This window comes from Rhizobium sp. LEGMi-198b, assembly GCF_054114205.1.
This window is the reverse complement of sequence record NZ_JBSYVH010000012.1, coordinates 51688-93010: the sequence shown is the minus strand read 5'-3', so window position 1 is coordinate 93010 and position 41323 is coordinate 51688. Positions and strand designations below refer to the sequence as shown.

Sequence of the window (41323 nt, the reverse complement as noted above, 5' to 3'; positions counted from 1 at the left end):
CCAGAACCACAAATCAGCATCGCAGCCAATCAAGGAAACACATGAGCGAGAAACTCCGTCGCCAGCAGCGCCGCCGCCCTCGTTCAGTGAGTGGGCTTATAATCCCACCGCTTTCCCTTAGTCAACAGCGGATTTTGAAAAAAATCAAAAAACATCCAAATGATTGATTCTTATGAGAGATTTGTGAAGGTCACTCAAAATCGGCCGGATTAGGCACCGAAATCTCCCGATGCCGCCATCCAAACGTGCGCCGACGGCGGCGCCACACGCAGAGCATCGTAAAATATGACGATGATCGGCCCTTGATCCCAAATCCGCCGACACCAGATATCGCCAGCTCCCGCAGGAAACGCGGCATTTATAGCATTCAGACACTCCACAAGCGAAATGCGCGCGATTTGACTCCCCCGTCATAAATATGCACATCTTCGCCCCAGCCATACGGCTCGCATATAAGGAACCGGATCTCGATTGGCATGATGACGGACAAAATGATGCTCCGATCGCTCGGCAACGAGCCGCCAATCCTGGCCGACGGCAGGCGAGCGCCGGACCGGCGTGAAGTTTCCATACGCTGGCTTTCGGGCACGTTCCTTACCGGCATAACCTCCAGCATATTGATGGGGGTCGCGCTGTTTGCGGCTCTCGACGGGCGCCAGCAACTCGCCATACCCGCCGAAGCCTATGCAACAACAGACAGCGGCAACCACGACAGCGCAGAGGACCAGGTGACGCGCGGCGGCCGTCTTGTGCCCACCGCGATCGCGTCCAAGCCTTCCGACCGGAATATCCTGGAAGTCTCGACGGTCGTGCGTGACGGCGACAAGGAAGTGGTGCGTCGCCAGCCTTTCGCGCACGTAAAGATCGCGCTCGCCACCAACCGCGTCGCTCCAGAGAACTATCCCGCCTTCGACCCGCTGGCGATCTTTTCCGCCGATGAGAATATTCCGCCGGCCGCCAACCGCACCGGCGCGATTTATGGTTCCGATGTGGAATCTGAGGTCAGCCTGAAGACCGTGCCCTTTCCGGCCAGGGATGTGCCCTTCCCGCTTGCCGGTTCCATGTCGCTCGATGAAGTCGAGGCGAATGTGCGCTCCAACGGCTCCGTGCTGGTTGATGACAATACCCAGCTTTCCGCGCTCTATTATGTTGATCCGCGCCGTTTTGCGACTGACGATACCGATGTCGACCTGACAGCGGGGCTTGCGGCCCGCGTCGTCGAAGAAAACATGTCGGTATCCTCTCCCGAAGCGGTCACGCCGCAGACCCAGGAATTCGCCGACGACATCATCCCGGTGCGCGAGGATACGCCGATCGGGACGGTACTCGCCAATGCCGGCTACCTGAAAGCGGATGCCGATAACATTACGGCCAAGATCGAGCCGCTGTTCGGCTCGTCCGATCTTTCCGCCGGCGACGTGCTGCGCATCGGAATTCTGCAGAAAGGCGAGCACGCGAAGATCATTCGCGCCAGCATCTATCGCGGCACCAAGCATGTCCTGACCATCGCCGAAAATGATCATGGCGATTTCGTCGCCGGCAGCGAGCCGCCGATGCTCGATGCTATCGCCACCGCCTTCGACAATGACGCACCGGCAGCCGCCGCCGGCCGGGACCTGCCGAGCGTCTATGACGGCGTGTATCGTGCCGCCCTTTCCTATGGCATGACCAGGGAGATGGTGGCGCAGATCATCAAACTGCTCGCCAGCAACGTTGATTTCCAGGCACAGTTGAAGCCGACGGATTCGCTCGAAGCCTTCTTCTCCGTTGCCGACGAAAACGGCCAGGCAAGCGCTGATTCCGAATTGCTCTACGTCAACGCCAAATTCGGCGACACTGTCACCCGCTTCTATCGTTTCGAAGATCCGGCCGATCACTCGATCGATTATTTCGACGAAAACGGCAAGAGCATCCGTCAATTCCTGCTGCGCAATCCCGTCCCGACCGGCATCTTCAAATCCGGCTTCGGCATGCGACGCCACCCGATCCTCGGGTTTGCGCGCATGCACACCGGCGCCGATTGGGCCGCACCGCGCGGCACCCCGATCATCGCCGCCGGCAACGGGGTCGTTGAAAAGGCCGGCTGGGATTCCGGCGGCTTCGGCAACCAGACATTGATCCGCCACGCCAACGGCTATGTCTCCTCCTACAACCACCAAAGCGCAATAGCCAAAGGCATCGTACCGGGCGCGAAGGTGGTACAGGGCCAGGTCATCGGCTTCATCGGTTCGACCGGTCTCGCAACCGGGCCGCACCTGCATTACGAGCTGATCGTCAACGGCACCAAGGTCGATCCCTTGCGCGTCCGCCTGCCCGGCGGCAAGTCCTTGGACGGCGAGGCGCTCGCCAAATTCGAGGACGAGCGCAAGCGTATCGACACGCTCCTGAGTGACGAGAAATCGAATCAGGTCGCAAGCAAGGATTGATCCTTAACCGCCCTTCGGCCATCGCGATGGCAACCGGGAATTTCAAGTGACGCTGCGTCTCAGCAGAACAATCAGCTCACCAACGGCATCGTCCGCAGCCTTGCCTCAAAAACGAAATGGCGACCCGAAAGCCGCCATCTCATGAGTTTATATTCTGAAGCAGCCGCTTACGCCGCTTCGCTGACCGCCTGGCGTGCTCGGAAGAGCAATCGGTCGGAGCCACTGGTGACCTTGACCACCGATCCATCCGGCACTTGACCCGAGAGGATTTGTTCGGCGAGCGGGTCCTGGACATATTTCTGGATCACGCGCTTCAGCGGCCGTGCGCCGTAAACCGGATCGTACCCCTTGTTAGCGAGCCAATTGCGGGCATCGTCGTCGAGCTCAAGCGCGATCTTGCGCTCCGACAACAGCTTCAAGAGCCGCTCCAGTTGGATGTTGACGATCGCCCCCATCTCTTCGCGCTTCAGGCGATGGAACAGGATGATCTCGTCGACTCGGTTCAGGAACTCCGGCCGGAAATGCGACCGCACCACATCCATCACCTGCTCGCGCACCAGGTCGCTGTCATCCCCTTCCTTCAATTGGGTCAGGTATTCGGCGCCGAGGTTCGAGGTCATGATGATCATGGTATTGCGGAAATCGACCGTGCGGCCCTGGCCGTCCGTCAAGCGCCCGTCGTCCAGAACCTGGAGCAGGACGTTGAAGACATCGGGATGCGCCTTCTCGATCTCGTCGAACAGCACGACCTGATAGGGCCGGCGGCGGACGGATTCGGTCAGCGCGCCGCCCTCCTCATAGCCCACATAGCCGGGAGGAGCGCCGATCAGCCGGGCAACGGAGTGCTTCTCCATGTACTCAGACATATCCATGCGCACCATCGCCGTCTCGTCGTCGAAGAGGAAGCGGGCAAGCGCCTTGGTGAGCTCCGTCTTGCCGACGCCGGTCGGGCCGAGGAAGATGAACGAGCCGATGGGCCTGTTCGGATCTTGCAGACCCGCACGCGAGCGGCGAACGGCGCGCGATACCGCCTGAACGGCATCGCCCTGCCCGACGACCCACTTCGCCAGTTCGTCTTCCATCCTAAGCAGCTTGTCGCGTTCACCTTCCAGCATCTTGTCCACGGGAATCCCGGTCCAACGGGAGACGACATGGGCGATATTGTCGGCGGTGACGACTTCCTGCACCATGGAATCGCGACCTCCGTCCTGCTCTTCGGCAGCCTGGAGATCCTTCTCCAGGTTCGGGATCACGCCATAGGCAAGCTCGCCGGCGCGCTGGAATTCACCCTTGCGCTGGGCGATTGCCAGTTCGTTGCGGGCTTCGTCGAGTTTTTTCTTCAGATCGGCGGCAAGGCCCAGCTTCTGCTTTTCGGCCTGCCAGCGCGCGGTCAGCGCATCGGCCTCCTCTTCAAGCGCCGCAAGGTCGGTCTCCAGCCGCTTCAGCCGGTCGGCCGAGGACTGATCGGTCTCCTTCTTCAGCGCCTCGCGCTCGATCTTGAGCTGGATGATGCGACGATCGAGTTCGTCCAATTCCTCCGGCTTCGAATCCACCTGCATGCGCAGGCGCGCGGCCGCTTCGTCCATTAGGTCGATGGCCTTGTCCGGCAGGAAACGGTCGGTGATATAGCGGTTCGACAAGGTCGCGGCGGCCACCAGGGCGGCATCGGCGATGCGGACCTTGTGGTGCTGCTCGTATTTTTCCTTGAGGCCACGCAGGATCGAGATCGTGTCCTCGACCGTCGGCTCCTCGACCATGACCGGCTGGAAACGACGAGCGAGCGCCGGATCCTTCTCGACATGCTTGCGGTATTCATCGAGCGTGGTCGCGCCGACGCAATGCAGCTCGCCGCGGGCAAGCGCGGGCTTCAAGAGGTTCGACGCATCCATGGCACCATCGGCCTTGCCGGCACCGACCAAGGTATGCATCTCGTCGATGAAGAGGATGATCTCGCCGTTTTCCGACTGCACCTCGTTGAGCACGGCCTTCAGCCGCTCTTCGAATTCACCACGGAACTTCGCACCGGCAATCAACGCGCCCATGTCGAGCGCCATCAGCTTCTTGTCCTTCAGCGATTCAGGCACATCGCCGTTGACGATGCGCAACGCCAGGCCTTCGACGATCGCCGTCTTGCCGACGCCGGGTTCGCCGATCAGAACCGGATTATTCTTTGTGCGGCGAGAGAGGACCTGGATGGTGCGGCGGATTTCGTCGTCGCGGCCGATCACCGGATCGAGCTTGCCCTCGCGAGCCTCGCCAGTGAGGTCGCGGGCATATTTCTTCAAGGAGTCGAAGCCCTGTTCCGCATTGGCGGAATCAGCGGTGCGGCCCTTGCGAATGTCATTGATGACCTGATTGAGCCCGAGGGGTGTAACGCCGGCCTTCTTCAAAGCGGCTGACGTCGATGCCGAAGGCTCCATCGCCAAGGCCTGCAACAGGCGTTCGACGGTGACGAAACTATCGCCGGCCTTCTTTGCGGCATCTTCGGCCGTGGTGAACACCTTGGCGAGCGGCTGAGAAAGGTAAACCTGGCCATCGCCACCGGACACTTTCGGCAATTTGGCAAGTGCGGCGTCATTGGCAAGACGCGCGGCCTTGGCATCGCCTCCGGCACGTTCGATCAACGACGCAGCCATGCCCTGGTCGTCGTCCAGAAGCACCTTCAGCACATGTTCGGGAGTGAATTGCTGGTGACCCTGCGCCAGCGCACTGGTCTGCGCGGATTGCAAAAAGCCACGCACCCGCTCGGAGTATTTTTCAATATTCATATCGGACCTCCATGAATCGCCCTGCCCTTAATGGCACAGACCGATGACTGAGATTGAGCCCCCTGAAAAGGCAGACCCCGCCCGCCGCTTATTGGGATTTGCGGCGAAGCAACTGAGGAGAATATGGGAGGAGCTTTGAAAAGTTTAAAGAGCAGCAGAAATGAAAAACCCGCAGTCATCCCCGCTGCTAACCCTGCCAACTTGCCTTTTGGAAAAGCCTGAGTGAGTTTCTCATGCCGAGCATTTTTCAGAAGAGGTACGTCTAACACCTGGGGGACAAGTTGATGGAAATCCGCACGATAAATTCCTTGGCCGATTTCGAAGAAGCACACGCGCTTATCGATGCCATGAGCAAATGGGACGCGGAACAGTCTCGTAAGTTCGGGGTGCCAGATTCCGAGCTGATCGAATATATCTATGGGCACACACCCGAAACCCTGATGAAAAAGTTCAACGACCGCGATGCGGGTTTCTTTCTGGCGCGCATGGGCGAAAGCATTGCAGGGTGTGCCGGCTACTCGAAATCAGATGACGGCATTGCAGAACTGCAGAAAATGTATGTTCGCCCGGAGGCACGCGGCAAAGGCGTTGCAAGGAGCCTGATGACGGCCTGCTTGGCCGCGATCCGCAATGATGGATACACGACTGTGCGTCTGGAGACGGTGACGTTTATGAGCGAGGCCATAGCCCTGTACGATGCCTTTGGCTTTAAAAGAAGCGGCCACTTCCGCTCGGTTCCACCGAGCCTGCAGCCCATTACCATCTTCATGGAAAGACAAATCTAACGGATAGCGTCCTCACAGAGGATGCGAGGCAAGGCCGACCGGTAGCGCAAAACAAAAAAACAGTCGCAAAGTCGAGGTTCTGCGACCGACTTTGCGACTGTTGGTATTCCACATTTTGATTAGGGGCTGGGACTGATGTCGCAGCCACCTGTTCACTCAAGCGGTTCTTATTCCGAGGCAGCGTCTGCCAAAGCCGGCGCATCGCTCGGAGCGGCTTCGCCCTTGCCTTCGCCATCGGCGCTGCGGCGCGGCTGGCGGCGCGGGCGGTTGCCGGCGTTGCGGCGGCGCGGCTGGCGCTCGGTGGCAGCGGCAGGCGTCTCTTCTTCGATCGCCACCTCGGCCGGAATGCCTTCGATCACCGGCTGCGGGCCGGTGCCATCGATGACTTCCGGCTCGGGAGCTGGAGCCGCGGCAACGGCGGGGGCAGGCTGCTGACGCGCCTGAGGCTGAGCCATCTGCGGCTGGTCGTCCATCTCGTTCGCATCGATGTCATCGATGTCGCGATCGGCGTTGTCACGATCGTTGTAGTTATGATGCTCATCGCGCTGATAGCGCTCCTGCATCTGCGCCTGGGCGCTGGCAATGATCCGATTATAGTGTTCAGCGTGCTGGAGATAGTTTTCCGCCATGACGCGGTCGCCGGAGCTTTGCGCATCGCGGGCGAGAGCTGAATACTTCTCGGCAATATGCTGCGCGGTTCCGCGAATTTTCACATCTGGACCGGAGCTGTCGTAAGTCCTGGTCAGCGGGTTCGAGCCCTTGCGGTTGAAATTATTGTTATTGTTATTTCCGCCGCCGCCGCCGTTGTTGCCACGCCCCCGACCGCGCTTGTTCTGCTGTCCTGGCCTCATAGATCCTTCACCTGAATTCTCTTCGTTGGGATGAAATTATGCACGGCACCTGCCGCCGTGGCCGGAACCTTCCAAGCCAGGGCCTGCGTGCCGCAAGCAAACCGCGCCTTAAGCGCCCGTCTGCCGCTCGACTACGTCAGATTAACTGATCACGCATTGGGTTATCTTCAACCTTTGACACTCTTATCAGAGAGTGGATCCCCGAGGCTGTCCAAGAGAGGCGAATCGTCTCGCCTATTCCCAGCCGCCCAACGCGTGAGCGCAACGTATATTGCTTCCTCAGGAAATCCAAGCCTTTTCTTTGCGATAACAACAAGGTCCCTTGGACCTGCAGCAAATTGTCGCGTCAATCTTGATGTTTAAACACGAGAACTCGGTCGTTATGACCGTAGTCCCGAACTGCGTCGATTAGGAAAAATCCTGCTCCTTCAAAAACCGAAGTCACCGTTTTGCGCTGATCATGTCCGATTTCCACTCCGACAATACCATCTCGGTGTAGAAACCGCGCCGCATCCTTTGCGATTGCTCTGTATGCATCAAGCCCATCTAGGCCACCGTCGAGAGCTGCCGGAGGATCGAAATTCTTTACTTCTGGAGCGAGGGTGGAAATGATCCTAGACTCAATATAGGGCGGATTTGAGACAATCACGTGAAATCGACCGTGGATGGCTTCAAACCAACTTCCCTGCACAGTATCAAACCGTGCCGCCAAGCCATTGCGCTCTGCATTCGCCCGCGCCGTTTCCAAAGCTTCGCCAGAAATATCGGAACCTATGCCTGTCGCCTGCGGACATTCGTGGAGCAAAGCGAGGCAGATGGCCCCGGTTCCCGTTCCGATGTCGAGTATATGGATATTCCCGAGCTCTAATACAAGACGTCGCGCATACGGAAGTACGGTATCGACCAAGATTTCCGTATCGGGCCGCGGCTCGAGCGTTGCCGGCGAGAGCTTCAATGGCAGGCCGTAGAATTCCCGTTCGCCCAGGATACGATGCACCGGCTCGTGATTGAGCCGCCGCACCACCGCCGCACGCGCCGTTTCCACGCGATCCGGTGCCACCCTCTCGGAACCGCGGGTGACGAGCTCGGTCGACGAAAGATCCAGAAGGCCGCCGACGAGGATGCGCGCCTCGGTGGCGGGATCATCGAGATCGGCCTCGATAAAACGGGCGCGCACCTCCTGGAAAAGCTCAGCGACGGTCGGCCCCTGCCCGCTCGTCATGCCTGTTCGCCGAGCTGGGCGAGCTGGCTCGCCTGATAATCCGCCAGAAGCGCATCGACCACCTCGTCGATCTCGCCTTCCATCATCCGGTCGAGCTTATAGAGCGTCAGGTTGATGCGGTGGTCGGTGACACGGCCCTGCGGGAAATTATAGGTGCGGATGCGCTCGGAGCGGTCGCCGGAACCGACCTGGCTCTTGCGGTCGGCGGACCTTTCGCTGTCGGCGCGCTGGCGCTCCATGTCGAAGAGGCGCGACCGCAGCACCTGCATCGCCTTGGCGCGGTTTTGATGCTGCGATTTTTCCGAACTCGTCACCACGATCCCCGAGGGAAGATGGGTGATGCGCACCGCCGAGTCCGTCGTGTTGACGTGCTGGCCGCCGGCACCGGAGGAGCGCATGGTATCGATGCGGATATCCTCGGGACGGATTTCAATGTCGATTTCCTCGGCCTCCGGCAGCACGGCCACGGTCGCCGCCGATGTATGGATGCGACCGCCCGCCTCGGTTTCCGGAACACGCTGAACGCGATGCACGCCGGATTCGAATTTGAGCCGCGAGAATACGCCCTTGCCGCTAATCGTCGCGATGATTTCCTTATAGCCGCCTGCTTCACCTTCGCTGGCCGAGAGGATTTCGACCTTCCAGCCGTTGTTCGCCGCGAAGCGCTCATACATTCGGAAGAGATCGCCAGCGAAAAGGGCTGCTTCGGAACCGCCAGTGCCGGCGCGAATTTCCAGGATCGCGCTCTTCTCATCGGCGGCATCCTTCGGCAGCAGCAGGATCTGGATGTCTTTCTCCAGCGTCTCGATCCGCTCCTTGACCTCCGGCAGTTCCATCTCGGCAAGATCCCGCATCTCGCGGTCTACCGACTTGTCAGCAAGCATGGTTTCGAGATCCGAAGCCTCGGCGATCGCCTTCTCGTAGTCGCGGATCTTGGTGACGACCGGCTGCAATTCGGAATATTCGGAAGCAAGCTTCACATAGACGTCCGCTGACGGCCCCGCCGACATACGCGCTTCGATCTCGCCGAAACGGCGCTCCAATTCGCGCATTTTTTCAATGGGAAGATTCGCCACCCCACGCTCCGATTCTTCTTATTCGTTCTGTTCTACAATGGAATATTGTGGCTCTCGGCGAAGCGGGCAAGGATATCGCGCATAGAGGTTGTCGGACGCGTGTCGTTCAGCGCCTCTTCCATCACCTCGGTCAATGCCTGGAGGTCGAGACCCAGCAGCATCGCCTTGACCGGACCGATGGATGCCGGCGACATCGACACCGAGCGGAAACCGACGCCCAGCAGCGCCATGGCCGAAATCGTCTTGCCGGCAAGTTCGCCGCAAAGCGTCACCGGCGTCTTGTTGCGCTCGCCGGCACGCACGATGTCCCGCAAGATGCGCAGGAACGGGCGTCCAAGCGGATCGAAACGGTCCGCGACGCGTGCATTGCCGCGATCGACCGCCATCGAGAACTGGAAGAGATCGTTGGAGCCCACCGAGACGAAGTCGACCGCCGCCATCAGCTCGTCCAACTGCCACAACAGCGCCGGCACCTCCAGCATCGCGCCGAACTGCAGCTTCCGCGGCAAGCTATGGCCGAAGCGCGACAGATGCTGCACTTCCTTCTGCACGAGCTCGCGCACCGCTTCGATCTCGGAAACTTCCGTAACCATCGGCACCATCATCTTCAATTCGCTGTCGGCCGCCGCCTTCAGCATGGCGCGCAACTGCGTGCGCAGCAGGCCCGGCCGATCGAGCGACAGGCGAATGGCACGCCAGCCGAGCGCCGGATTCTCTTCCTCATGGGCGCGGAAATAGGGCACGACCTTGTCGCCGCCGATATCGAGCGTCCTGAAAGTGACGACGTGGCCACCCGCCTGCTTCATGACATTGCGGTAGAAAGCTTCCTGCTCCTCCGCTTTCGGCATGGTCGACGCGATCATGAACTGCAATTCGGTGCGGAAGAGGCCGATGCCTTCCGCGCCGGATTCGGCAAGCTGCGGCAGGTCGACCAGCAGACCGGCATTCATCAGAAGCGAAATGCGCTGCCCGTCCTTGGTGACCGGTTCGACGGAACGCAGCGCCCGGAACTGCTCTTGCCGGCGGGCGCGGAAGCGCACCTTTTCCTCATAGGAGCGCTGGTGATCGGCCATCGGTCGCAGATGCACATGGCCGCCATCGCCGTCGATGATGACGGGATCGCCGTTTTCGGCAAGCGCCACCACCCCCGCCGCCTGGCCGACGACCGGGATGCCCATGGCGCGGGCGACGATGACGACATGGCTGGTGACGGCGCCCTCTTCCAGCACCAGACCGCGAATATTGGCGCGGGGATAGTCAAGCAGCTCGGCGGCACCCATGGCGCGCGCAAAGATGATCGCATCGTTCGGGAAACCCTCGGCCGCGGTGCGGCCGGAATAGCCGATCAACTGCCTGAGCAGCCGGTTCGCCAGATCCTCGAAGTCATGCATGCGCTCGCGCAGATAAGGATCGGTCAGGCGCATCATCCGCGCCTTGGTATCGCTCTGCACCTTCTCGACCGCGGCTTCCGCGGTCAGGCCGTTGCGGACGGCCTCTTCCAGCTTGCGGACCCAGCCCTGGTCGTGGGCAAACATGCGGTAGGTTTCCAGCACCTCGCGATGCTCGCCTTCCATCGAAACGTCACGGCGCGACAGCATGTCGTCAATCGAGATGCGCAGGGAGCCAAGCGCATCCGCGAGACGGCGGATTTCTTTCTCGGTATCCTCGTTCAGGAGATTGGTGACGACGATGCGTGGCTCATGCAGCACGACATAGCCGAGGCCGATGCCTTCATTATAGCTATCGCCGTCGATGGTGACGGAGCGGGTGAGATCGAGTTCGAGGCCCGGCTTGGTAATCTTCTTCAGCTCGCCGGTGGCGATCATTTCCGCCAGTACCATCGCCGTCGTTTCGAGCGCTTCCAGCTCTTCCTCGCGATAGTTGCGGCTCGCCTTGTTCTGGACGACGAGAACGCCGAGCGAGCGGCCCGTGCGCAGGATCGGCACACCGAGGAAGGAGTGGTAGACCTCTTCACCGGTTTCCGGCAGGTAGCGGAAGGCGGGATGCGACTGCGCGTCGGAAAGATTGAGCGGTTGAGCGGAAGCGGCGATCGTGCCGACGAGACCTTGGCCCATCTTCAGTTGCGACAGGTGGACGGCTTCTTTTTTCAGACCTTCGGTGGCGTAGAGCTCGAGCACACCATCGGCGCGCAACACGTAGACCGAGCAGACTTCCGCGACCATGTTGCTGGCGATCTGGCGGACGATCCGGTCAAGACGCTCTTGCGGCTCCAGCGGCTCCGCCATGAGTTCGCGCAGCCGCTTGAGCAGAACGCGTGGACCGCCGGATAGGTCTCTCATTGCGTCTCTAGCTCCTGAATCAAGATATTGCCAGACTTGCCCACGTCAGGGCCGGCCGAAACTCGCCTCCGTTGCGGTCCGTCGTCAGCAGTCCTGAATCAACTCTTATCCAGACCGTAGCAGGAATGCAAAGTCCTGACTGCCAGTTCTGCATAAGGACCGTCGATTAGGATGGAAATCTTGATTTCCGACGTCGTAATAGCCTTGATGTTGATGCCTTTTTCGGCAAGTGCCCGGAAAGCGGTCGCAGCAACGCCAGCGTGCGAACGCATGCCAATGCCGATGACCGAGACTTTGACGAGACCTGATTCGTTTTGGATAACGTCGTAGCCGATCTTGTCCTTGTTTTCGCCGAGAACGCGCAGCGCCTTTTCGACATCGCCCGAAGGAACCGTGAAGGTCATATCGGTCTTGGAACCGTCCTCGGAGATGTTCTGAACGATCATGTCGACGTTGATGTGGCTTTCGGCCAACGGCCCGAAGATCGCAGCGGAGACGCCCGGCCGGTCGGCAAGACGGCGCAGCGAGATCTGGGCTTCATCCTTGGCATAGGCAATGCCGGTGACTACTTCCTGTTCCACGATTTCTTCCTCGTCACAAATCAGCGTTCCGGGCGGGTTGAGCAGATCGCCCATGCCCGGAGCATCGGGATCTTCGAAAGAGGAGCGCACGAAGGTGCGAACCTTAAAGACCATGGCCAGCTCGACAGAGCGCACTTGCAGCACCTTGGCGCCGAGCGAGGCCATTTCCAGCATTTCTTCGAAGGCGATCTTCTTCAGACGCCGCGCCTTCGGCTCGATGCGCGGGTCGGTCGTGTAGACGCCATCGACATCGGTATAGATATCGCAGCGATCAGCCTTCACGGCCGCGGCGATCGCCACCGCCGATGTATCGGAACCGCCGCGACCGAGCGTCGAAACCCGATTGTCGGGCCCCAGACCCTGGAAGCCGGCAATGACGGCTACCTGGCCCTCTTGCATGCGGCGGACCATCTCGCTGCCGTCGATTTCGAGAATGCGCGCCGCGCCATGGGCGTTGTCGGTGCGGATCGGGATCTGCCAGCCCTGCCAGGAGCGGGCATTGATGCCCATCGCCTGCAGCGCGATCGCTAGCAGTCCGGAGGTCACCTGCTCGCCGGAAGCGACGACAGCATCATATTCGCGAGCATCATAGATCGAGTGGTCGGCACCGGCGACCTTGGGCGTGTTCTGCACCCAGCCGACCAGTTCGTTGGTCTTGCCGGACATTGCGGAAACGACGACTGCGACCTCGTGGCCCGCATCGACCTCGCGTTTTACATGGCGGGCGACATTCTTGATACGGTCCAGATCCGCGACGGATGTCCCGCCGAATTTCATCACGATACGTGCCATGTGCCTCTACCAGTACCAGCGCCGGGCGGTCGAAATGGTGTAGGCCCGGCATGCAAAATCGCCCTTCCGGTCCATTAGCCGGAAAAGCCTGATCCCAATGGGGGCGTCTCTTAACGAGTTTGGCGGGCGGGTGCAATAGTGCGGGTCAGTCGGCTTTCACGCCTTCGCACTTAATAGTTCACCTTCAGGCTCGACTAGAGCCTGTTGAGGAGCTCACCCTCCTCGGTAATGCAGGATGACTGATCCACTTGTCATTTTAGAGCGTATGCTCTATATCCCGTTCTGGAGCAAGCGCTCCAGAATTATTCGACCGCGAGCAGATTGCGAGAACTCCGATGGCGAGACCCCGGCAATTCGATGAGGATAACGTTCTGGAAGCGGCCGGCGAGGTATTCTGGTCGAAGGGTTACGAGGCAACCTCGACTCGCGATCTGACCGACCGCATGGGGTTGACGCATGCGAGCCTCTACAATGCTTTTGGTGACAAGCGCGGCCTCTATCTGAGGGCACTGAAGCACTATCTCGACCGGAACCTGCATGCCCGCATCGCACGGATGGAGGCAGCCTATTCGCCGGGCTTTAGCATTGTCGGCTACTTCCAGGAAGTCGTCGAGCGTTCCCTTGCCGATACCGAACATCGCGGCTGCATGCTGGTCAACACGACCCTGGAGGCGCGTTCCGACGATCCGGAAATGCGGCGTGTCGTTGCCGACGAGACGGCCGAGATCGAAGCCTTTTTTCTTCGTTCAATCATCGCCGCCCAGAAAAACGGTGAAATTCCCGCAAACCTGCCGCCGGAGGACGTCGCCAAACTGCTGCTCTCCGTACAGTTCGGTTTGCGCGCCCTTGTCCGCGTCCGTCCCGAGCGCGAATTGCTGGACGGCATCCTGCGGCCGGCAATGGCCATGCTGACCTTGCCCTGGCCGCTGCCTGGAAGCAATCCGGATGGATAAGCCTCCTCCATACCCCCCCTCTTTAGGAAACATCGAAACCGGAGGCGGCAAAGCCCGCTCCGAACAGGGAAGCTTTTGCGCCATGTCCGCCCCCTTACGTCATTCGAGCCAGTCTCTTTCCACTACCGAGCCAGCGTCCCTTACCGCAGGCGCCTGGTATGCCACCATCGCCGGCCTCTGCGGCAGCCTCGTCGCCATCGGTCTCGCCCGCTTCGCCTATACGCCGCTCATCCCGCCGCTCATTAGCGCGCACTGGTTTTCGGCTGGCGATACGGTGACGCTCGGCGCTGCCAATTTTGCCGGATACCTCGCCGGTGCGTTGCTCGGGCGGCCATTAGCTGCCGGCCTTGGTAATCGTCTGGCGCTACGGCTACTGATGGTCGCCGCGACGGCCGCCTTTTTCGCCTGTGCCTTCCCAGTTTCCGTCACCTGGTTCTTTGCCTGGCGTTTCCTCTCCGGTCTTGCCGGCGGCGCCATCATGGTGCTCGTCGCGACCAGCATCCTGCCGCACATTCCGGTCGCCCGCCGCGGCTTTGTCAGCGGCATGATTTTCCTCGGCCTCGGTCTCGGCATCGCCGCCTCGGGTACCCTGGTGCCCGCATTGCTGCGTCTCGGTCTTCGCGAAACCTGGATCGGCCTGGGCGTCCTTTCGCTCATCCTGACCGCCGTCAGTTGGTTCGGTTGGCCTGCGACCAATCCGCCGCTGCCGGCTTCACATGCTGCGACCCACCATCATCCCGCCGCAAAGACTGAATGGTCGCTGCGCATCCTCTATGGCCAATATGCCGCCAATGCCCTCGGCCTCGTGCCCGTCATGGTTCTGCTGGTCGACTATATCGCTCGCGGTCTCGGCCGCGGTGCCGATATCGGCGCGGCCTGCTGGGTGCTCTATGGCGTTGCCGCCATCACCGGTCCGGTCCTGACCGGCTATGCGGCCGACCGCATCGGCTTCGCCTCCGCCTATCGCGGCGCTCTCCTGCTTCAGGCGGTCGGCGATGCCATTCTGGCGGCATCCGGCAATCCCTGGCTGGTCGGCTTTGCCACGGTGCTGCTCGGCGTCTTTACGCCAGGCATCGTACCCTTGGTGCTCGGCCGCATCCACGAAATCCTGCCGCACAGCCATGTCGCCCAACGCGCAGCCTGGAGCCGGGCAACGACGGCTTTCGCTCTTTGCCAGGCGCTCGGCGGCTATGGCTATTCCTATCTCTTCATCCATACCGGCGAAGATTACAGCATCATCTTCCTTTGCGGTGCGGTAGCACTCGTCCTTGCTTTGCTGGCTGACGTCTTGAACGGCGTGAAACGTCGCAAAAACCGGGCACAATGAAAAATTGAACCTGGCAATGCCTGCTTCAGGCCCATGTCAGACAGGAAAAGGATAGTCCGCGCACGTTAACTTCAGAGAGCAACTTTCATGACTTCAAATCGTGCCCTTGGCTATTCCACCATTCAAATCTCATTGCATTGGATCATTGCCGCATTGGTTCTGTTTCAGCTCCTGTTTGGAGAGAGCATGACCACGGTAGTCGATGCGCAGGCAACGGGTGCCAAAGTTTCGTCGGCGGACGTGTCGATGGGTACGGCGCATTATTGGGTGGGAATCACAGTTCTATTGCTCGTTCTTCTGCGCCTTGTCTTGCGCGTCGTGTTCGGAACGCCCAAGCCTGCCGGCGCCTCCGCGCTGTTGGTAAAGCTTGCTGCTGCGGCGCATTGGCTATTCTACGCGCTTCTGCTGCTCGTTCCTCTGACAGGCCTGCTCGCCTATTATTTCTCCGATCCCTTTGGCGATATTCATGGCCTGGGCAAGCCCGCATTCATCATCCTCATCGGCCTGCATGCCGCCGGCGCCCTCTACCATCAGTTTCTGCTGAAAGATGGAACGCTGCGCCGCATGCTCGTTCCAGCGCGCTGACGATAGCGGCCCATAGCCGCTGAGACAGTCCGACCCTTGACATCGGCTTCCGATCGTCCGACTTCACATCTACCAGGGTGTCACCTGCATAATTGTGCAGGCAGGTGACGCAGCGTAGACCAAGGAGCGAGACCATGACCGAAGCGGCGAAAAGCACGATCGACCAGAGCGAAGTGGATCGCTTTTCCGCAATGGCGGCGGAATGGTGGAGCCCGACCGGCAAGTTCAAGCCGCTGCACAAGTTCAATCCGGTGCGGCTCGCCTATATCCGCGACCATGCCTGCGAGAATTTCGGCCGCGACCCGAAGAGCGCTCGGCCGCTGGAGGGCCTGCGCGTGCTCGATATCGGCTGCGGCGGCGGATTGCTCTCGGAGCCCGTGGCACGCATGGGCGCCTCGGTCGTCGGCGCCGACCCTTCCGAAAAGAACATCGGCATCGCCTCAACACATGCGAAAGCCTCCGGCGTTCCCGTCGACTATCGCGCCGTCACCGCCGAACAACTGGCCGAAGCCGACGAGACCTTCGATATCGTGCTGAACATGGAAGTGGTCGAGCATGTTGCCGATGTCGAATTTTTTCTCTCGACCTGCGCCAAGATGGTGCGCCCCGGCGGCCTGATGTTCGTTGCCACCATCAACCGAACCATGAAGGCGGCGGCGCTCGCCATCTTCGCTGCCGAAAACGTCCTGCGCTGGCTGCCGCGCGGCACGCATCAATATGAGAAGCTTGTCCGCCCGGAAGAGATCGAAAAACCGCTCGCCGCAAACGGACTCGACATCATCGCCCGCACCGGCGTCTTCTATTCGCCGCTGCAGGACCGATGGAACCTGTCGAAGGACATGGATGTGAACTACATGCTGCTGGCGAAGCGGGCGGGGTGAAATCGTCTTCTCGCCGGAAGCTGGGAGTTTTGCGTTAGGCTTTCAGCGCCAGGACATGCGCCAGCAAATCACTCTGGCGCTCAGCATTTTTCGCCGCGATCTCCTTCACTCTGCCGCGATCGATCGTCGCCGTGTGACCATCGGCAAGGTAGGGCTGCTTGAACGAAAAGGCGGCCGCACTCGGCCCTTCGTCGTGAAGCCGCTCCAGCCGCTCGACTCCATCCTTCCATTCCGGAACGACGTCGGCATCCACCCACCATAGAACCAGCGGCGGCCAATCTTGTTTCACGTTCCAGTGCCGCGCATGCTTCAGCGCATCGGCGTGGACGCCGTTATAGCTGAAAGCCATCAGGGATTCGATATCGGTCCAAAGAGACAGGGAAGACGGGGCTGTCGCAAAGCCACTGCCTTCGATGAAGCGTGGGAAAACCTGCCTGCCCCAGCATGCCGGTCCCGGGTCGCCATCGTAACCGGAGCGGCCGATGAAACCATGGGCGCGCGCGGCGGCCTCGAAATTTGCCGCTTCCCGCAGGCGAAATCCCTCGACCGCGGGGCTGTTATAGGGCGCGACATGCAGCCCGAAATTATACATTGCGAGATGTTTGCCGTGCTGCGGCATCAGTTGATATCGTCCGGCAATACCGGGATAGCGGCGATCTCGATGCCCTCTTCGACCAGCGACTGCGCCTCGTCCGGCGTCGCCTTGCCGATGATGCCCCTCGCATCCGCCTCGCCGTAGTGGATCTTGCGGGCCTCTTCCGGGAATTTCGTGCCGACGTCCTCGGCATTCGCCTTGATGGCGTCGACGGCCTCCTTGAGTTTGTTCAAGGCTTCCTTGCGCGCAGTGTCCATGGCAAGCGTCTGCAGCTCCTCCTTCTTGCGCGCGGTGGAAACCGACGGCGCCATCAGAAGTTTGGAGATCGCACCCGAATTGCAGACGGGGCAGGTCAGGAAACCGCTTGCGACCTGACGGTCGAAGTCGGCGCTTTCCGAAAACCAGCCCTCGAACTCATGGGCACTGTCACATCTCAGCGAATAACGGATCAAGCAGCGACGCCTCCAGCCGCCGGCGTCGCGATCTTCTCCAGCGAGAATTCGCGCGCATTCTTAAGATTGGGGATTTTGTCGTGGGCGGATTTGACAGCGGCGACGTCGATCTCGGCGATGACAACTGCCTCGCCCGTGCCTCCAGCCGATGCCAGTATCTTGCCCCAGGGGTCGATGATCATCGAGTGACCAAAGGTCTCGCGGCCATCCTCATGCAATCCCGCCTGGGCGGCGGCAATGACGAACATGCCGTTTTCGATAGCGCGCGCCCTAAGCAGGATTTCCCAATGCGCCTCGCCTGTCTGTCTGGTGAAGGCGGCCGGCACCGTCATCACTTCGGCGCCTGCAACGGCCTGGGCGCGGAAGAGCTGCGGGAAGCGCACGTCGTAGCAGATGGAGAAACCGAGCTCGGCAAAGGGCAGCGACACGATGCGCGCCTCGGAGCCGGGACGATAGACTGCGCTTTCGCGCCAGCTCTCGCCATTGTCGAGATCGACGTCGAACATGTGGATCTTGTCGTAACGGCTGAGCAGCTTGCCATCGGGGCCGAAGAGAAAGCCGCGATTGGCGATCTTGCCATCATCGAGCGCGATCGCGGTCGAGCCGACATGCACGTAGATGCCAAGCTCCTGGGCCAGCTCCGCGGCCGTCTTGACGATAATATCATTGGCTTCGTCACGCAGCACCGCCCGCAGGCCCGGCCGATCCTTCTGCACCGCCCCGGTCATTTCCGGCGTCTGCACATAGACGGCGCCTTTTGCCGCTGCCTCGCGGACCAGCCGCGCCATGTCGGCGGCGTTCCTCACCGGATCGACACCGGAGCACATCTGAATGGCGGCGGCTTTGAAGGTCATCATTTTCTCCCGTTTGACTTGGTTCAGGCAGCGAGCAGCGGATCGAGCTTGCCGGCCCGGTCGAGCGCATGAATATCGTCGCATCCGCCGACATGCTCGCCATTGATGAAGATCTGCGGAAAGGTCGACCGACCCTTGGCCTTCGAAATCATCTCCTGGCGCAGCTCGGGCGAATAGGTGGCATTGTGCTCGACATAATCGACGCCCTTGGAGTCGAGCAGCGATTTTGCCCGGGCGCAATAGCCGCAGAATTCACGCGTATAGATGACAACGGATGCCATGCTTCACTCCAGAAAAAAGACAGGGTTACTGTCATATAAGATCACCGACAGCCCTTGCAAAGGTCAAAACCGTCACGTCAGCCGCACTGGCTTTTTTCAGCACTTTCGTCGCCGCCGCAACCGTTGCGCCGGTCGTATAGACGTCATCGATCAGCACGATGCGACGACCGAAGACATCGCCGGCACGGCCTTCGGGGATGGCGAAAGCGCCACGCACATTGTCCTGGCGTGCCCTCGCCCCGAGACCGACCTGCTGGGTCGTCCGCTTGACGCGCAACAGTGTCGCGGCAAGGAGCGGTTTGCCCGAAAGCCGCGCCAAGTGGCGGGCAAGTTCCGCCGCCTGATTATATTTGCGCGAAAATAGCCGTGCCCGATGCAGCGGCACCGCAATGATGGCATCACAGGCGGCGACCGTGCCGTCGCTGGCGCGCAGCATCCAACCGGCCATCATCGGCGCCAGATCGGTGCGGTCGCGATATTTCAATCCGAGCACAAGATCGCGAACCACCCCGTCGTGAATGGCGGCCGAGCGCAACCGATCGAACACCGGCGGATCTGCGATCGCCTCGGCGCTCAGGATTCCCGTACCGAGATCATGGGAAAACGGACTGCCCAGCACTTCGCAATAGGGCCGCTCGATGAAGCGGATGCCGGACCAGCAGGCGGGGCAAAGGCTACGATGTGCGCTCGTCGAAACGCCACAGCCGGCGCAAGCCGGCGGATAGACGAGATCGGCCAGCGCCGACCACGGCTTCATCAAGCCGGCCCGCAACATCGATACCGTGATTTCGCGTCCCATCATCCCCATATGGTTGACACTAGCTTTTTCCTGACGCCTTTGCGAAGGAAAACACGCGTGGCCGCCAGGCTCCATCAAATGAAATAGTGATCGCAGGAAATCGCCATGGAAATCGTGTTCGACCAATCGTTGCTCGCCGCCCGCAGGCGTCGCGCGCTTGCCCAGGGGGACCAGAAGGCGGCTTTCCTGCTGGAGATCGCCGCCCGCGAACTGGCGGAACGGCTTGCCGTCATCGAACGGCATTTCAACGAGGCGGTCGAACTGCACGGCGCAACCGGGATTGCCGCGCGTGAAGCCTTGGCGACCGGCAAGATCGGCCATATCAGGCGCATCGAAAGCGAGACGGGCTTTGCTGCCCATGGCGAAGAGCTGATCCAAGCACCATTGGAGGAAGTGCCGCTGGAGGCGGACTCGGTAAACCTCGTGCTATCGCCGCTCAGCCTGCATATCACCAACGATACGCCGGGCGTCTTCATCCAAATCCGCCGCGCGCTGAAGGCCGACGGCCTGTTTCTGGCCGCGATCCCAGGCTTCGGCACATTGCGGGAACTGCGCGACGTGCTGCTCGCGACCGAGATCGAGCTGACCGGCGGCGCCAGCCCACGCGTCATTCCCTTTGCCGAGGTTCGCGATGTCGGTGGGCTGCTGCAGCGCGCAGGGTTTACCCTGCCTGTGATCGACGCCGAAACCTATACGGTGCGCTACGACAATCTCTTTGCGCTGATGCGCGACCTTCGCGCGATGGGCATGACCAATCCGCTGGCCGACCGCAGCCGCAAGCCGCTGACGCGCGCCTTCTTCCTGCGCGCCGCCGAACTTTATGCCGAACGCTATTCCGATCCCGACGGGAGAATACGGGCGACCTTCTCGATCATCTACGCATCCGGCTGGACGCCGCATGAAAGCCAGCAGAAACCGCTGCAGCCCGGCTCAGCCAAGGCACGGCTTGCCGACGCGCTAAGGGTCGAGGAGCACAAACTGAAACAGTGATCGGATGAGAGCCGGTTCGCTTACCCAGGCGACCCCGTCAATTAGCCGGCGAATTAGTGACCGTGTTGGAGATGTAATTGAACATCGTCGACAGGCTGCCGCCGAAAGCGCCGACGCCGCTGATGATCGCCACCGACATCAGCGCGACGATCAGGCCATATTCGATGACCGTGGCACCGGTCTTGTCACGAAAAAAACGCCGTACGGAACGCATACGCTTCAAACTCCCAACATCTGAAAACGAGCGTATCCGGCGCCTTCATGCACCCAATAGGCTTTACCAGTATAATGTCAGCAACCGCTGTCGGCGCCATAGCCTTGAACGATGCAGACTGAACCGGGCTCCTGCTGCAGCACGCTGCGACGGATCGTGTAACGCTTGCCATTTTCCGTCTGCGGGATGGAGCCGGTAGTAATATTGTCGAAATCGGGCGCACTGGCGAGCACGCTAGACTTGGATTTGTCGGAAAGCATCGGCGTCAGGATAAGCGAAAGCGCGACCGCCGCCGTTCCGAACAGCAAGGCGATATTCAACGCGCCCGTCTTGCGCGACGAGGAATAGGACTGTTCTTTTTCCTGAACAGCTTTCCAGAAATCGTCGTCCATAATGTCAAGCCTTCTTTAACGCACACACCAACCGCTTGATTGAGATCATTCAATGCCAGAAGGTCATAAACGATCCCTTAATATCCACATGTAAATTAGATATGCATTGAGTCGCGGGATAAAGCTTGACTATAGCTAACAGATTGATATCAAAATATTTATTTCAATTAACCACGTTTAGCTGGTTGTGATTTCGCAAACAACAACTGCGGTAACGATCCCGTTATGGGATGAGATCCGCCACGGCTTCCCCCATACCCGCCTTTGGCGTGCCCATGCGAGGGCTTTCGCTACCCTAACTCACAAAGCTCTTCACACGCGATTTGCCGTCGCCGGAACACACTGAGACAGGTTTACAGGCAAAGGCACCAGAGCGAGCCATCGCTCAGGAAGGCTTTAGAGAAGATCCTGCAGGAACGGGATCAATGGCTCGTCGGCCGGCGGCATCGGATAGTCGCGCAGCGCCTGTGGCCGCACCCATTTGATCGCTTGGCCTTCGCGGCCATGCGCAATGCCCTCATAGCGCCGGCAAATATAAAGAGGCATCAGCAGGTGGAAGGTTTCGTAGGTATGGCTGGCAAAGGTCAGCGGCGCCAGGCAGGCGATCTTCGTCTGGATGCCAAGCTCTTCCTCGAGTTCACGCACGAGCGTCTCTTCGGGCGTCTCGCCTGCCTCGACCTTGCCGCCGGGGAACTCCCAGAGGCCTGCAAGCGATTTTCCCTCCGGCCGCTGCGCCAGAAGAATGCGGCCGTCGGTGTCGATCAGCGCGCAAGCAGCGACGAGGATGATCTTGCGGCCCGCCTCGCTCATGCTTCCCCCGGAGAGCGCCAGTAGCAGTAGCGATAGGCCTCGCGGAAACCAAATCGGGCATAGAGCGCCAGCGCCGGTTCGTTGGAGGCGCCAACCTGAAGCCAGGCAGTCCGGGCGCTGCGCATGCGCGCCCAACGCAGCGCCGATGTCAGGATCTCGATCGCCAATCCCTTGCGCCGGTGCTCGGCCGCCACCGACACCGACATGATGCCGGCGAGGTCGTTATCCTGCACGCAAAGCGTCGTCGCCACCGGTCCGGCCTCGTCATTCTCGATGACGAAAAGGCCCGACGGCGGCTTGATCCCGCTGACCACCTCGGCCAAGGCAGGCTTGAGAGCGAGATCGGCTTTATCCACCAAAAGGCTCGCGTCGACATAGCGGCCGACATCATGGCTGGGCAGATGATCCAGCGTATCCGGCAGTTCGAGATCGATCAGATCGGCGGTCATGACAATGGTTTCTTCGAACCGCGTCCAGCCCTGGCGCTGCAACAGCTCGATCAGCATCGGCGAGGCCAGCGGCGTCTCGCGCACCACCATCGGCCGGCCATAGGCTTCGAACTTGCGCTGCGCCTTCGTCAGCCGGATGTCCAGATCGCGGCAGTCGGAGGGATCGAGCGGCACGACGCAGTTCAGCCGCTTCGACGGATGGCCCGCCGTCAACCGTACCTGCCAACTGCCATCATACTGCACGGACGAGGCAGGCCATGCCCGGAAGCCAACAGCTTCGAGCCTGCGCACCAAAGGCAGCTTGTTCATGGTGGACTGCGCATGCATGGGAACGGTATCAGCTCCGGTAGTCGCCATTGATGGCAACATATTCCTTGGTGAGGTCGCAGGTCCAGACCGTCGCCCGGCCATTGCCAAGCCCAAGGTCGACTTTCACAGGAATATCTTGCTGCTTCATCACGTTGGAGGCTGCTTCCTCGGAGTAGGAGGCATCGCGTTCGCCATTGACGGCGACACGGACATCGCCGAACCAGATGGCGAGCTTGTCACGATCGGCCAATTCGCCGGCCTTGCCGACGGCCATCACGACACGGCCCCAATTGGCGTCCTCGCCGGCAGCCGCGGTCTTGACCAGCGGCGAATTGGCAATCGAGAGCGCAATGCGCTTGGCGGCGGCGTCATTCTCGGCGCCGGTCACGGTGATCTCGAGCATCTTGGTGGCGCCTTCACCGTCGCGAACGACCTGGATGGCGAGATCCTTCAAAAGCTCGTTCAGTGCCGTGCGGAAAGCGGCAAGCTTGGGATCGTCGGCGCGCTCGATCCGTGCCTGGCCGTCAGCGGCGGCGGCACCGGTGGCGAACAGCATCAGCGTGTCCGATGTCGAGGTGTCGCTGTCCACCGTCATCGAATTGAAGCTCGGATCAACACCTTCGGAAAGCAGCGTCTGCAGCGCGGCGGAGGAAATATCGGCGTCGGTGACGACGAAGGAGAGCATGGTCGCCATATCGGGCGCGATCATGCCGGCACCCTTGGCGATGCCGTTGATGCTGACCTTGACGCCGCCGATTTCGGCGCTGCGGGTGGCAACCTTCGGATAGGTATCCGTCGTCATGATCGCCTTCGCGGCCTCGAACCAGAAATCGCTGGTCGCATCCTTCGCCATGGTGTCGAGCACGCCAGCAAATTTGGTCGCGTCCAACGGCTCGCCGATCACGCCCGTCGAGGCAAGGTAAACTTCGTTTTCGCCGCAACCGACGGCAGCAGCCGCTGACTTTGCAGTGAGTTCGGTCGCCTGACGACCCCTAAGGCCGGTGAAAGCATTGGCATTGCCGGAATTGACGACGACGGCGCGGGCGCTGCCGTGCGGCAGGTTCGAGCGGCAGAAATCGACGGGGGCCGAAGGGCACTTCGAGCGGGTGAAGACCCCCGCGACGGCAGCCGGCTTATCGAAAACCATGAGCAGGACGTCTGTCCGGTTCTTGTATTTGATACCGGCGGATGCCGTGGTCATGCGCACGCCACGCAAGGCCGGCATGGACACGAGGGATTTGGGAGCGAGCGGAGAGACGGAACCGGACATGAGACCACCTGAACGAACATGATGCCGAAAAGTAGGCGGTTTTCGGATGACATCATGCTCTGCTTCTTTGATTCTGGAGCGGATTCAGATTTTAGGTCGATACGACCTAAAATCATCCGGCTCCAGTGAAAGGCCCGGAAAAACCGGGCCCTGATGATTTGACTGCTGCGACTTACTGCTGCGGCTGAGCGTCAGGGGCGACTGCGTCGTCTGCCGGCGCCTGGTCCTGCTGCTTCTGCGCATCATCATAGGCCTTGCTCAGCGCCGGGTCATTGATGACGACCTTCGATTCCTGCTTGGCCTTGTTCAGGAGCTCAAGATACTTGTCGCGCATGACGAGCTGACGAACCTGATCCTTCACCTGGTCGAACGGCGGTGGCGGAGCGACGCGCTTGTCTTCGACCTTGATGACGTGCCAGCCGAAATCGGACTTCACAGGGGTCTTGGTGTAGGTGCCGACCGGCAGCGCGAAAGCTGCGTCTTCGAATTCCTTGACCATGCGGCCGCGGGCGAAATAGCCGAGATCGCCGCCGTCGGCCTTGTTCGGGTCGGTCGACTTTTCCTTGGCAAGTTCGGCAAAATCCTTGCCGGCGTCGAGTTCCTTGATGATTGCCTTGGCTTCATCCTCGGTCTTCACCAGGATGTGGCGTGCGTGGACCTCTTCCTGCTTCGGAAGGGCGGCGACTTCCTTGTCGTAGCGAGCCTTGACCTCATCGTCCTTGATCGCGTCGGCGACATGGGCCTTAAAATAGGCGTTGTGCAGCTCGCGATCGCGCAGATAGGCCATGTGCGACTGGAAGTCCGGCGTCTGGTCGAGTTTTTCGGCAGCCGCGTCCTTGGCGAGCAGCTTGACATCGATCGAAGCCGAAAGTGCCGCGACCTTCTTCTGCTCGTCGGGAAGCTGGCCGAGCTGCGGGTCGAGATTGGCGATCGCCAGATCAAGCTCGGATTGATGGATTTCAACATCGCCGACCTTGGCGACAACTGGGTCCTTGGCATCCGCCGCAAAGACCGGCGCCTGGAAGGTAACGATTGTTGCAAAGGCAACCGCAGCAAGTTTGTTGTAACTCAGCATAAAATAACCTTTCGGTGGTCTTGACCGGCTCACAGTAATGAATCCGGTAGGAAAAGCCTTCAGCAGGAGAATGTGGCCTTTCTGTATCGGCCAATTCCCGTTGACATCAATCGACCCCCCTCTTATCTGTCACGCAACCTCGCGTCCAGAACAGTTTCCGGGCGTTTTGTGCTATACTCCCGATTTTTTCAGGGACGGATGAAGCAGAAAACGACAGGATGAAATCTCAGAAAGGACCAGTCATATGGTCAGCATAGGTGGAATTGCCCGCAAGTTGTTTGGCTCGTCCAACGACCGCCGCGTTAAGTCATTCCAGCCGAATGTCGTTGCGATCAACGCGCTCGAAGAAAAGATGCGCGCCTTGTCTGACGAAGCTTTGGCCGCCAAGACGGTAGAGTTCCGCCAGCAGCTTGCCGACGGCAAGACGCTGGACGACCTTCTCGTACCCGCATTTGCCGTCGTGCGCGAGGCTTCGCGGCGCGTTCTCGGTATGCGACCTTTTGACGTACAGCTCATCGGCGGCATGATCCTGCATTCGAATGCGATCGCCGAGATGAAGACGGGCGAAGGCAAGACGCTGGTCGCGACCCTGCCTGTCTACTTGAACGCGCTTGCCGGCAAGGGCGTTCATGTCGTCACCGTCAACGACTACCTGGCACAGCGCGACAGCGGCAATATGGGCCGCATCTATGGCTTTCTCGGCCTGACCACCGGCGTCATCATTCACGGCCTGTCGGATGAAGAGCGCCGTGACGCTTATGCCTGCGACATCACCTACGGCACCAACAACGAACTCGGCTTCGACTATCTGCGCGACAATATGAAATACGATCGTGGCCAGATGGTGCAGCGCGGTCATAATTTCGCGATCGTCGACGAAGTGGACTCGATCCTCGTCGATGAGGCGCGCACGCCGCTCATCATTTCCGGCCCGCTCGACGACCGCTCCGATCTCTATACGACGATCGACGCCTTCATTCCGCGCCTGTCGAAGGACGATTACGAGATCGACGAAAAGCAGCGCTCGGCCAACTTCTCCGAAGACGGCACCGAAAAGCTGGAAAACATGCTGCGTGACGCCGGCTTGCTGAAGGCTGAATCGCTCTACGACGTCGAAAACGTCGCGATCGTCCACCACGTCAACAACGCGCTCAAGGCCCACAAGCTCTTCCAGCGCGACAAGGACTATATCGTCCGCAACGGCGAAGTTGTCATCATCGACGAATTCACCGGCCGCATGATGCCAGGCCGCCGCTATTCGGACGGCCAGCACCAGGCATTGGAAGCCAAGGAACGGGTACAGATCCAGCCGGAAAACCAGACCTTGGCGCAGATCACCTTCCAGAATTATTTCCGCATGTACGGCAAGCTCGCCGGCATGACCGGCACGGCATCGACGGAAGCGGAAGAATTCGGCAACATCTATGGCCTCGACGTAGTCGAAGTGCCGACCAACCTGCCGATCCAGCGTCTCGACGAGGACGACGAGGTCTATCGTACACACGACGAGAAGTATAAGGCGATCATCACCGAGATTTTGGACGCCCACAAGCGCGGCCAGCCGGTGCTCGTCGGTACCACCTCGATCGAAAAATCCGAGCTTCTTGCCGACCGCATGCGCAAGCAGGGCTTCAGCAACTTCCAGGTTCTGAACGCTCGCTACCATGAGCAGGAAGCCTATATCGTTGCGCAGGCCGGCGTTCCCGGCGCCGTGACGATCGCCACCAACATGGCCGGCCGCGGTACCGACATTCAGCTCGGCGGCAACCTCGAAATGCGCGTCGAACGCGATTTGGACGAGATGGAGCCCGGTCCGGAGCGCGATGCGGCTGTCGCCAAGATCGCCGAAGAGATCAAGGAGCTCAAGCAGCAGGCTTTGACCGCCGGCGGTCTCTACGTCATCGCCACCGAACGCCATGAAAGCCGCCGCATCGACAATCAGTTGCGCGGTCGTTCCGGCCGTCAGGGCGACCCCGGCCGTTCGAAATTCTACCTGTCGCTTCAGGACGACCTGATGCGTATCTTCGGCTCCGACCGCATGGACGGCATGCTGCAGAAGCTCGGCCTCAAGGAAGGCGAAGCGATCGTCCATCCCTGGATCAACAAGGCCCTCGAACGCGCCCAGAAGAAGGTCGAAGCCCGCAACTTCGATATCCGCAAGAACGTTCTGAAGTACGACGACGTGCTGAACGATCAGCGCAAGGTCATCTTCGAACAGCGTGTCGAGCTCATGGATGCAACGGATCTTTCCGAAACCGTCGGCGATATGCGCCACGAGGTCATCGAAGATCTGGTTTCCAAGCACATCCCCGAGCGCGCCTATGCCGAGCAGTGGGATGCCGACGGCCTGAAGGCCGGCGTCGCCAACTTCTTCGACATGGACATGCCGGTGCATGAATGGGTCAAGGAAGAAGGTATCGGCGAAGACGATATCCGCGCCCGCCTGACGGAAGCCGCCGACAAGGCCGCTGCGGAAAAGGCCGAGCGTTTCGGTCCTGAAATCATGACCTATGTCGAGCGCTCCATCGTGCTGCAGACGCTGGACAATCTCTGGCGCGAGCACATCGTCAACCTCGACCATCTGCGCTCCGTCATTGGCTTCCGCGGTTATGCCCAGCGCGATCCGCTGCAGGAATACAAGGCCGAGGCCTTCGAACTCTTCCAGTCGCTTCTGAACAACCTGCGCCAGGCCGTCACCGGTCAGTTGTCGCGCGTCGAACTGGTGCAGCAGCCGGCCGAGCCGCAGACGCTGCCTATGCAGGCGCGCCATATCGATGCCACGACCGGCGAAGACGAATTCGCGCCGCTCAGCCTCGTCAACGAAAACGTCGTCGCCCCGGAAAACCGCGATCCGCAAAATCCGGCAACCTGGGGCCGCGTCGGCCGCAACGAAACCTGCCCCTGCGGTTCCGGCAAGAAATACAAGCATTGCCACGGGGCGTTCGAGAGCAGCGAAGTGGTTTGAGATTTCGCAATCTCTCGGCAATGATCAAAATGCCGCCTTCGGGCGGCATTTTTTATGCGCGATTTTTGCCGGATGCGCAGAGATCGCTATTTTGCAGATGCGCCAAAGCGTTTCAGCAGGAAATCGATCATGCTGCGCAGTTTCGCGGTGGGCCGACGGTCCAGCGCATAGAGCATGTACATCGGCGAAGCGATGGGCGTCCATTCGGGCAGAACCTGCACAAGGCGACCTCTAGCAAGATCATCGGCGAGCATGACTTCCGGCTGCAGGACGATACCCGCGCCATTCAAGGCCGCGACTCGCAGCGCATCGCCATTGTCGGCGGATAATCGTCCTCTCACATCCGGCCGCCATTCGCCATCCGGACCGAACAAATACCATTGGTCGCGCCGGCGCCAATAGGAGAGGCCGAGACAGTCATGCGAGGATAGATCCCTGGGGTGCATCGGCCTCCCCCGCCGCTCCAGATAGGCGGCAGATGCAGCCATTATTCTTCGATAGGGCTGCAGAGGGCGCGCCACCAGATCAGCCTCGGCGACCTCGCCGATCCGAATTCCGAGTTCGCACCCTTCTCGCGACAGGTCCGGCACCCCATTGTCCAGCACGACGTCCACGCTCACTGCCGGATACATGGCGAGATAATCGGAAAGTGCCGGCATCAGGCGATGACTTCCGAATGTGACGGGAGAGACGATGCGCAGGAGGCCACGAGGCTCGGCCTGCAGCTCGCTCGCGCTTGCGTCAGCCAGTTGCACATCGGCCAACACCTGCTTGCAGCGTTCGTAATAGAGACGGCCGATTTCGGTTAGCTGCTGGCGGCGGGTGGTTCGATGCAGTAGGCGGGCTCCCAGGCGCTCCTCTATGGCCCGCACCTGCTTGCCCGCCATGGTGGGGGTCACTCCGGCAGCGTCGGCGGCGGCGCTAAAGCTGCCGTGTTCGACCACCCGCACAAACATCGTCATGGCGGATAATTTGTCCATATTATAAACCTGTCGGTTCTAAATGAATGAACGTAGAGCATGTTTATCCGGGCGAAGCTAGCGGCCATAGTTCCTTTGCCTCAGCCGTCTCAATTCGAGAGGGCAGCGAAACAGGAGCTTTCCAATGCCAACAATTCACCTCGAAATGCATCCAGGCCGAACCCTCGAACAAAAGCGTGATTTCGCCCGCAAGGTCACTCAGGTTACCGCTGAGACACTTGCCTGCCCGACGGATAGCGTGGACGTGTTGATCAGCGAGATTTCTCGCGAACACTGGGCCAAGGGCGGCCAACTCGTATCGGATAAGGGCGCGCCTCAGACAGTCGCACGATGACGCGGCTCCAAGGCTTCGCATTCCTTCCTATCGATCCACAAGATGCCGCCTTCGGGCGGCATTTTTGTTGATGCGCCGTCCCTGCCACTGGCCATTTTTCGTTTACGCGGGGAACCGATTTTTAACCCCCCTCTGCGAAAACTATCGCTAGGTTAGTTGATGTTTTAAGTATTGCGTATCGATCATGGCGGTGTTTCAAACAGCAGAAAAAATGCTGCCGTCCGGGCTGCGGACCGTGCTGTCGCCATATCTGCGCAAACTCGCCTCCCTCTTCACCGGCAATGACGAAAAGGCCGTCTCGCAGCGGATGGCGCTGGTCGCTTTCGCCATCCGCATTGCCGGTGCCGGCCTTGCCTTCGTCTCGCAGATTGCTCTGGCCCGGATGATGGGCCGCTTCGAATATGGCGTCTTCGTCTTCGTCTGGGTGCTGATGATCCTGTTCGGCAATCTCGCCTGCCTCGGCTTCCCGACCGCCATCATCCGCTTCCTGCCGCAATATGATGCGAGCGGCGATCACGATGCCATTCGCGGTGTGACCGCCACGGCGCGCAGTTTCGTCCTGGCAGTCGCGGGCGGCTTGGCGCTGACCGGCATGGCCGCGCTCTATGCCTTCAGCGGCATGGTTGAAAACTATTACATCATGCCGATCTTTCTCGGGCTGATCGCCGTGCCGATGATCGCGCTTGGCGACGTGCTGGACGGAACGGCGCGCGCCAATCACTGGCCGGTCATGGCGCTGAGCCCAACCTTCCTCATCCGTCCGACGCTGATCCTGCTGTTCATGTTGGCCGCCATCCTTTCCGGCGCAGCCCATAGCGCAGTGACGGCGATGGCGGCTGCCCTTGCCGCCGCTTTCGTCACCGTCTCCTGCCAATATCTCGCCGTCACCATCCGGCTGCGCCGCCACTATCCCGACGGTCCGAAAAAGGTCGAATTCCACACCTGGCTTGCCGTCGCTTTTCCGGTCTTTCTGGTTGAGGGTGTCGGCTATCTCCTGACCAATTCCGATGTCGTCGTAGTCGGCATTTTCCTCGACCCCGCCGAGGTCGCCGTCTATTTCGCCGCTGCCAAGATCATGGCGCTGGTGCATTTCGTCTATTTCGCCGTCAAAGCCGCCATCGGCCCGCGTTTTGCCGCCATCATTGCCGAAAACGACCCGGCAAAACTCGCAGCCTTCGCCACGGAGGCCGCGCGCTGGACCTTCTTCCCGGCCCTTGCCGTCGGTCTTGGCGTATTCGCGGCCGGGCAATTTTTGCTCTCGCTCTTTGGCGCGTCCTTTACCGAAGGCCAGGTCGTCATCGCTATCCTGCTTGCCGGTGTTCTCGCCAAGGCACTCGTCGGCCCGGCCGAGGTGCTGCTGCTGATGGCGGACCGGCAAATGCTCTGCGTCTATCTCTATGCCGCTGCGCTGATCGCCAATATCGGCCTTAACGTGGCGCTCATTCCGCATTTCGGCATCGAAGGCGCGGCCATCGCTGCGGCAAGCGCCATGATGATCGAGGCCGCGTTGCTGCATATCGCCGTCCGCCGCGCGTTCGGCATCGTGCTTTTCGCCCTTGTCCGTCGACCGACGACGTCAGCAACGAAGGGGGCACTCTGACCATGGCGCGCCCTCCTTTTACCGAAAGCACCGACAGCCAAGTGAACGCTCTGACGCACACGCTCGCAGCGCTGCATTTCGATCCACCCAAGGCCGAGGCCCGCGTCGAGGTCGGCCGGCCTGGCCGCGACCTCTCCCTCTATCCCGGCAAGCTCGGCTACGAGCTGCAGGACGAACTGGACTTTCTCTCCAATCGCGCCATGGAACCGAATGTCTTCTTCTCCGGTCGCTTCCTGGCGCCTGCCATGCCGCGCCTGGAAGACCGGCAGATCCGCCTCGCCCTGATGCGCGACGACAACGGCTCCCGTAGCCGCATGCGCCTCTTGATGCCCTTTACCGTCGACAAACCGGGTTTTGCGATCGGTCCTTCGATCATCCGCGTCTGGTCGAATTCCTTCGGTCCGCTCGGCACGCCGCTGGTGGACGCCGAAGAGGCCGGCGAGACGCTCGACAATCTCTTCGAGGCGCTGACCCGGCGCGAACTGCACCTGCCGACCACGCTGGTGCTGCCGGATATCCGATTGAACGGCCGTTTCGCCCAGATGGCAAAGGCAGTCGCCATCGGCCGCAACCTGCCCCTCACTGTCGCCAATCCCTATCAACGGCCAATGCTTGACAGCAGCGAGGATGCGCTCGCCTATCTGAAGCGAACGATCTCGAACTCGCATCTGCGCGAAATGCGCCGCCAATGGCGCCTTTTGGAAAATCAGGGCGATGTCGTCTATAGCGTTGCCCGCCAGCCTCGCGACATTCATGTGCGCATGGAAGAATTTCTGGCCTTGGAGGCGAGCGGCTGGAAGGGCAAGAAGCGCAGCGCCTTGGTCACGGACCGTCACCATGCTGCCTTCGCCCGCGAAGCCATCTCCAATCTCGCTGCCGTTGACGCCGTGCGCATACACACCATCGACCTCAACGGCCGGGCAATCGCCTCGATGATCGTGCTGATGATGGGCGGCGAGGCCTATACCTGGAAGACCGCCTATAACGAGGATTACGCCCGCTATTCGCCTGGCAAATTGCTGATGGGCGAGCTGACCGAATGGCATCTCGACGACGCCAATATTGTCCGTTCCGATTCCTGCGCCGTGCCGGATCATCCGATCATGAGCCGCTTCTGGCAGGAGCGCGAAGACATGGGCACGCTGATCATCGGCCTGACGCAGAACGGCGACCGCGACGTCCGGCAGGTGGCAGCGCAACTGCATATGTACCGCAGCACCCGCAACATGGCGAAACTGCTGCGCGAGAAGATATTGTCGCTGACGAAGCGCTAGAGCCCTTATAGTCTCCGTAGCGCGGCGCTCTATTCTTTCGAGTCCAGAGTCTCGGCCACCGCGCGGTCGCGCAGCAATCTGCGGATGACCTTGCCCGATGTCGTCAGTGGCAGGGCGTCGACAAACTCGATCTCGCGTGGATATTCATGCATGGAGAGCCGCGTTTTCACCCAGTCGCGGATTTCGGCCGCCAGCGCCTCGCTCGGCTCGAAGCCGGGCACAAGAACCACATAGGCCTTGACGATCTCCGTGCGCACCGCATCCGGCTTGCCGACGGCGGCGGCGAGCTGCACGGATGGATGACCGCCGAGACAGTCCTCGATCTCGCTCGGGCCGATGCGATAGCCCGACGAGGTGATGACATCGTCGTCGCGGCCGATAAAGGAAATATAGCCATCCGCATCCTGCCGGCCGAGATCGCCGGTCAGCAGCCAGTCGCCGGCGAATTTCGCCTCCGTCGCCTTTTCGTCCTGCCAATAGCCGAGGAACATCACCGGATCGGGCCGCTGAATGGCGATCTGCCCGCTCTCGCCGACCGGCATCTCCCTGCCATCCGCATCTACGATCGCTACGCGATGGCCGGGCACCGGCTTACCGGTCGATCCACCCCGGCTGACGCCAAAGGCAGCGCTGGAGGACAAAACGAAATTGCACTCGGTCTGGCCGAAGAATTCGTTGACGGTGACCCCGAGGGCGGACCGCGCCCATTCATAGGTCTCTCGCCCAAGCGCCTCGCCGGCCGAACCGATGGTGCGCAGCTTGAGATCATAAAGCGCCCGGGGATTGCTGACCGATTTCAGCAGCCGCAGTGCCGTCGGCGGAATGAAGGCATTGCGCACGCCCATCTCGGCCATGATACGGAAAGCCGTGTGCGTATCGAATTTCTGCGCTGGCGAGGAGACGACGGGCACGCCGAGCATCAGGCTCGGCAGCAGCGCGTTCAGCAGCCCGCCTGCCCAGGCCCAATCCGACGGCGTCCAGAGCTTGTCGCCCGCCTGTGGAAAACCTTCATGGGCGAACTGCATGCCGGGAATATGCCCCGGCAAAACGCGATGGCCGTGCAGCGCCCCCTTCGGCGGCCCGGTGGTACCCGAGGTGAAAATCATCAGCGCCGGATCGTCCGGCCCGGTATCGGCCACTTCGAAAAGCGGCGGATGGGCGGCGACCAGCTCGGCAAAACCGGCGACACCCTCCTCGCCGCCATCGATGCTGATCACATGCGCGAGATCCGGCAGGCGATCCCGGATCGGCCGCAGCCGTGAAAGACCGAACTGATTGGTAACGATCGCCGAGGTGCCCGAAATCGCCAGCCGGTATTCCAATGCCTCAGCGCCGAATAGCAGCGCCAGCGGCAGGGCAATCGCTCCCATCTTGTAGATAGCGACATGCGCGATGACGGTCTCGAAACTCTGCGGCAAAAGCAGCGCCACCCGATCGCCCGGTCGCACCCCAAGCGCCGTTAACGCATTGGCAAAAGCGGCGGACCGATCCCGCAGCGCACCATAGGTCAGCGCCAGATGGCTGCCGTCCGGACTGAAATGTTCGAGGCAGACCCTATCCGGCTCCCGCTCGGCCCAGTCGTCGCAGACCGCGCGTCCGATGTTGAATTTCGCCGGAATCTCCCAGCGAAAATCGCGATAAAGGACTTCATAAGTGTCGCGCGGGGGCAGTTTCATACTAAAAATCCAGGAAAAATGCTGCAGTGCAGCTAACACCTGTCGCCCCCGGGATTCAAGGAAACATTTAAGTTGCGGCTACTCGCCCTCTCTGGCCGCAAGTATCTAGTGCACGAAGGACCATCCTCCCTCGGGGCGAAACACTAGCCAGAACTTACCGTATATATTCGCCTCCGGCACAAAGCCGACATCGAAACGGCTATCATTGGAATTGTCGCGATTGTCACCCAAGACGAAGTAGTAACCCTCGGGCACCGAGTACTCGCGCGTGTTGTCGCCTCGCGAGTTTGGCAATTCGTCCAAGGTCTGGTAGCGAACCCCATTGTCCAATACTTCGCCGAAAACGGGGAATTCGCCAGGGTCTAAACTATAGTGTGACACGATAGTACCTTCGGCATCGCGCGGTACGGACTGTCCATTGATGAAAACAATGCCGTTTTTCATCTGGACGCGGTCACCGGGTAACCCGATGACACGCTTCGCGTAGTCCACATTTGGCGTTGTGGGAGGCACCAGCATGACAACATCTCCGCGCTGCGGCTTGGACCCGAACAATTTCGGCGGCACCCAATTGGGCCGAAACGAGAAGGAGTAGCGACCGTAGCCATAATTAAACTTCGTCACGAAAGCATAGCTGCCGGGCATCAGCGTAGGCATCATCGAGCCGGAGGGGATCGAAAACGGTTGGATAATGAATGTGCGAATGGTGAACGCAACGACGAGGGGTAAAAGCCAGAAAAGCAAGGCTATATTATACCAACGCGAGAACCAGCGATGCTGCCAGGCAACAGCTCCTCGTCGCATCAGCCAATAGCCATGAATGCAGCCGATCAAATTAAAGGGAACCGCTACCAAACCGGCAACCGTAACCAATGCAAGCTGAGGCATGGCAAGCACCGCCAGAGCACCAACAAGATTGGTCAAAAGCAGATAGGATATCGCTATACGCCCCCTGCCGAGATAGGCCATGACAACGGCAGGTCCCAGAAGTAGACCAATGATAATGACGGCAAGCGGACGGCGGTCTCGGAAGAAGCGGAAAAAGCGCATGGGAAGCCTCGAACTGATCGGACCGCCATCGTTACACAACCAGTAAATGCATTTGAATTGACAGGATATGACAATCCCCAGCCTGGGCTAGGATCGAGTCTTCCCGTGACTTCTAAATCAATCGCAAATTATTGAATTAATCGGCGACCACTCGCTCTGCTAGTCTGCGTTTTGATGCTCATCCGCTTGCACTCCCATGAGCGGAACCTATCGAATATCCAAAACAGGATGGAGACTATTGATGGAATTCGTAAAGCTTGGCAAAACCGGCCTAGAAGTGTCCCGCATCTGCCTGGGCTGCATGACCTATGGCGATCCCGGCAAGGGCACGCATGCCTGGTCGCTGAAGGAAGAGGACAGCCGCCCGCTGCTCAAGCAGGCGATCGAGGCCGGCATCAACTTCCTCGATACGGCGAACACCTATTCCAACGGCTCGTCGGAGGAGATCGTCGGCCGCGCCATCAAGGATTTTGCGCGCCGCGAGGATATCGTTCTGGCAACGAAGGTATTCAACCGCATGCGTCCCGGCCCGAATGGCGCCGGCCTGTCACGCAAGGCGATTTTCGATGAGATTGACAACAGCCTGCGCCGCCTTGGCACCGACTATGTCGATCTCTACCAGATCCACCGCTGGGACTATACGACGCCGATCGAGGAAACACTGGAAGCGCTGCACGATATCGTCAAGGCCGGCAAGGCCCGCTATATCGGCGCCTCCTCCATGTATTCCTGGCAATTCGCCAAGGCGATCTACACTTCGCGCCTCAACGGCTGGACCGAATTCGTCAGCATGCAGAACCACGTGAACCTGCTCTATCGCGAGGAAGAGCGCGAAATGCTGCCCTTCTGCGAAGATCAGAAGATCGCGGTCATTCCCTGGAGCCCGCTTGCCCGCGGACGTCTCACCCGCGACTGGGACGAGGCGACAGCGCGCACGCAAAGCGACGAATTCGGCAAGACGCTCTACACACAGGCGATCGAGGCCGATCGTAAGGTCGTCGAAGCCGTCGGTGCCGTCGCCAAGGCCCGGGGCATCGCCCGCGCCCAGGTCGCCACCGCCTGGATCATGCAGAAGAGCGCCGTCACCGCCCCGATCATCGGCGCCTCCAAGCCAGGCCATATCGCCGACGCCGTCGCTGCACTGTCGGTCAAGCTGACGCCGGAGGAGATCGAAGCACTGGAATCGCCCTATATCCCGCATGCGGTTGCGGGATTTAAATAAGCATCCCGAATGGGTCAGGCGCGCGTTCCGTTACTGCACGCCTGACCTAATGGCGGGACTGGGAATGACAGTCAGCTTTATTGCGGCATCAAGCTTTCCAGTTCACTGAGCCGTTTCATAGCCGCCTGCTGGCGCAACATTGCATAGTTGATCTCTCCCGCATTGAGCGAACTGCCGGATTGAGAGGGGAACTGATCGAAATCGGCGAAGAACTCCTTGATCTTCCCCTGGATCGGCACAAGCAGCCAGATGTTTCGCGCCAGAAATTCGATCGCTCCGCCTCCTTCCTCTAGCCCTCGTTCGTAGGGATCCATCCGCAGATTGGCGATCAGGGCCCAGGCCGGCGTCTCGCGCACCCCGGTTGCAATATTCCCGTGCGCCACCGCAAAACTCAGCTTCCAATCATTCCACCTGATGGCGTTGAGATTTCCGCCCTGGTCGAAATAGTAGACCGTATCCCTCGGCGTCTTTTCCGACTCGCCTTTCAGGAGGGACGTCAGGTCGTAGCCGTCGAGATGAACCTTGAAGTTCTTCGCCCCAGCGGAGAATCCGGTCTTCATCTTTTCCTTGATATCGGGAACGCCCGCTGCCGCGGTCAAAGTGGGCATCCAGTCCATCAGCGTGACGATGTCGTTGATCTGCGTCCCAGGCTTCACGACGCCTGGCCAGCGCACCATCATGGGAATACGGAAACCGCCTTCCCATGTCGTGCCCTTCTCGCCGTGGAACGAGGTCATGGCACCATCCGGCCACAAAGCGATCTCTGCGCCGTTATCGGTCGTGTAGAGCACGATGGTATTGTCGGCGATGCCGAGATCGTCGAGCTGCTTGAGCAGTTCGCCGACCATGCCGTCATGCTCGACCATGCCATCCGCATGGATACCTTTGCCGGTCTTACCCAGCGATTCCTTCTTGAGGTGGGTGAAAACATGCATCCGGGTCGAGTTGAACCAGACGAAGAAGGGCGTATTGGCCTTATGCTGGCGATCGATGAAGTCCTTTGCTGCGGAAAGGAACTCTGCGTCGATTGTTTCCATGCGTTTTATCGTGAGCGGACCTGTGTCTTCGATCTTGCCGTCGGCCTTTGAGTGAATGACACCGCGCGGGCCGAATCTCTTCCGAAACTCCGGATCCTTCGGATAGAAGTAACCCTCGGGTTCTTCCTCGGCATTGAGGTGATAAAGGTTTCCGAAAAACTCGTCGAAACCGTGATTGGTCGGCAAATGTTCGTCATGGTCGCCGAGATGGTTCTTGCCAAACTGACCCGTCGCGTAGCCCTGGGTTTTCAAGACATCGGCAATGGTCGGCATCCAATCCTGAATGCCATGCGGATCGCCGGGCATGCCGATTGTCAGCAGGCCGGTGCGGAAAGGTTCCTGGCCAAGAATGAATGAGGCGCGTCCGGCGGTGCAACTCTGTTGACCGTAGGAATCCGTAAAAATCGCCCCTTCGGCAGCGATCCGATCGATATTGGGCGTGCGGTAGCCCATGAGCCCCATCGTATAGGCACTGATCTGCGGAACACCGATGTCATCGCCAAAGATCACCAGGATGTTCGGCTTCTTGTCGGAGGATGCTGCCGTCTGGTTGTTTGAGGGCGTCGTCGTCTGGGCGTTGGCCGTTGTGGAACCGACCATGTTCGCCACCGTGGCTGCACCGGCGGCAAGCGCTGTCGATCCGATCAGCAGATTGCGTCGCGTGATGCTGTTGAGGTCGATGGATGATGATTTCTCGCGGTCGTCGTAAGCCATGTTATGTGTCTCCCGTCGAACGTTGAACCAATATCGCGCGGTGCTGAGATGCACCGCGGAAGCTCGATCGAGGCACAAAGATCGCGAATGTGTAAGTACGTTACTGTAAAACTCGCGGTAAAATCGTAGGCGGCAATTTGCGAGCGCCGCTCTGGCCGCCAAGGGTAGTTTGGGCGGCAGTTGGCACCCCTGTTCCGCCCTTCGCTGTGGCGTTGCGTCGCAGACAATGCCGAAGCTTTCGAGCCTGCGGGAAATCGCGCAAAAGTTACTTCACTAGTCGGTCGCCGTTGAGGCTTAACAGGTCAAGGTTCCTTAGCCCCGAGGATGACAATCCATGATCACAGCCCCTTTCAACGCGCGGCGCTTCCAGTCCACCGCGGCCTATTACCTGCGCTATCGCATCCCCTATCCGGATACGCTTATCGCCCGCGTCGCCGAGCGCAGCGGCCTGAAGGCTGGCGATCATGTGCTGGACCTCGGCTGCGGCCCCGGCCAGCTCGGCATCGCCTTTGCGCGGCTAGAGGGCGCGACCGTGACTGCCATGGACCCGGAACCGGAAATGCTCGCCGCCGCCGAAGAGGGCGCCAGCAGCGCCGGCGTCGAGATCACCGTGCGCCAGGGTTCCTCCTATGATCTCGGGCCGGATATCGGCAAGCTGCATCTCTGCATCATGGGCCGCTCCTTCCACTGGATGGATCGCCAGGCGACGCTCACGGCCCTCGACAGGCTGATCGAGCCCGGCGGCGCGGTCGTGCTGTTCCACGATCGACAAGTGCTGGCGACCCCGGATTGGCGCAGCATTGTCGACAAGCTGACGGAAACTTTTGCGCCGGAGCGCCATCAAGAGCGTCTATTGCGCAAGAGCAAGGCCTGGGCGCCGCATGAGGCCATGCTGCTTGCCTCGCCCTTTTGCAACCTCGAGCGCATCGGCATCGTCAACCAATATCAGAGGGATATCGAGGATATTGTCGGCCGCGTCTTCTCGATGTCTTCCACCTCGCCGCAGGCGCTTGGCGACAAGCTTGCCGATTTCGAGGCTGCTTTGCGCGCCGAGCTGCTGGAAGTGGCTCCCGACGGCAAGATCACGGAGATCGTCGAATCCCAGGGCCTGCTCGCCTTCCGTGGCTGATCGAAGCAGCCGCCTCAGCGCGAAGCAAGCTCCTGCCGGGTTGCAGCCAGAAGCTCCTCGGAAAGCGCAGGCGTATCCATGGCGCGGGCGAGGATGACCGCGCCGACCATGGTGGAGAGATCGGCAAGCGCCTTGCGCCGCCGCTCCTCCTGCGTTTCTCCGGGCGTAATCTCTTCGAGGATTGCCGCCATTCCCATCAGGCCGTTGGTGAAGGTGGACTGCATTTCGGGACCATAGCGGCTGACCTCCTGCGTCAGCGCCGCGAAGACGCAGCCGGTGCCATGCTCAACGACATTGCGATGCGAGAGATAATGCGCGAGCAGCGCGTCGCGCGGCGCCTCCGACGCCCCCTCGACCACCCCTTGCCAACGCTCCTGCGCACGCGCCACCAGCGCCTTGCTGGCTTCGCAAGCCAGCTCGTCCTTCGATTCGAAATGGCCGTAAAAGCCGCCATGCGTCAGCCCGGCCGCTTTCATGATGTCGGCGACGCCGATGCCGTCAAAACCCTTCTCGCGGAAAAGCTCCCCTGCGACGGCAAGGATCTTCTCGCGATTCTCCGCGAATTTCTCCCGGCTCACTCTCATCAAAAAACTCCATCAGAGCATCAATAATTCTGTATTGACAATTTATATGACGACCATCATCAATACGCAACAAATATGATCGCAATCATCTAAATGCCTTTACACAAACGTTCAAGCCGGGAGAACGGCAGGGCGCTAAACGTGGCTACGGCACCCTTGGCCGTCCGCGATCGAGCGCCTTTGCAGCCCTCCCGATCCTGATGGCAAGACACGCAACTTTATCGGAACGCTCCTCATGGTCTCCACAGTCCTTGCTTCGACGCTTGCCCGGCGCAACATTCACTATGGATGGGTCGTCGTCGGCGCCACTTTCCTCACCATGCTCGTCACCGCCGGCGCCATGGGCGCGCCCGGCGTGCTCATCAAGCCGCTGGAAGACGAGTTCGGCTGGAGCACCTCGTCCATCTCCTCCGCGCTTGCCGTTCGCCTCGTGCTCTTCGGCCTCATGGGTCCCTTCGCCGCCGCCTTCATGAATCATTTCGGCGTCCGCAAGGTCATCGTCTTCGCGCTGATCACCATCTGCGTCGGCTTCATCGGCTCGCTGTTTATGACGCAGGTCTGGCAGTTGCTGCTCTGCTGGGGCATCATCATCGGCTTCGGCACCGGCCTCACCGCCATGGTGCTCGCCGCCACGGTGTCGACGCGCTGGTTCACCAAGCATCGCGGCCTCGTCGTCGGCATGCTCTCGGCAAGCTCGGCCACCGGCCAGCTCGTTTTCCTGCCACTGATGGCGGAGCTGACGGAACGCTATGGCTGGCGCACCACCGTGCTCTTCGTCTGCGGCATGATCGTTGTCGCCGCCTTGGTCGTGCTGTTGCTGATGCGCGACCGGCCGGCCGACGTCAATCTGCCGCTCGTCGGTGAAATCCATGTCTCGCCGACGCCGCCCGCCACCAAGAACCTCAAGGCAGCCCTGGCCTCTCCCCTCCTCATCCTGAAGGAAGTGTCCACCAGCTCCACCTTCTGGATTCTCGCCGCCACCTTCTTCATCTGCGGTCTTTCGACTAACGGCCTGATCCAGACGCATTTCGTGACGCTCTGCGGCGATTTCGGCATCGTCCCGGTAGCCGCCGCCAGCGTGCTCGCCGTCATGGGCATCTTCGATTTCTTCGGCACGATCGGCTCCGGCTGGCTCTCCGACCGCTTCGACAATCGCTGGCTGCTCTTCTGGTATTATGGCTTGCGCGGCCTGTCGCTGGTCTACCTGCCTTTCAGCAATTTCACCTTCTACGGCCTGTCGATCTTCGCCGTCTTCTACGGCCTCGACTGGATCGCCACCGTGCCGCCGACCGTCAAGATCGCCGCCGACCGCTTCGGCCGCGAAAAAGCCGGCCTCGTCTTCGGCTGGGTCTTCGCCGCCCACCAGCTCGGCGCCGCCACGGCGGCCTATGGCGCCGGCCTGTCGCGCACCGAACTCAGCACCTACCTGCCCGCCTTCTTCATCGCCGGCGCCTTCTGCGTGCTTGCCGCAATCCTGGCGCTGACGATCAGCCGCTCCACCTCGACGGACAAGGCCCCGGCAATGGCGCATTGAGGCCAGCCCCCTGAAAGACAAACGGCCCATGGCGACCGCCGCCGCCATGGGCCGCCATGGGTCGAATGACAAGTCCCGGAAAACAAGACGCATTCCTTCGCAACCCGTCTTGCGCGTCCGGCCAATCACATGTTAGACACCCGCCTCGTTGCGATCCGTTGCCCCATTGGCGGAATTGGTAGACGCG

36 protein-coding genes and 1 tRNA gene (1 of these 37 cut by a window edge) are annotated in these 41323 nt (G+C 60.3%); 15 read left to right on the top strand and 22 right to left on the bottom strand.

Annotated elements, in window-relative coordinates:
- Nucleotides 1-476: 476 nt before the first annotated feature.
- On the top strand, nt 477-2426 hold the full coding sequence (locus ACXHXG_RS30780; RefSeq protein ID WP_457901739.1) for a M23 family metallopeptidase: 1950 nt from the start codon (nt 477-479) through the stop codon (nt 2424-2426).
- Between the two features lie 167 nt (nt 2427-2593).
- On the opposite strand, the gene clpB is transcribed toward ACXHXG_RS30780, so the two are convergent.
- Entirely contained in the window at nt 2594-5194 is a 2601-nt protein-coding gene (gene clpB / locus ACXHXG_RS30775) for an ATP-dependent chaperone ClpB (protein WP_457901738.1), read from the bottom strand.
- A gap of 284 nt (nt 5195-5478) precedes the next feature.
- Between clpB and ACXHXG_RS30770 the strand changes: the two genes are divergently transcribed.
- The gene (locus ACXHXG_RS30770; protein ID WP_104824471.1) at nt 5479-5979 is read left to right on the top strand and encodes a GNAT family N-acetyltransferase; all 501 of its coding nucleotides are present in this window, start codon (nt 5479-5481) and stop codon (nt 5977-5979) included.
- Between the two features lie 167 nt (nt 5980-6146).
- On the opposite strand, the gene ACXHXG_RS30765 is transcribed toward ACXHXG_RS30770, so the two are convergent.
- The 5 genes from ACXHXG_RS30765 to ACXHXG_RS30745 all read right to left on the bottom strand — a co-directional run bounded on the left by ACXHXG_RS30765 (nt 6147) and on the right by ACXHXG_RS30745 (nt 12801).
- Nucleotides 6147-6830 carry a DUF4167 domain-containing protein gene (locus ACXHXG_RS30765; protein WP_104824472.1) on the bottom strand — a complete coding sequence of 228 codons (684 nt, stop codon included), beginning with the start codon at nt 6828-6830 and terminating at the stop codon, nt 6147-6149.
- Between the two features lie 346 nt (nt 6831-7176).
- Nucleotides 7177-8052 (bottom strand): peptide chain release factor N(5)-glutamine methyltransferase, encoded by an 876-nt coding sequence (gene prmC, locus ACXHXG_RS30760; protein ID WP_457901737.1) that lies wholly within the window; start codon nt 8050-8052, stop codon nt 7177-7179.
- The gene (prfA, locus tag ACXHXG_RS30755; RefSeq protein ID WP_104824474.1) at nt 8049-9128 is read right to left on the bottom strand and encodes a peptide chain release factor 1; all 1080 of its coding nucleotides are present in this window, start codon (nt 9126-9128) and stop codon (nt 8049-8051) included. The genes prmC and prfA overlap by 4 nt, the downstream gene beginning before the upstream one ends.
- A 32-nt stretch (nt 9129-9160) precedes the next feature.
- The gene (gene ptsP / locus ACXHXG_RS30750) at nt 9161-11428 is read right to left on the bottom strand and encodes a phosphoenolpyruvate--protein phosphotransferase (RefSeq protein ID WP_104824475.1); all 2268 of its coding nucleotides are present in this window, start codon (nt 11426-11428) and stop codon (nt 9161-9163) included.
- 98 nt (nt 11429-11526) lie between these two features.
- A complete protein-coding gene (locus ACXHXG_RS30745; RefSeq protein ID WP_283047621.1) occupies nt 11527-12801 on the bottom strand; it encodes an aspartate kinase in 1275 nt (424 codons plus the stop codon).
- A 335-nt stretch (nt 12802-13136) separates the two neighbouring features.
- Between ACXHXG_RS30745 and ACXHXG_RS30740 the strand changes: the two genes are divergently transcribed.
- From ACXHXG_RS30740 to ubiG, 4 genes are all read left to right on the top strand, one after another.
- Nucleotides 13137-13754: a TetR/AcrR family transcriptional regulator gene (locus ACXHXG_RS30740; protein ID WP_283047624.1), complete on the top strand. Its 618-nt coding sequence runs from the start codon at nt 13137-13139 to the stop codon at nt 13752-13754.
- An 82-nt stretch (nt 13755-13836) separates the two neighbouring features.
- Nucleotides 13837-15081, top strand: a complete 1245-nt coding sequence (locus ACXHXG_RS30735) for a YbfB/YjiJ family MFS transporter (RefSeq protein ID WP_283047627.1) — start codon at nt 13837-13839, stop codon at nt 15079-15081.
- Between the two features lie 87 nt (nt 15082-15168).
- Complete coding sequence (locus tag ACXHXG_RS30730; RefSeq protein WP_283047629.1) at nt 15169-15666, top strand: cytochrome b; 498 nt, start codon at nt 15169-15171, stop codon at nt 15664-15666.
- 134 nt (nt 15667-15800) lie between these two features.
- Entirely contained in the window at nt 15801-16547 is a 747-nt protein-coding gene (gene ubiG, locus ACXHXG_RS30725; protein ID WP_283047632.1) for a bifunctional 2-polyprenyl-6-hydroxyphenol methylase/3-demethylubiquinol 3-O-methyltransferase UbiG, read from the top strand.
- Nucleotides 16548-16581: 34 nt separating this feature from the next.
- Here the strand turns inward: ubiG and ACXHXG_RS30720 are convergent, their stop codons facing one another.
- Genes ACXHXG_RS30720 through ACXHXG_RS30700 form a run of 5 tightly spaced genes read right to left on the bottom strand, consistent with a single transcriptional unit; the run spans nt 16582 to nt 19537 of the window.
- Nucleotides 16582-17166: a DUF3291 domain-containing protein gene (locus tag ACXHXG_RS30720; protein WP_457901736.1), complete on the bottom strand. Its 585-nt coding sequence runs from the start codon at nt 17164-17166 to the stop codon at nt 16582-16584.
- Nucleotides 17166-17594, bottom strand: a complete 429-nt coding sequence (locus tag ACXHXG_RS30715) for a DUF1178 family protein (protein ID WP_104824482.1) — start codon at nt 17592-17594, stop codon at nt 17166-17168. Before ACXHXG_RS30715 ends, ACXHXG_RS30720 begins: the two co-directional genes overlap by 1 nt.
- On the bottom strand, nt 17591-18448 hold the full coding sequence (locus ACXHXG_RS30710; protein ID WP_104824483.1) for a carbon-nitrogen hydrolase family protein: 858 nt from the start codon (nt 18446-18448) through the stop codon (nt 17591-17593). Before ACXHXG_RS30710 ends, ACXHXG_RS30715 begins: the two co-directional genes overlap by 4 nt.
- A gap of 23 nt (nt 18449-18471) precedes the next feature.
- Nucleotides 18472-18729, bottom strand: a complete 258-nt coding sequence (gene grxC, locus ACXHXG_RS30705) for a glutaredoxin 3 (protein WP_104824484.1) — start codon at nt 18727-18729, stop codon at nt 18472-18474.
- Between the two features lie 31 nt (nt 18730-18760).
- Nucleotides 18761-19537 (bottom strand): ComF family protein, encoded by a 777-nt coding sequence (locus ACXHXG_RS30700; RefSeq protein WP_457901735.1) that lies wholly within the window; start codon nt 19535-19537, stop codon nt 18761-18763.
- Nucleotides 19538-19633: 96 nt separating this feature from the next.
- On the opposite strand from ACXHXG_RS30700, the gene ACXHXG_RS30695 reads away from it, so the two are divergent.
- On the top strand, nt 19634-20518 hold the full coding sequence (locus ACXHXG_RS30695; protein WP_104824486.1) for a class I SAM-dependent methyltransferase: 885 nt from the start codon (nt 19634-19636) through the stop codon (nt 20516-20518).
- Nucleotides 20519-20555: 37 nt separating this feature from the next.
- Here ACXHXG_RS30695 and ACXHXG_RS30690 read toward each other — a convergent pair whose 3' ends face one another.
- The 6 genes from ACXHXG_RS30690 to ACXHXG_RS30665 all read right to left on the bottom strand — a co-directional run bounded on the left by ACXHXG_RS30690 (nt 20556) and on the right by ACXHXG_RS30665 (nt 25037).
- Nucleotides 20556-20732 (bottom strand): Flp family type IVb pilin, encoded by a 177-nt coding sequence (locus ACXHXG_RS30690; RefSeq protein ID WP_104824487.1) that lies wholly within the window; start codon nt 20730-20732, stop codon nt 20556-20558.
- Between the two features lie 77 nt (nt 20733-20809).
- Nucleotides 20810-21124, bottom strand: coding sequence for a hypothetical protein (locus tag ACXHXG_RS30685; protein ID WP_028754944.1), 315 nt, complete (start codon nt 21122-21124; stop codon nt 20810-20812).
- 396 nt (nt 21125-21520) lie between these two features.
- Nucleotides 21521-21934, bottom strand: coding sequence for an 8-oxo-dGTP diphosphatase MutT (gene mutT / locus ACXHXG_RS30680; RefSeq protein ID WP_104824488.1), 414 nt, complete (start codon nt 21932-21934; stop codon nt 21521-21523).
- A complete protein-coding gene (locus ACXHXG_RS30675) occupies nt 21931-22740 on the bottom strand; it encodes a GNAT family N-acetyltransferase (protein ID WP_283047642.1) in 810 nt (269 codons plus the stop codon). Before ACXHXG_RS30675 ends, mutT begins: the two co-directional genes overlap by 4 nt.
- Nucleotides 22721-23962, bottom strand: a complete 1242-nt coding sequence (argJ, locus tag ACXHXG_RS30670) for a bifunctional glutamate N-acetyltransferase/amino-acid acetyltransferase ArgJ (RefSeq protein WP_457901734.1) — start codon at nt 23960-23962, stop codon at nt 22721-22723. Before argJ ends, ACXHXG_RS30675 begins: the two co-directional genes overlap by 20 nt.
- A gap of 172 nt (nt 23963-24134) precedes the next feature.
- On the bottom strand, nt 24135-25037 hold the full coding sequence (locus ACXHXG_RS30665) for a peptidylprolyl isomerase (protein WP_104824491.1): 903 nt from the start codon (nt 25035-25037) through the stop codon (nt 24135-24137).
- Between the two features lie 244 nt (nt 25038-25281).
- On the opposite strand from ACXHXG_RS30665, the gene secA reads away from it, so the two are divergent.
- The gene (gene secA / locus ACXHXG_RS30660) at nt 25282-28002 is read left to right on the top strand and encodes a preprotein translocase subunit SecA (RefSeq protein WP_457901733.1); all 2721 of its coding nucleotides are present in this window, start codon (nt 25282-25284) and stop codon (nt 28000-28002) included.
- 86 nt (nt 28003-28088) lie between these two features.
- Here the strand turns inward: secA and ACXHXG_RS30655 are convergent, their stop codons facing one another.
- Nucleotides 28089-28982 carry a LysR family transcriptional regulator gene (locus ACXHXG_RS30655; protein ID WP_104824493.1) on the bottom strand — a complete coding sequence of 298 codons (894 nt, stop codon included), beginning with the start codon at nt 28980-28982 and terminating at the stop codon, nt 28089-28091.
- Nucleotides 28983-29106: 124 nt separating this feature from the next.
- Here ACXHXG_RS30655 and ACXHXG_RS30650 point away from each other — a divergent pair, with 124 nt between their 5' ends.
- The 3 genes from ACXHXG_RS30650 (at nt 29107) to ACXHXG_RS30640 (ending at nt 32190) form a co-directional block, all read left to right on the top strand.
- Nucleotides 29107-29316, top strand: a complete 210-nt coding sequence (locus tag ACXHXG_RS30650; RefSeq protein WP_457901732.1) for a 4-oxalocrotonate tautomerase — start codon at nt 29107-29109, stop codon at nt 29314-29316.
- Between the two features lie 184 nt (nt 29317-29500).
- Complete coding sequence (locus ACXHXG_RS30645; protein WP_457901731.1) at nt 29501-30916, top strand: lipopolysaccharide biosynthesis protein; 1416 nt, start codon at nt 29501-29503, stop codon at nt 30914-30916.
- Nucleotides 30917-30918: 2 nt separating this feature from the next.
- Nucleotides 30919-32190, top strand: coding sequence for a GNAT family N-acetyltransferase (locus tag ACXHXG_RS30640; RefSeq protein WP_457901730.1), 1272 nt, complete (start codon nt 30919-30921; stop codon nt 32188-32190).
- Between the two features lie 29 nt (nt 32191-32219).
- Here ACXHXG_RS30640 and ACXHXG_RS30635 read toward each other — a convergent pair whose 3' ends face one another.
- Nucleotides 32220-33866: an AMP-binding protein gene (locus tag ACXHXG_RS30635; protein WP_457901729.1), complete on the bottom strand. Its 1647-nt coding sequence runs from the start codon at nt 33864-33866 to the stop codon at nt 32220-32222.
- Between the two features lie 105 nt (nt 33867-33971).
- Complete coding sequence (gene lepB / locus ACXHXG_RS30630; protein ID WP_104824498.1) at nt 33972-34916, bottom strand: signal peptidase I; 945 nt, start codon at nt 34914-34916, stop codon at nt 33972-33974.
- A gap of 241 nt (nt 34917-35157) precedes the next feature.
- Here lepB and ACXHXG_RS30625 point away from each other — a divergent pair, with 241 nt between their 5' ends.
- Complete coding sequence (locus ACXHXG_RS30625; RefSeq protein ID WP_457901728.1) at nt 35158-36138, top strand: aldo/keto reductase; 981 nt, start codon at nt 35158-35160, stop codon at nt 36136-36138.
- Between the two features lie 77 nt (nt 36139-36215).
- Here ACXHXG_RS30625 and ACXHXG_RS30620 read toward each other — a convergent pair whose 3' ends face one another.
- Nucleotides 36216-37889, bottom strand: a complete 1674-nt coding sequence (locus tag ACXHXG_RS30620) for an arylsulfatase (RefSeq protein WP_457901727.1) — start codon at nt 37887-37889, stop codon at nt 36216-36218.
- A 334-nt stretch (nt 37890-38223) separates the two neighbouring features.
- Between ACXHXG_RS30620 and ACXHXG_RS30615 the strand changes: the two genes are divergently transcribed.
- Nucleotides 38224-39018, top strand: a complete 795-nt coding sequence (locus ACXHXG_RS30615; RefSeq protein ID WP_457901726.1) for a class I SAM-dependent methyltransferase — start codon at nt 38224-38226, stop codon at nt 39016-39018.
- A gap of 14 nt (nt 39019-39032) precedes the next feature.
- Here ACXHXG_RS30615 and ACXHXG_RS30610 read toward each other — a convergent pair whose 3' ends face one another.
- On the bottom strand, nt 39033-39602 hold the full coding sequence (locus ACXHXG_RS30610; protein WP_283047655.1) for a TetR/AcrR family transcriptional regulator: 570 nt from the start codon (nt 39600-39602) through the stop codon (nt 39033-39035).
- A gap of 235 nt (nt 39603-39837) precedes the next feature.
- Between ACXHXG_RS30610 and ACXHXG_RS30605 the strand changes: the two genes are divergently transcribed.
- Both ACXHXG_RS30605 and ACXHXG_RS30600 read left to right on the top strand, forming a co-directional pair.
- Nucleotides 39838-41136 (top strand): MFS transporter, encoded by a 1299-nt coding sequence (locus tag ACXHXG_RS30605; RefSeq protein ID WP_104824503.1) that lies wholly within the window; start codon nt 39838-39840, stop codon nt 41134-41136.
- A gap of 160 nt (nt 41137-41296) precedes the next feature.
- Nucleotides 41297-41323, top strand: a tRNA-Leu gene (locus ACXHXG_RS30600); it runs 58 nt beyond the window's last position.

Coding starts and splice junctions, on each gene's coding strand:
- ACXHXG_RS30710 (WP_104824483.1), bottom strand. CDS start 18,448: ATGACCTTCAAAGCCGCCGCCATTCAGATGTGCTCCGGTGTCGATCCG.
- ACXHXG_RS30740 (WP_283047624.1), top strand. CDS start 13,137: ATGGCGAGACCCCGGCAATTCGATGAGGATAACGTTCTGGAAGCGGCC.
- ptsP (WP_104824475.1), bottom strand. CDS start 11,428: ATGAGAGACCTATCCGGCGGTCCACGCGTTCTGCTCAAGCGGCTGCGC.
- clpB (WP_457901738.1), bottom strand. CDS start 5,194: ATGAATATTGAAAAATACTCCGAGCGGGTGCGTGGCTTTTTGCAATCC.
- ACXHXG_RS30770 (WP_104824471.1), top strand. CDS start 5,479: ATGGAAATCCGCACGATAAATTCCTTGGCCGATTTCGAAGAAGCACAC.
- ACXHXG_RS30695 (WP_104824486.1), top strand. CDS start 19,634: ATGGAAATCGTGTTCGACCAATCGTTGCTCGCCGCCCGCAGGCGTCGC.
- prmC (WP_457901737.1), bottom strand. CDS start 8,052: ATGACGAGCGGGCAGGGGCCGACCGTCGCTGAGCTTTTCCAGGAGGTG.
- ACXHXG_RS30735 (WP_283047627.1), top strand. CDS start 13,837: ATGTCCGCCCCCTTACGTCATTCGAGCCAGTCTCTTTCCACTACCGAG.
- ACXHXG_RS30625 (WP_457901728.1), top strand. CDS start 35,158: ATGGAATTCGTAAAGCTTGGCAAAACCGGCCTAGAAGTGTCCCGCATC.
- ACXHXG_RS30685 (WP_028754944.1), bottom strand. CDS start 21,124: ATGGACGACGATTTCTGGAAAGCTGTTCAGGAAAAAGAACAGTCCTAT.
- ACXHXG_RS30765 (WP_104824472.1), bottom strand. CDS start 6,830: ATGAGGCCAGGACAGCAGAACAAGCGCGGTCGGGGGCGTGGCAACAAC.
- secA (WP_457901733.1), top strand. CDS start 25,282: ATGGTCAGCATAGGTGGAATTGCCCGCAAGTTGTTTGGCTCGTCCAAC.
- argJ (WP_457901734.1), bottom strand. CDS start 23,962: ATGTCCGGTTCCGTCTCTCCGCTCGCTCCCAAATCCCTCGTGTCCATG.
- mutT (WP_104824488.1), bottom strand. CDS start 21,934: ATGAGCGAGGCGGGCCGCAAGATCATCCTCGTCGCTGCTTGCGCGCTG.
- ACXHXG_RS30615 (WP_457901726.1), top strand. CDS start 38,224: ATGATCACAGCCCCTTTCAACGCGCGGCGCTTCCAGTCCACCGCGGCC.
- ACXHXG_RS30665 (WP_104824491.1), bottom strand. CDS start 25,037: ATGCTGAGTTACAACAAACTTGCTGCGGTTGCCTTTGCAACAATCGTT.
- ACXHXG_RS30640 (WP_457901730.1), top strand. CDS start 30,919: ATGGCGCGCCCTCCTTTTACCGAAAGCACCGACAGCCAAGTGAACGCT.
- ACXHXG_RS30745 (WP_283047621.1), bottom strand. CDS start 12,801: ATGGCACGTATCGTGATGAAATTCGGCGGGACATCCGTCGCGGATCTG.
- ACXHXG_RS30610 (WP_283047655.1), bottom strand. CDS start 39,602: ATGAGAGTGAGCCGGGAGAAATTCGCGGAGAATCGCGAGAAGATCCTT.
- ubiG (WP_283047632.1), top strand. CDS start 15,801: ATGACCGAAGCGGCGAAAAGCACGATCGACCAGAGCGAAGTGGATCGC.
- ACXHXG_RS30650 (WP_457901732.1), top strand. CDS start 29,107: ATGCCAACAATTCACCTCGAAATGCATCCAGGCCGAACCCTCGAACAA.
- ACXHXG_RS30645 (WP_457901731.1), top strand. CDS start 29,501: ATGGCGGTGTTTCAAACAGCAGAAAAAATGCTGCCGTCCGGGCTGCGG.
- ACXHXG_RS30720 (WP_457901736.1), bottom strand. CDS start 17,166: ATGCCGCAGCACGGCAAACATCTCGCAATGTATAATTTCGGGCTGCAT.
- ACXHXG_RS30690 (WP_104824487.1), bottom strand. CDS start 20,732: ATGCGTTCCGTACGGCGTTTTTTTCGTGACAAGACCGGTGCCACGGTC.
- ACXHXG_RS30620 (WP_457901727.1), bottom strand. CDS start 37,889: ATGGCTTACGACGACCGCGAGAAATCATCATCCATCGACCTCAACAGC.
- ACXHXG_RS30605 (WP_104824503.1), top strand. CDS start 39,838: ATGGTCTCCACAGTCCTTGCTTCGACGCTTGCCCGGCGCAACATTCAC.
- ACXHXG_RS30730 (WP_283047629.1), top strand. CDS start 15,169: ATGACTTCAAATCGTGCCCTTGGCTATTCCACCATTCAAATCTCATTG.
- ACXHXG_RS30655 (WP_104824493.1), bottom strand. CDS start 28,982: ATGGACAAATTATCCGCCATGACGATGTTTGTGCGGGTGGTCGAACAC.
- ACXHXG_RS30635 (WP_457901729.1), bottom strand. CDS start 33,866: ATGAAACTGCCCCCGCGCGACACTTATGAAGTCCTTTATCGCGATTTT.
- ACXHXG_RS30780 (WP_457901739.1), top strand. CDS start 477: ATGATGACGGACAAAATGATGCTCCGATCGCTCGGCAACGAGCCGCCA.
- lepB (WP_104824498.1), bottom strand. CDS start 34,916: ATGCGCTTTTTCCGCTTCTTCCGAGACCGCCGTCCGCTTGCCGTCATT.
- ACXHXG_RS30700 (WP_457901735.1), bottom strand. CDS start 19,537: ATGGGGATGATGGGACGCGAAATCACGGTATCGATGTTGCGGGCCGGC.
- ACXHXG_RS30675 (WP_283047642.1), bottom strand. CDS start 22,740: ATGGCGACTACCGGAGCTGATACCGTTCCCATGCATGCGCAGTCCACC.
- grxC (WP_104824484.1), bottom strand. CDS start 18,729: ATGGCATCCGTTGTCATCTATACGCGTGAATTCTGCGGCTATTGCGCC.